The following is a 57671-nucleotide window of genomic DNA, read 5'->3' as shown; positions in this document are numbered from 1 at the left end:
GAACCGGTTGGCGACGAACGCCGCATCGGTCAGGCACGCATTGCCGGCCGGGTTGGCCCCGGTCACGTGGTAGTCGCTGAAGGCGGCCGACTGGTTGACGTAGATGCCGCCCGTCAGATTGACCGACAGCGGCACGCCGGCATCGGCGAAGGCCTCGCTTGCAGCATCGATGACCGCTTCGTCGGTCGAGTAAATCGCCGCGGTGATGGCGCCGCGCGATTTGGCCGACCCGGCGGCCCGGGCGATGGCCGCCGCCGTCTTCGCGGTAGCGATGACGAAGGAGATCGGCCCGAAGCGCTCGGCGAGGTAAACGTCCTCGTCCTGCGCGTTGAGGGCGAGAATGAGCGGCGTTGCCGTGCGCGCCCCGCCCGCGACCTCGGCATCGACCGGTCCGGAATCGCGCACGATGCGGCCGAGGCCGCGGCTGTCGGCGACCCGCTCGGCCGTTGCCGGATTCTGGATCGCACCGAGGATGCCGAGCGCCCGGTTCGGCTCGCCGAGGAGCTTGTCGACGGCGGCCGCGATGCCGTCGGCCACCTCGTCGAAGGTCTTCCTGCCCTCGTCCGTCTCGATACCGTCCCTGGTAACGTAGATGTTCTGCGGCGCGGTGCACATCTGGCCGGAATAGAGCGACAGCGAAAAGGCGATGTTGGCGCACATGCCGCGGAAATTGTCGGTGGAGTCAACGACGATGGAGTTGACGCCCGCCTCCTCGGTGAAGACCTGCTTGCCGGCGCCGTGCGCGCGAACCCATGAGCCGAAGGCCGGCGAGCCGGTGAAATCGACGATGGCGATGTCCGGATGGGTGACGAGTTCCTGCGTGATCGGCGCGTCCGCCTCGTCGACGGCGAGGAGGAGCACATTCGGATCGAAGCCGGCCTCGGCGAGCACCTCGCGACCGATCCTGACCGTCAGCGCCAGCGGCAGGATCGCCTTCGGATGCGGCTTGACGATCACCGGATTGCCGGTGACGAGGCTGGCGAAAAGGCCCGGATAGGTGTTCCAGGTCGGGAACGTGCTGCAGCCGATGACGAGCGCGATGCCGCGCGGGATCACCTTGAACGTCTTGTCCATGACGAGCGGGCCATGCTTGCCCTGGGGCTTTTCCCAGCGCACCGCGCCGGGCACCAGCGACATCTCGTGATAGGCGTAGGCAACGGCCTCAAGGCCCCGGTCCTGGGCGTGCGGGCCGCCGGCCTGGAACGCCATCATGAAGGACTGGCCGGAGGTGTGCATGACGGCGTGCGCCATCAGGAAGGTCTGAGCGTTGATGCGGGAAAGGATTTCAAGGGCAACGCCGACGCGGTCTTCCACGCTCGCCGCCGCCCAGCCCTTGCCAGCCGATTTCGCCGCCGCGATCAGCGTATCGGGCGTTGCCGCCGGATAGGTGATGCCGAGGGCAAGGCCGAACGGCGAGTCCTCCTTGCCGGCAAGCCCCGCATCGTTCGGCTGGTCGAGGTCGAAGGGTTTTCCCAGCAGTGCCTGGAACGCCGCCTCGCCGTCCTCCTTGGCGGTCTCGCCATAGACCGACTTCGACGGCACCTCCGGATAGGGCGTCCAGAAGCCGCGCGTCTTGGCGGCCTCAACCGCCTTTTCCAGGGTCTCGCGATGCGTGTCGAAAAACGCCGGCATTCCGTCTCTCCCTTTGTCGGCGCGTCGTCGGACCGGCAGCTCGAAAGCTCCGGCCCGCGCGGCCTTTTTTCTCGGTAAGGAAGCCCCAACCCGGCGGATTTCCGACGATCGAGGTCGTTTCGTCACAACCGTCGCTACGCCGTGTTGACTTCCTCAAGTCTCGTCCATAATAATTTACCGACCGGACGGTCAGTCAAGCCCTCATTTTGGCAATCGTCAAAAAAGACGGGCGATCGAAACGGCATGCAGAACATGACATGCCGGCAACAGGGAGAAGAACGAGAAAATGGACGAAACCCCCATCCTTGTGGAGCTGCGCGAGGGCTATCGCGTCATCACGCTCAACCGGCCGGACCGTCTCAACTCATTCAACGAAGCGCAGCACAAGGCGTTCTTTGCCGCCGTTGCGGACGCCGAGGCGGATGCAGCCTGCGGCGCGCTCGTCATCACCGGCGCCGGCCGCGGCTTTTGTGCCGGCCAGGATCTCTCCGACCGGGTGACGGCCGAAGGCGACGCGCCGCCGGATCTCTCGGTCACCATCGAGACGTACTACAATCCGCTTTTGAAGAAGCTGCGCGCCCTGCCCTTCCCGACGATTGCCGCGGTCAACGGCGTTGCCGCCGGCGCCGGCGCCAACATCGCGCTCGCCTGCGACATCGTCATTGCGGCCAAATCCGCAAAATTCATCCAGGCCTTTGCCAAGATCGGGCTCATTCCCGATTCCGGCGGCACCTGGTCGCTGCCGCGCCTTGCCGGCGCCGCCCGCGCCCGCGCCCTGGCGCTGACCGGCGACCCGCTGCCGGCCGAGACCGCAGCCGACTGGGGCATGATCTGGAAGGCCGTCGACGACGATGCCCTGATGAGCGAGGTCACTGCGCTGGCCGAGCGCTTCGCGGCCGGCCCGACCGTCGGCTACGACCTCATCAAGCAGGCACTCGATGCCTCGGAAACCAACGACTTCGCCACCCAGCTCGACCTGGAGCGCGACCTCCAGGGCAAGGCCGGCCGCACGCCGGACTACGCCGAGGGCGTGCGCGCCTTCATGGAAAAGCGGCCCCCCAATTTCGTCGGCCGGCGCAAGGGCTGAAGGAGAAATCTCTTGAACATGAGCGATCCGAACGTGCTCGCCCGCGCCTGCGCCGATGCCATGTGGCAAGACGACAAGGCCGCCCAGGCGATCGGCGTCACGGTCTCCGACGTGGCGCCAGGCCGGGCGACGACCACCTTCACGGTGACGGAGGCCATGGTCAACGGCCACGACATCTGCCACGGCGGCTACATCTTCATGCTCGCCGACACCGCCTTTGCCTATTCCTGCAATAGTTACAACCAACGAACCGTCGCCCAGCACTGCTCCATCGACTTCATGGCCCCCGCCCATAGCGGCGAGACCCTGATCGCCCGCGCCGAGGAGCGCTCGCGCGGCGGCCGCTCCGGCATCTACGACATCTCCGTCGTCACCTCCGAGGGCCGCAAGATCGCCGAATTCCGCGGCCTGTCGCGCACCATCAAGGGGACGCTCGTCAACGACCCGAATAGTGAAGGAACGCCCCAGTGAGCGAAGCCTATCTCTGCGCCGGCATCCGCACGCCCATCGGCCGCTATGGCGGCGCGCTCTCCCCCGTGCGCCCGGACGACCTCGCCGCCCATGTCATCAGGACGCTGATGGCGTCTGTCCCCGGCCTGCCGGCGGACAGAATCGACGACATCATCTTCGGCTGCGCCAACCAGGCCGGCGAGGACAACCGCAACGTCGCCCGCATGGCCGGCCTCCTTGCCGGGCTGCCGGAGACCGTCCCCGGCACCACGGTCAACCGCCTCTGCGGCTCCGGCCTCGATGCCCTCGGCATTGCCGCGCGCTCCATCAAGGCCGGCGAATGCGACGTGGTCATTGCCGGCGGCGTGGAATCCATGTCCCGCGCCCCCTTCGTCATGAACAAGGCGACGAGCGCCTTTTCCCGCAATACCGAGGTCCACGACACCACCATCGGCTGGCGCTTCGTGAACCGGCTGATGAAGTCCCAATACGGCATCGATTCCATGCCGGAGACGGCGGAAAACGTCGCCGAGGATTTCGACATCTCCCGCGCCGACCAGGACGCGTTTGCCTGGCGATCCCAGCAGCGCGCCAAGGCCGCTATGGAAAGCGGCCGCATGGCAAAAGAGATCGTCCCGGTAACGATCCCGCAGCGAAAGGGCGACCCCATCGTCGTCGACACCGACGAGCACCCGCGCCCGGCGACGACCCTGGAACAGCTCGCCAAGCTGCCGACGCCGTTCCGCGACGGCGGCTCGGTCACGGCCGGCAATGCGTCCGGCGTCAATGACGGCGCCGCCGCGCTGCTGGTCGCTTCCGAGGCGGCCGTGAAGGCCTATGGCCTGACGCCGATCGCCCGCGTCACCGGCATGGCAACGGCCGGCGTGCCGCCGCGCATCATGGGCATCGGCCCGGCCCCGGCGAGCGAGAAGCTGCTCGACCGGCTCGGCCTCAAGATCACCGACATCGACGTCGTCGAACTCAACGAGGCGTTTGCCGCCCAGGCCCTCGCGACCTTGCGCCGTCTCGGCCTGCCCGACGATGTGGAGTACGTCAATCCGAATGGCGGCGCCATTGCGCTCGGCCATCCGCTCGGCATGTCCGGCGCGCGCCTGGCGCTCACCGCGGCAATCGAAATGACCGAGCGCGATGCGACCCGGGCCCTTGCCACCATGTGCATCGGCGTCGGCCAGGGCATCGCCCTGATGCTGGAACGCCCCTGAAGACTTGCGACAAGGCCGCGACCGGCAACGACCGGTCCGGCACCGAGAATGAAAACGACAAGGCCCGCGCACCGCGACAGCGGCGACGCGGCCGATGAAAAACGGGAGAAACGCCGTGGACGACCTGACGCCCGCAAGGGACACCCTTGCGCCCATCGAGACCGCCTCGCGCGACGAGATCGCCGCGCTTCAACTCGACCGCCTGAAATGGACGCTTCGCCACGCCTATGAGAACGTGCCGCACTACAAGACCCGGTTCGACGCCGCCGGCGCCCATCCGGACGACTTGAAGGAGCTTTCCGACCTTGCGCGGTTCCCCTTCCTGCAGAAGCAGGACCTGCGCGACAACTACCCTTTCGACCTCTTTGCCGTGCCGATGGAAAAGGTCGCCCGCGTCCACGCCTCCTCCGGCACCACAGGCCGGCCGACCGTCGTCGGCTACACCAGGAAAGACATCGATGTCTGGTCGGAAGTGGTCGCGCGCTCGATCCGCGCCGCCGGCGGACGCCCGGGCTGGAAGGCCCACATCGCCTATGGCTACGGCCTCTTCACCGGCGGCCTCGGCGCCCACTACGGCGCGGAGGAACTCGGCTGCACGGTGATCCCGGTCTCCGGCGGCATGACCGAGCGCCAGGTCCAGCTCCTCACCGACTTTCAGCCGGAACTGATCATGGTGACGCCGTCCTACATGCTCTCCATCCTCGACGAGTTCCGCCGCGAGGGGATCGATCCGCGCAGCACCTCCCTGAAGGTCGGCCTGTTCGGCGCCGAGCCCTGGACCGATGCCATGCGCCGGGAGATCGAGGACGCCTTCGACATGCATGCGGTCGACATCTATGGACTGTCGGAGGTGATCGGCCCGGGTGTTGCCCAGGAATGCGTGGAGACCAAGGACGGCCTCCATATCTGGGAGGATCATTTCTACCCGGAGATCATCGATCCGCTGACCGGCGAGGTGAAGGAGGACGGCGAGGAAGGCGAACTGGTCTTCACCTCGCTGACCAAGGAGGCGATGCCCGTCATCCGCTACCGCACCCGCGACCTGACGCGGCTGATGCCCGGCACCGCCCGGTCGATGCGGCGCATGGAAAAGGTGACGGGGCGCTCCGACGACATGATGATCATCCGCGGCGTCAACGTCTTCCCGACCCAGGTCGAGGAGCAGATCCTGAAATGCAGGGCGCTGGCGCCCCACTACCAGATCGACCTGACCCGCGACGGCCGCCTCGACATGATCACGGTCAATGTGGAGGCCCGCGACATCGACGTGACCAGGGACGGACGCGACGGCGCGGCGAAGGAGCTGGCCCACCACATCAAGTCGGTGGTCGGCATTTCCGCAAGGATCAACGTCACCGACCCCGATTCCATCGAGCGCTCGGTCGGCAAGGCAAGGCGCGTCATCGACAAGCGCCCGAAGACCTGAACACCAGCGGCCCGGCACCGCCGGGCCGCACCCCATTGGCGACAAAGCGAGGACCGACATGGCAAGACCGCGCGCCCAGGACCACACGGAAAAGCGCGAAGCGATCTACCAGACCGCGGCCCGGCTGTTCGCCGAGCACGGCTATGACGGCACCTCCATGAGCCAGATCGCCGAGGCCTGCGGCGTCTCCAAGGCCCTGCTCTACCACTACTACGACAACAAGGAGGCGGTCCTCTTCGACATCGTCGACGACCACCTGGAGCGGCTGCTCGAGGCCGTCGGAAAGGTCGGCGAGGAGCACGCGAGCCCGCGCGAGAAGCTGGAGGCGCTCTGCATCGCGCTGCTTGAGGCCTATCGCGACGCGGACGCCGAACACAAGGTCCAGATCAACGACCTGAAGCGCTTGCCCCAGGCCCGCCAGGACGAGTTGAAGGCCAAGGAGCGCGCCCTCGTCGCCGTCTTTTCCGATGCCATCCGCGGCGCCGTGCCATCGCTGGGCGGCGGCAACCCGCTCCTGAAGCCGGTGACCATGTCGCTCTTCGGCATGCTGAACTGGCAGTTCCTGTGGTTCCGCCCCGACGGCCCGATCAGCCGCCGCGACTTCGCCCGCCTTGCCACCCAGCTCGTCATCGAAGGCGCCACCGGCGTCGAACTGGAAGACCTGAAGCGGGGCGATTGAGGGTTCAGGTCTCCCCCTCCCACCCGCACAGCCTCAGCGCCGCCGCCATGTCCTCCGGAACCGGTGCCGTGACCGTCACGGCCTTCTGGCCCTTGCCGCCCGGCAGCGCAATGGAGCGCGCGTGAAGGTGCAGCCGCGGGCCGCCGGCAACGCCCTTGCCGTAGATCGGGTCGCCGAGGATCGGCCAGCCCTTGGTCGAACAATGGACCCGGAGTTGGTGCGTGCGTCCGGTCTTCGGGGAGAGTTCCAGGAAAGAGAACCGGTCGGAGCGGCCGAGCACCTGAAAAAAGGTCTCAGCCGGCTGCCCCTTCGGGTCGACCCGCATCCACCAGCCGCGGCCCTTCGTGCGCTTGGAAAGGTTGAGGGCGATGCGCCCGCGGTCCGTCTTCGGATGCCCCTCGACGACGGCCCAGTAGGTCTTCTGCACCCTTCCGGAATGGAACATGCGGCCGAGCCGGTTCAGCGTCTCCCGGTCGCGGCCGAGGACGAGGCAGCCGGAGGTGTCCTTGTCGAGCCGGTGGGCAAGCCCCGGCCGGCGCGGCCCGCCGAGCCGCAGCGCCTCCAGCCCGTCCTCCAGCGTCAGCCCGCCCTTCGGCCCGGCATGGACGGCAAGGCCCGCCGGCTTGTCGAGGACGATGATGTGGTCGTCGCGATAAAGAAGCCGGTCGAGCAGCCCGAGCGGGTCGGCCGCGTCCCCGGCAAGTGCGATCGGTTCGAAAGAATCTTCAACGGGCTGCCGGACCGGCCGCTCCGGCCGGCGGCCGGGGCGCTGTCGCCGCTGCCCTCCCCGCTCTTTTCCGCCTCCCGCCATGGTCAGGCGAACCGGGAATGGAACTGCGGTCCCGGCGCCGGCAGCGGTCCCGATTCGGACGCCGCGTTGGCATCGAGCCATGCCTCGGAGGCGCCGACCAGCGCGCGATAGATGCGCCCGCTCATTGCGCGGGCTTCCGTTCCCGGCCAGTCGGCCGGCAGCAGCTCCGCCGGCAGGGCCGGATCGCGTAGGAGGATGCGTCGGAATTCGTGGATCATCAGGATGCGCGCCAGCAGCGCATCGAGCGGCGGGAAATCGGTGCCTTTGTGGAGGGCCACGTCGAGACCGGCAAACTGGCCGCAGAACCGCTCATAGCCGCCGGCGATGCGATCCAGCGGCCAGACCCGCGCCGCCAGCCGGCGCGCGTCCTCCGGCTCGCAAGGGACGGCGTCCAGCGCGATGGCATCGGCATGTCCGAGCTCCGGTCCGGAGCGCCCCTGCGGCGCGATCATCACCATCGGTGCCAGGAGCCCGTAGCCGGCGTCTTCAAGGGGCTTTCGCGCCGCCGCCCGGTCCGGATCGCTGCCGTCGTCGAGGACGGCGATGCGGAACCGGCCGTTCCAGGTGCCGCTCGGGGCGTTGTAGATGCGCTCTGTCGCCGCGGCAAAGGCGTCGCGCCCGCGCGCCGACAGGGCGTAATAGCTGCGCCGACCGATCCGGTGCCGGGTGAGCCAGTCGTCGGCGGCGAGCCGCGAGACGGCCGTGCGCACCAGCCCGGGCGCCACGCCGACCGCTTCCATCAGGGTAATCAGCGTGCCGACCCAGAGCGTTCCCCCGCGCGGCACGATGGCATCGCCATAGATCGTGACGATCAACGACCAGGTGCGGATCGGCGTCCTGGCGTGAAAGGCCGAAATCAGCGCCTCGACCTCGGGTCGAAGCGGCGGCGCGGTTTCGGCGGAAAGGAGCGCGGGGTCAGGCATGACCGGTGGATAAGCCCAGCGGTTCCGATTGGCAACACTTCACGAGCGAACGTGCGGGCGTCGATAAGCCGGCTTGAAAAGCGGCGGCGAACGCGATCTTCTCCGCGGGAAGACGGACCAGCCGGACGGGCGAAAGGACAAGACGCGTGATCATCACGGTCGGCGAAGCGGTGGTGGACTTCCTGCCGGAGCGCAATCTCGACGGCGCCCGCACCTTTCGTCCCGTGCTCGGCGGCTCGGCATTCAATGTGGCCCTCGGCCTCGGCCGGCTTGGCGTTCCCGTCGGCTATGTCTGGGCGCTTTCCAGCGATCTCTTCGGTGCGCGCTTTGCCGAAGCGCTCGAAGAGGCCGACGTCGACACCGGTCGCATCGTCTTCGCCGACGAATCCTCAACACTCGCCTTCGTCGGCATCGACAAGGGCGAGCCGCGTTTCGATTTCTTCGACGTCGGCTCGGCCGGGCGCTACTTCGATCCCGCCGACACCAGCCCCCTTGGCGGCGATGTCGCGCTGGTCCATTGCGGCTCTTACGTGCTCGGCACCGAACCGGTGGCCTCATGCATCGAGGACTTCATCTCCGATGAGGTCGAAGAGCGGCTGATCTCGCTCGACCTCAACGTCCGCCCGAAGCTGGTCGAAAACGAGAGCGCCTATCGCCAGCGCCTGGCGCGGATGGTCGACCAGGCCGACATCGTCAAGGCGAGCATGGACGACATCCGCTGGCTCTACCCCGGCCAGCCGCCGGAAATGGTCATGGAATACTGGCTGGAAGGCGGCGCCACCATCGCCATCATCACCCGCGGCGATCTCGGCGTGCACGTGGCGACGGACGATTTCGTGCTGTCGAAGCCGGCCCACGCCGTCGATGTGCGGGACACGCTGGGCGCCGGCGATGCCTTCATGGCCGGCTTCCTCGCCGGCCTGACCGATGCCGACGTTCTGACCGCAGAGGGCTTCAAGGGCCTCAACGAGGACCGGCTGGAACACGCCACCATCCTCGGCCAGCGCGTCGCCGCCTATGTCTGCACGCAAGGCGGTGCCGACATGCCCTGGCGCTACGAGGTCACGGGATAACGCGCGTATCGGGCTTCACGGAACAACGGGAGCGACCCGCAGCCCCTCCGGCACCAGCGCCTCGCGGCCGTTGACGGTCTCCGCATCGATACCCGCCATCTGCCGGTATTTGGCAATCATTTCCAGGAGTTCACCGCGCGGCGCCACCTCCTCGACGGCCGAAAAGCCGTCCGGTGCCCGCTCATCGGCGATCTGCAGGATCTGCTCCGGACCATTCTGGCGGTTGGCGAGCGTGATCCGCTTGGTGGTCAGGCGCCGGGCGATCTCGTAATCGGTGAGCGCCGCCGCGGTCTCGCCGGCAAGCGCCACGGAACGGGCGACGATGCGCGCATCGATGATCGCCTCGCTGGCGCCGTGGGTGCCCACGGGGTGCATCGGATGGGCGGCATCGCCGAGAAGCGTCGCCCGGTTCTTCGACCAGCCGTGCAGCGGATCGCGGTCGATCATCGGAAATTCGTAGATGCCCTTGGCGGCGGCGACGAGCCGCGGCACGTCGAGCCAGTCGAACCGCCAGTCCTCGAAAGCCGGCAGGAAATCGATCGGCTGGCCGGGCCGGTTCCACTCCTCCTCGCGCCACTCGTGCTCGGAGCGGAACCGCAATTGGGCGATCCAGCTCACCGTCGGCACGTCCGGATCGGCGCCGGCCAGCGGATAGCAGACGAATTTCTGGCCGTCATTGCCGGCGACCGCGATCGTCCGGCCATCGAGGAGACCGATACCCCGCGACATGCCGCGCCACAGGATGGCGCCGTTCCAGATCGGCTCGCCCTCCTGCGGGTTGAGCGACCGGCGCACCGTCGAGGCGATGCCGTCGGCGCCGATCATCAGCGAACCGTCGAAGCGGGCCACATCGCCGTTCTGCGACTTGTCGCGGAACGCGGCGGAAACCCCATCCTCGCCATTGTCGAAGGAGAGAAGCTCGCAGCCGAGATGGACGTTGTCGCGGCCGATCCGACGGCGCGTCTCGTTGACCAGCGCCGTCTGCAGCACGTCGCGCGGCACGGCGTATTGCGGCCAGCGATAGCCGCCGTCGAGACCGCAGGGCTCATTGAGAATGCCCTGACCGAGGCGGTTGTAGTAGGCGACCGAGGAGAGCGGGATGCCGATCTCGGCAAGGAGGTCGGAAAAGCCGAGGTCGTCCAGTTCCCGCACGGCGCCCGGCGACAGCACGATGCCGACTTCCAGCGGTCGCGCATGCAGCACCCGCTCGAACAGCTTCACCTTCACGCCGACCTGGTGAAGGCTAAGCGCGGCGACAAGCCCGCCGATACCGCCCCCGACGACCAGCACACCCATGGCGTCCCCCCTGGGATCGCGTCATTTGGTACCGCGCCCGATCCCGACAATGATCGTCGGCGCGGCCTGACTGGGCCGCAGCCTAAAACATAACGGGCTGTTTTTCCTAATCGGAATGTGTTCCGGCGTATTTCGCGACGAGGTCGCGGGCGGCCTTGGTCAGCGCCGCACCGTCGATGCCGCGCGCCGCCATGTCCTTCTCCCAGGCGGTAACCACGGACGCAGCCGCCGCTTTCCAGCGGTTGGTCTCCGCCGCGTTGAGGGTGATGAAGGTGTCGCCCCGGTCCTGGGCGCGACTTTTCGCCCGTCGGTCCGCCTCGTCCATGATCCGGCCGATGTCAGCCGAGACATCGGCTCCGGAATTGGCCTCGATCACAGCCTGCAGGTCCTTCGGCAGTGCTTCGAAGCGCTCCCGGCGCATGGCGAAGACCAGCGGCACCGTATAGAGGCCGCGCTCGCCGCTGAATTCGGTATGGGCATCGACGGCGTCGATGATGCCGAGTGTCCCGATGATCTCCCAGGGGGCGAGCGTCCCCTCCACTAGGCCCTTTTCCAGGGCCGGCATGACATCGGAGACCGGCATGCCGACGGCGATCGCGCCGAGCTTGACCATCAGCGCGTTGACCATGCCGGTCGGGCCGCGCAGCTTCAGCCCCTCAAGGTCTTCCAGGCTGGAAACGCCCTTGCCCTTGACGTGGATGCGCCCGGGGCCGTGCACGTTGATGGCGATGATCTTGTAGTCCGCATATTCCTCGCCGAGATGGGCCTTAAAGAAGTCCCAGGCCGCCCGCGAGGTCACTTCCGCGCTCGCCGGCAGGAACGGCATTTCCAGCGCCTCGGTGCGCGGAAACCGTCCGGGGGAATAGCTCGGCACGGCATAGACGATGTCCGCCGTGCCGTCGGCAAGCTGGTCGAGCAGCGCCGGCGGATGGCCGCCGAGCTCCATATCGGGATGGATCGCAAAAGCGATGCGCCCATTGGAGGCGGCCTCGACCTTCCTGGCCCAGGGACCGATGAACTCGGACGGCACGGCCGCATCGGCCGGCAGGAAGTGGTGGATTTTCAGGGTGACTTCGGCGGCAAGGGCCGGCCGCGCCAGCAGCATCGCCGCGACGACGACGCCCGTCAGCAGCACTGCAATGCCGGACGACGGCCACCTGCGGCGACCGTGCAATGCCGCGCCCTCTGATCGAATCGTCATGCCGCACCTGCCCTTCCGTTCGGACGGAGCCGCACCGGCAACGACTCGCATCGGCGGGCCCGGCGCCCAAGGGTGAGCAAGCATTAGTCGTTCGAACGGAGCCCCGCAAGCCCGGCAGGAATCAGGGTTTGCCGAACCTTACCGGAATGGCGCAAAGGGATCAGCGCCGGCGCGGCCGCACCGTGGCGTAGGCGCGCTGCGGGGTCTTTTGGGGGAAAAGCGGCGGCAGGCGCTTGCGGTGCCCGGAGTCCGGGCCGTCGTCGGTCGGAAGCCGCATCACGGCAACGCCCATGGCGACGCTCGCCAGGGTGATGGACAGGCTGGCAAAGAGCAGCGCCACCGGCAGTACCGGGCTCGACGAATTGGCGATGAGATGGCCGAGACCGCCGACATCGGTGATGAGCAGACCGGCCGTCAGGATGGCGGCCGCGGCAATTCCGGCAAGACCGTTGGCGAACAAGAGCCGGAACAGCGGGTTGGTCTTCAAAGCCTTGGAGATCATCGGAGCGTCCTTCTGATGGCGCAAATAGCGGCCGCTTATTAGATCTCTTCAAATATTAGCGTTTCATTGAAGGACGTCGAGCCCTAATTTCCGGTTTTCCTCCCTCCGTCCATTGCGCACCCGCTTTCCGCGCCGTCCGGCAGCTTGCCGATCTGCCAGCCCCGGCCGCTCAAATTCGCGCCACCGTGCGTCGTCCATATATCGAACCGATACATGTTTGATTGAAATATATCGAACGAACATATATCTGCCATGAACGGGGTGTTGATCGGGGCGACCGTCGCGCCCTTGCCGGCCGTGAGGTCTGGCGGCTGCCCGAAACCCGATATTTGCCCGAGCGCGGGATACCGACATGAACGTCAGAACGCTTTGCCTTGCCATCCTCTCCTTCGGCGAGTCGACCGGATACGAGATCAAGAAGCAGTCGGTGGACGGCAAGTTCAGCTATTTCGTCGATGCCAGCTTCGGTTCGATCTATCCTGCCCTCGCCCGGCTCGAGGCGGACGGGCTCGTCACCTCACGCCAGGAGATCCAGCCGGGCAAGCCGCCGCGCAAGATCTACGCGATCACCGATGCCGGCCAGGCCGCCCTCGTCGAGGCACTGTCGGAGCCGCCGGGGCGCGACATCTTCCGCTCCGAATTCCTGCTCATCGCCATGTGCGCCAAGAGCCTGCCGCAACACGTCGTCACCGGGGCGATCGAGGCGCGGATCCAGGCCATCGAGGAAGAGGTGGAGCAGCTCCGACACGTGGTGGCGGAACTCGACGACGAGGCCGCCATCTGGACCGCCCAATACGGCGTCACCTGCAAGGCCCAGGCCCTCGCCAATCTGCGCGAGACCCGCGCCGACCTGGAAAAGCTGGCAGGCAGCCGCCTTTCGAACACGAACGCCAACGCAGCCGAATAGGCGACACCTTCCAAGGACTGGAACCATGCCGTCTGGAATTCGCTCTTCCCACATTCTCGCCATCGCCATCATCGGCGGCGTCGCCGCCTGGATGTACACCGGCAATGTCGTCATCGGCGGCGTCAGCGACAGCGGCGAGCAGGCCGCCTCCCCCGCCGAACGCAACGCCGAGGCCGCCGAAAAGCCGTTCCGGGTCGGGGTCACCGAGATCCATGCCGCCGACCGCCAGGTGACGCTGGAGATACGCGGGCGCACGCGCGCTGACCTGCGTGTCGAGGTTCGCGCCGAAACCTCCGGCCAGGTCGAGGAGCGCCCCGTCACCGAAGGCCAGCGCGTTGCCGTCGGCGATGTGCTGTGCAAGCTGGAAAACGGTACCCGCGAGGCCCGCCTGCTGCAGGCCGAGGCGCAGCTTGCCCAGGCCGAACTCAGCCACACCGCCTCCGACACCCTCAGCAAGAAGGGCTATTCGGCCCGCACCACGCTGCGCGCCGCAAGGGCCGCCCTCGATGCCGCCAAGGCCGCCGTCGCCGAGGCGAAGCTGGAAATCGAGCGCACCACCATCCGCGCGCCGATTGCCGGCGTCATCCACGAACCCTATGCCGAGATCGGTGACATGCTGGCCATCGGCGGCACCTGCGCGACCATTCTGGACGCCGATCCCATGCTGATGACCGGCCAGGTCTCCGAGCGCGACGTCGGCGCCCTGAAGACCGGCATGCCGGCCAGGGTCTCGCTCGTCACCGGCGAGGAGATCGCCGGCACCATCCGCTACATCGCACCGGCGGCGGATGAGAAGACCCGCACCTTCCGCGTCGATATCGAGATGGCGAACGACGACGGCGCCCTGCGCGATGGCGTCACGGCGCTGGCCGAGGTGCAGCTTGCGCCGACCCGCGCCCACCTGATCTCGCCCTCGATCCTGACCCTTGCCGACGACGGTTCGGTCGGCGTCCGGGTGATCGAGGACGGCAACACGGTCGCCTTCGTGCCGGTCCGCATCCTCGGCTCCGGCAACGAGGGCGTCTGGGTCGGCGGCCTGCCGGAGACGGTCCCCGTCATCACCGTCGGCCAGGACTACGTCCGGGCCGGCGCCACGGTCGAGCCGGTGTTCGAGACGGCGGAGGCGAAGTAACGATGGCATCGCCCCTTGAGACGATCCTGCAGCGGCCGCGAACGGTGCTGACCATGATGGTGGTCATGGTCGTGGCCGGCGTCTTCACTTACATCAACATCCCCAAGGAATCCGATCCCGACATCGACGTGCCGATCTTCTACGTCTCGGTCGTCCAGCAGGGCATTTCGCCCGAGGACGCCGAACGGCTGCTGGTGCGGCCGATGGAGACGGCGCTGCGCGGCATGGACGGCCTGAAGGAGATCACCGCGATCGCCTCGGAAGGCCATGCCGGCATCATCCTGGAATTCAACATCGATTTCGACAAGGACGAGGCACTCGCCGACGTCCGCGACAAGGTCGACCAGGCCAAGGCGGAAATTCCCGCCGAGGCCGAGGAGCCGACCGTCACGGAAACCAATTTCAGCCTCGTGCCGACGATCATCGTGGCGCTCTCCGGCAGCGCCCCGGAGCGCACCCTCTATCGCCATGCGAGGAAGCTGAAGGACCAGATCGAATCGATCCCCTCGGTGCTGGAGGCGAACCTTTCCGGCCACCGCGAAGAGCTTCTGGAAGTCGTCATCGACACCATGAAGCTGGAGTCCTACCAGGTCACCCAGCAGGAGTTGCTGGACTCCCTGTCGCGCAACAACCAACTCGTTCCCGCCGGCTTCCTCGACACCGGCAAGGGCCGGTTCAACGTCAAGGTTCCGGGCCTGCTTGAAACCCGCCAGGACGTTTACGAGCTGCCGATCAAGCAGAACGGCGAAGGCGTCGTCACCCTCGGCGACGTCGCCGAAATCCGCCGCACCTTCAAGGACGCCTCGCGCATCACGCGGGTCAATGGCGAGCGGGCGATCAACCTTGAGGTCGTCAAGCGCCTCGGCACCAACGTCATCGAGAACAACGCCGAGGTCCGCCGCGTCGTCGCCGCCTATACGAAGAACTGGCCGGACACCATCAAGGTCCACTACCTGCTCGACAAGTCCAAGAGCACCAACGAGATCCTGCAGTCGCTGCAGTCCTCGATCATGACCGCGATCTTCCTGGTCATGGCGCTGGTCGTGGCTGCCCTCGGCCTGCGCTCCTCGCTGCTCGTCGGCATCGCCATCCCGACCTCCTTCATGGTCGGCTTCCTGATGTTGGGCGCCATCGGCATGACCGTGAACATGATGGTCATGTTCGGCCTCGTTTTGACCGTCGGCATGCTGGTCGACGGCGCCATCGTCATCGTCGAATACGCCGACCGCAAGATCCACGAGGGCATGCACCCGGACGAGGCCTATGTGCGCGCCGCCAAGCTGATGCTGTGGCCGATCATGGCCTCCACCGGCACGACGCTGGCCGCCTTCCTGCCGCTTCTGTTGTGGCCCGGGGTCGTCGGCGAGTTCATGAGCTATCTGCCGATCATGGTGGTGATCGTGCTCTCCGCGGCGCTGGTCACGGCGATGATCTTCCTGCCGGCGACCGGCGCCGTGCTGGCCCGGGTTTCCGCATGGGTCGGCCGCAAGGCCCATATCATCGTCCCGGCCCTCATCGGCTACGGCCTTGCCGCGGCGCTGTTCCTGGGACTGGTGCCGGCGCTCGTCGCCGCCCTCTCCGGCGGGGCGCTCACCGCGCCCGGCGCCGCCGGTCCGGTGATCGACCTCCTCGCCGCCAACATGGAAACGGCCGCCATTGTCGCCACGGTCGTCGTCGGCACGCTCTTCACTGCCCTGCTGTTCCCGGTGCTGCGGCCGGTGATCGTGTCGGCCCGCAAGCACGCGGCCGAGCGCGCCGAGCGCGACGCGGAAGCCGCCCGCAAGCTCTCCGGCCCGGGCCATTTCCACCCGGAGAACGTCGCCGGCCCGACCGGCGCCTATCTGAGGTTCCTCGCCCCGCTGGTCGCACACCCCATAGGCAACATCGCCGTCGTCGTCGCCGCCGTCGCCATCTGCGGGATGATCCTGATGACCTTCATGCAGCACAACAACGGCGTGGAGTTCTTCGTCGACGAGGAGCCGGAGATCGCCGTCATCCTCGTTGCCGGCCGCGGCAACCTGTCGGCCCTTGAGGCGAGCGATCTCGTCGGCACGGTGGAGAACCAGATCCTTCAGGTCCACGGCATCAAGAGCGCGGTGACCGCCGCCTACACCTCCGGCGGCGAGAGCACCGGCCAGATCCTCGGCGGCGTCCAGGACAAGCCGAAGGACACCATCGGCGAAATCCAGATCGAGCTCGCCGACTATTGCTGCCGCCGCAAGGCCAAGGAGATCTTCAAGGAAATCCGCGAGCGCACCGGGTCCTTCCCCGGCATCAAGGTGGAAATCCGCAAGGTCGAGGGCGGCCCGCCCTCCGGCAAGGACGTCCAGTTGCAGATCACCTCCCCGTCATACGAGGAGGTCGAACGCATGGCCGGCCGCGTCCACGCCCACTTCCAGGAGATGGACGGCCTGCGCGACATCGAGGACGACCGCCCGCTGCCCGGCATCGAATGGCAGCTCACCATCGACCGCGAACAGGCCGGCCGCTTCAACGCCGGCATCGCCTCGGTCGGCGCCATGGTGCAGCTCGTCACCAACGGCATCCTCATCGGCAAGTACCGGCCGGACGACTCCGAGGACGAGGTCGACATCCGCGCCCGCCTGCCCGAGTACCAGCGCACGCTCGACCGCTTCGACCAGCTCCGCCTGCTGACGCCGAACGGCATGGTGCCGATCTCGAACTTCGTCACCCGCAAGCCGCAGCAGAAGGTTTCCTCCATCACCCGCAAGGACGGGCTCTACGCCATGTCCGTGCGCGCCAATGCGATCACCGAACAGGGCTTCACCAAGGAGCAGAAGGTCGCCGAGCTGGATCAATGGCTGAAGACGCAAGCGTGGCCGGAGGACGTCCGCTTCCGGTTCCGCGGCGCCGACGAGGACCAGAAGGAATCCCAGGCCTTCCTGCAAAAGGCGATGTTCGCCTCGCTGTTCCTGATGTTCATCATCCTGGTGACGCAGTTCAACTCGTTCTACCAGACCTTCCTGACCCTCTCGACGGTCATCATGTCCGGCTTCGGCGTCATCCTCGGCATGCTCGTCACCGGTCAGAAATTCTCCGTCATCATGACGGGCACCGGCGTCGTCGCGCTGGCCGGCATCGTCGTCAACAACGCCATCGTCCTCATCGACACCTACAACCGGTTCCGGGAAGACCACGACATCGATCCGATCGAGGCGATCCTGAAGACGGCGGCCCAGCGCCTGCGGCCGATCCTCCTGACCACGATCACGACGATTGCCGGCCTGATCCCGATGGCGACCCAGACCAATTTCGACTTCATCAACCGGGTCGTCTCGGTCGGCTCGATCACCGCGGTCTGGTGGGTGCAGTTGTCGACGGCGGTCATTGCCGGCCTTGCCTTCTCCACCCTGCTGACGCTGGTCGTCATCCCGACGATGCTCGCCGTCCCGTTCGTCTGGTCCGAAGCGTTCGGGCGCTGGTTCGGCGGACGCTCGATGGAGCCGGCTATGGCCACGGCCGGCGCCCCGGCAGCGGCCGCCAATGACGAGGAGACGGCCCGCCCGGCCGTCCCGCCCGCTCCGGCGGCAGCAGACGGCGACTCCCATCGCCGTGGCAAAGGCGTCAGCGACGCAGCGGAGTAGACGACAGCTATCGGAGACGCGGGTTTTTCACTCTCCCGTCTCACCCCTCTCCTGCGTCATTGCCGGGCTTGACCCGGCAATCCATGAGGCGTTCGATTTCAATTACTTAGGCATCAGCAAGTCGCAAAGCATCATGGACCACCGTGTCGAGCACGGTGGTGACGCCGAGGGGGTGGGCATGGCAGCGCAAGAGCCTCAACGGCAGAGCGCGGTGCTCAATCCGGAAACACGATCGTCCGCATGCCGTTGAGCAGCACCCGGTCTTCCAGATGACTGCGCACGGCCCGCGCCAGCACCCGGCGCTCGATGTCGCGGCCCTTGCGGACCAGTTCCTCCGGCCGGTCGCGGTGGCTGATGCGCTCGATGTCCTGTTCGATGATCGGCCCCTCGTCGAGATCGCTTGTGACGTAGTGGGCCGTCGCGCCGATCAGCTTGACGCCCCGCACATAGGCCTGGTGGTAGGGCTTGGCGCCCTTGAAGCCGGGCAGGAACGAGTGGTGGATGTTGATGCAACGCCCGAGGAGCTTGCGGGACAGGTCGTCGGAGAGGATCTGCATGTAGCGGGCGAGCACCACGAGATCGATCTTCTCGTCCTCGATGATCTTCAGGAGCTGCGCCTCCTGCTCCGCCTTGGTGTCCCTGGTGACCGGGAGGTGCCGAAACTCGGTATCCCGGAACGACAGGTTCGGATAGGTCGTCCGCGGGTGGTTGGAGACCACCCCGACCACCTCCATCGGCAATTCGCCGATACGCCACCGGTAAAGCAGGTCGGCGAGGCAGTGGTCGAATTTCGAGGCGAGCAGCAGCACCCGGCGCCGCGCATCCGCATCGCGCAGCTTCCAGGTCATGCCGAAGCGTTCCATGTCCGGCTGCAGCCGGGCGAGCACCGCCTCCTTGGTGATGTCCCCGTCCACCGCGGCAAACGCGATGCGGGCGAAGAACTGGTCCGTCTCGTGATCGTCGAACTGCTGCAGATCGTCGATGTTGCAGCCCATTTCGAAGATCGCCGTCGACAGGGCGGCAACGATGCCGGGACGGCTCTGGCAGAAGGTGGTGAGAACGAAGGAAGCGGTGGTCACGGCAACCTCTCAAAGCGTTTTGGGAAATGTCGGGGGAGCGGCGGGCCGTGGCCCTTCGGAATGGCGGGCCGGACGGGCGGACCCGTCCGGCGATGGCTAGGATCAGGCGGACTCTTTCCACTTGATCGAGCAGCCCATGGAGGGGATCTGGATCTCCGGCCCCTCGCCGGTCTCGGCGACCATCTTCATGGCCTCGACCAGCTCGCGGTCGGCATCGGCCGGCGGCGGATCCTTTCGTCCCTCGTCGAGCCGGCCGCGATAGCGCAGGGTCAGGCCGGCGTCAAAGCCGAAGAAATCCGGCGTGCAGACGGCGTCATAGGCCCGCGCCACCTCCTGGCTCTCGTCCTGGAGATAGGGAAAGGTGAAGCCGGATGCGGCGGCAAAGTCCTTCATCTTGTCGAAGGAGTCTTCCGGATAGCTCACCGTGTCGTTGGAATTGATGGCGATGAGGCGAACGCCGAAGGCGGCCATGTCGTCCGCGGCCTTCACCAGCCGTCCGGTGATCGCCTTGACGTAGGGGCAGTGATTGCAGATGAAGACGACGACGGTCCCCTTCTCGCCCTTCAGCTCGCTGAGCGAATGGGTCTTGCCGTCGACACCGGGCAGCGTGAAGTCCGGAGCGGGAATTCCGAGTTCCGGCGGCGGGGGCGTTGCAGCCACGAAAACCTCCATCGGTGCGATTGCAAAGGACGCTACCCAAGAAACCAGTTTTGCCAGCGATTGGCCATGGCCGTTGGCCAGCGTCCGACATCTTCTGCGCCGCCAGCGGATTTCGTCCGGAACAAGCCGCGAACGCCGATCTCGCCTTTACTTTTCCGTCATGCCAGAATGCGATCCGATTCGCTTGCCCGCGAAATTCCCCGCAACGCCCTGGAAGTTCCGCTAGAAATGGCCAAATCCGAAGACCTTTTCGCCAAGCTCGAGGAGAGCGTCGCCGACCTGAAGGCGCAGAACCGCCCGGCCAAGCGCAAGCAGGCCGCGGCAACGCCCGCGCCGAAGAAGCCTGTCGCGCGCGCCGCCGCGCGGGGTATTGGCGATGGCAGCGAGGCCGGCTATTCCGCCGCCGACATCGAGGTCCTGGAAGGCCTGGAACCGGTGCGCCGGCGGCCCGGCATGTATATCGGCGGCACCGACTCCAAGGCGATGCACCACCTCTTTGCCGAGGTCATCGACAACTCCATGGACGAGGCGGTGGCCGGCCATGCGAGCTGGATCGAGGTCGAGCTCGATGCCGAAGGCGCGCTGACGGTCAGCGACAACGGCCGTGGCATCCCGGTCGACCCGCACCCGAAATTCACCGATAAGTCGGCCCTGGAAGTGATCATGACGACGCTCCATGCCGGCGGCAAATTCGATTCAAAGGTCTACGAGACCTCCGGCGGCCTGCACGGTGTCGGCGTTTCCGTCGTCAACGCCCTGTCGGAACAGCTCGAGGTCGAGGTCGCCCGCGGCCGACGGCTCTATCGCCAGAGCTTTTCCCGCGGCGTGCCGGTCGGCGGCCTGGAAGAACTCGGCGAGGTCATGAATCGGCGCGGCACCCGCGTGCGCTTCGTGCCCGACACGGAGATCTTCGGCGCCAACTGCAAGTTCCAGCCGGCCACCCTCTTCCGCATGGCCCGCTCCAAGGCCTATCTCTTCGGCGGCGTCGAAATCCGCTGGTCGTGCGCGCAAAACTGGCTGGAAGGCGCCAATGCGCCGCCGGCCGCCGCCACCTTCCATTTTCCCGGCGGCCTCAAGGACTTTCTCGCCGAGAGCCTCAATGGCGAGCGCAAGGTCGTCGACGACATCTTCGCCGGCAAGACCGAACGTCCCGGCGGCCACGGCTCGGTGGAATGGGCCGCCGCCTGGTTCGCCGGCGACGGCTTCACGCGGTCCTACTGCAACACCATCCCGACGCCGGAGGGCGGCACCCACGAGACCGGGCTCCGGAACGCGCTCCTGAAGGGGCTGAGGGCCTATGCCGAGCTTGTCGGCAACAAGAAGGGCGGCATCGTCACCGGCGACGACGTCCTGACCTCGGCCGGCGCCATGCTCTCCGTCTTCATCCGCGAGCCGGAATTCGTCGGCCAGACCAAGGACCGGCTGGCGACGACGGAAGCGAGCAGGATCGTGGAAAACGCCGTCCGCGACGCCTTCGACCACTGGCTCGCCGCCTCGCCGAACCAGGCCAACCGGCTCCTGGAATGGGTCGTCGACCGGGCCGAGGAGCGGCTGAAGCGGCGCCAGGAAAAGGAAGTCAACCGCAAGTCCGCGGTGCGCAAGCTCAGGCTTCCGGGCAAGCTTGCCGACTGCTCCAGCGGCCAGGCCGCGGGCAGCGAGATCTTCATCGTGGAGGGCGACTCGGCCGGCGGCTCCGCCAAGCAGGCGCGCAACCGCGCCACCCAGGCCGTGCTCCCCTTGCGCGGCAAGATCCTCAACGTCGCCAGCGCCGGCCGCGAGAAGCTGGCCCAGAACCAGCAGCTCGCCGACCTCGTTCAGGCGCTCGGCTGCGGCACCAGAGGCCAGTACCGCGAGACCGACCTGCGCTACGAGAAGGTCATCATCATGACGGACGCCGACGTCGACGGCGCCCACATCGCCTCGCTGCTGATCACCTTCTTCTATCGCGAGATCCCCGACCTCATCCGCGAGGGCCACCTCTTTCTCGCCGTGCCGCCGCTCTACCGGCTCTCCCAGGGCGGCAAGACACTCTATGCCCGCGACGACGCCCACAAGGACGAACTGCTCGCCAGCGAGTTCAACGGCCGCGGCAAGGTCGATATCGGCCGCTTCAAGGGTCTCGGCGAGATGCTGCCGGCGCAGCTCAAGGAAACCACCATGGCCCCCGACAAGCGCACGGTCCTGCGCGTCGACATCGTCGAGGACGACGACGGCCTGACGCGCTCGACGGTCGACCGGCTGATGGGCACCAAGCCCGAGGCCCGGTTCCGCTTCATCCAGGAAAACGCCGAATTCGCGACCGACCTCGACATCTGACGTCGATATCGGCGCAACGCCTTTCCGCGCTTTCGCTTTTTCCCCGTTTCGGCTAAACCGGCGGCGCCCATCAGCCAGCATCTTGGCGATCCAATCCGCCGCATGTTCCGGAGCGACGTCCTTGGCATCCTTTTTCGGCAATCTGCGCGAACGCTTCCGCGGCCCGCCGCCGGCCGCCAAGGCGGAGCATTTCGTCGTCATCCCGGACCTGAAGATCGCCTTTGGCCGGGTCCCCAAGGCCGCCAATTCCTCGATCAAGGCCGCGCTCGCCCGCCATGTCTCCCATGACCCGGACGGGCCGGTGAAGCCGACCCGAGACCAGTTCTGGGCCGAGTGCACCAACGGCCGCACATCGATGATGACGCCGGCCGAGGCCGCCCGGCTTGCCGGCTATCTGATCTTCACCTTCACCCGCAATCCGTTCGACCGGCTGGTGAGCTGCTACAACAACAAGATCGTCGTCTCGAAGGAACTGCCGGCGAGCTTTGCCCGCCTCGGTTTCGACAAGGACATGTCCTTCGATGCGTTCGCCGCCAAGGTCGCGACCATCGACGACGGCCACGCCGACATCCATTTCCAGTCCCAGGCCGCGATGCTGGCCCATGACGGCGACATCGTGCCGGGCTTCATCGGGCGCTTCGAAAACCTCGCCGACGACTGGCACGACCTCGACGCCGCGCTTGCCGCCCATTGCGGCATCCGCCTCGGCCGGCTGGAAAAGCGCAACTACCGGCGCGGCGGCGCCGACGACCTTGCCGGCTATTACCGGTCGAACGAAACCGTCGCCCTGGTGCGCCAGCGCTACGCCGACGACTTCCGCCTGTTCTACCCCGATGCCGGCGCGCCCGGCGGCGCCTGACAAACGGACCGGCCCTTACCCAAGGACTGACATGCTGTTCAACGCCCTTTCCCGCTCCATCCGGCTCGTTCTGACGCCGATCCGCGAACGGCACTTCATTGTCCTGCCGGAAAAGAAGCTGGTCTATGCCCGGGTGCCGAAGGCCGCCAATTCCTCCATCAAATACACCCTTGCCGAACATCTCGACTGGAAGCGCGACCGCCGCGAGGGCAGCCTTGGTCCCAACAACGACCTCTTCTGGCTCGACGGACGGGCCCACGGCACCGACCTTCTCGGCGCGCAAAGCGTCGTTGCACGCCATGCGGACTGCTTCGTCTTCACCTATGTCCGCAATCCGTACGACCGGGTGGTGAGCTGCTACAACAACAAGATCCGCATCAAGGACGAGATCCAGCCGAGCTTTGCCCGGCTCGGCTTTTCCCTCGGCATGAGCTTTGCCGCCTTCGTCGAGAAGGTCGCGGAGACCGGCGATGACCGGGCCGACAACCATTTCCGCAGCCAGATGGACATCCTCTCCCATCGCGGCCGCTACCTGCCTGAGTTCACCGGCCGCTGCGAGGACCCGGACGACTGGCCGAAACTGCAGCTGCGGCTGAGGGAGGAGATCGGCTTCGAGATCGGCCCGCTGCAGACCCGCCACGTCAAGCGCCAGGGCCGCGACGACCTCATCGACTACTATGCCGATCCCGCCCTGGTGCGGATGGTGCGGGAGCGCTACCCGACCGACTTCGAGCACCTCTATGCCGACGCGGCCGACCTGCCGGCAGCGCTGAAGCAACTGAACGCCACCGGCTGATGCCGGCGACGACAAGGCCGGCCCTTCGGTTCATCGAACCGTGATGCGCGCCGGCGACGGATCGCGTAATCTTGTCGTCAGGTCTCGGACGACAACGACCGTCCGAGCGTCAGGGAGGCCATGCCATGTCCGTCAACCGCTTTGCCGCCGTCGCTACCGGTGCGGCCCTCGCCGCCGCCATGTGGTCGGCGCCTGCCGCCGCCGATAACGTCTCCGACGCGATCGCCGCGCTCGATCCGGCGATCACCCATATGCGGATCTTCGGCGAATGGAAGAAGGACGAGGCAGAGGGTCGCTACCGGGCCATCATCCGGCGCGAGGCCGAGCCCGACGTCATCCGCTTCTTCGTCCAGAAGGTCTCCGACGATGCCGTCGTCTCCACGATCGAGCTCTCCGAAATCCACGACCGGAAACTCAAGGTCGCCGGCTACAATTTCGAGATCGACCAGTTCGGCCTGACGCTCTTCGTGGAGGTCGGGCCCGGCGATGCCACCGACATCACCTACGAGGTGTTCTTCAACGAGGACGGCACCTACATGTTTCAGCCGGCCAGCAACTGACGCCGGCAGAAAAAAATCGTCCGGCCGAGACCGCCCGACACCGTTTGCGAACCGCTGATATCTGCGTCGATTTGTGCCCTATGGTTCGCGCCTTCGGCGGCGCACCCTTCGCCGGAACAGAAATTGTGCTCGGGGACGCACCTGGCGCGGGTGAAAACTCTTTGCCGCGACGGGTGACAAAGTTGCATTCGACTGGTAACCAACACGGGAAGAAACGACACGAACCCTGTAAGCACGATTGACAGGCCGCCCGTCCACGCTATGTTCCGGGCAATCTCCAGCATTCAATGAAGATCGTCCGCCCGGACGGAAGGTCATGTCGCAAGAGGCGACCACCACTGACTGAACAACAGAGCTTTTCCGAACTTGGGCTTAGTCCAAAGGTGCTCGACGCCGTAACGGCGGCCGGGTACGAGAACCCGACGCCGATTCAGGCGGGGGCAATCCCTTACGTTCTCCAGCGCCGCGACGTTCTGGGCATTGCCCAGACCGGTACCGGTAAAACCGCTTCCTTCACCCTGCCGATGCTGACGCTGTTGGAAAAGGGCCGGGCCCGCGCGCGCATGCCGCGCACGCTGATCCTTGAGCCGACACGCGAGCTCGCCGCCCAGGTGGAGGAGAACTTCTCCCGCTACGGCATCAACCACAAGCTGACGGTCGCGCTGCTCATCGGCGGCGTCTCCTTCGACGAACAGGACCGCAAGCTGAGCCGGGGCGCCGACGTGCTGATCGCGACGCCCGGTCGCCTGCTCGACCATTTCGAGCGCGGCAAGCTGCTCCTGCAGGGCGTCGAGATCCTCGTCATCGACGAGGCCGACCGCATGCTCGACATGGGCTTCATCCCGGACATCGAGCGCATCTCCAAGCTGATCCCGTTCACCCGGCAGACGCTCTTCTTCTCGGCCACCATGCCGCCTGAGATCCAGCGCCTGACCGAGCAGTTCCTGCACAATCCGACCCGCGTCGAGGTCTCCAAGCCCGCCTCCACCGTCGCCACGGTGAGCCAGCGGCTGATCGCCACCGGCCGCGAGCCGCACGACAAGCGCGAGACCCTCCGCGAGCTCATCCGCTCGTCCGAGGACCTGCAGAACGCCATCGTCTTCTGCAACCGCAAGCGCGACGTCGCCACCGTCGCCCGCTCGCTGCAGCGCCACGGCTTCAACGCCGGCGCCCTGCACGGCGACATGGACCAGCACGCGCGCATGGCCATGCTCGACGATTTCCGTTCCGGCAAGATCGCGATCATGGTCGCCAGCGACGTCGCCGCCCGCGGGCTCGACATCCCGGCTGTCAGCCATGTCTTCAACTACGACATTCCGACACATGCGGAAGACTACGTCCATCGCATCGGCCGCACCGGCCGTGCCGGGCGGAAAGGTGCCGCGATCGGCCTCGTCACGCCGAGCGACAGCAAATACGTCAAGGCGATCGAGGACCTGATCGGCTTTTCCGTCGAATGGATCGGCGATGCCGTCAAGGGCAAGGGCGACGACGATGGCGGCCGCAAGCGCGGCCGGCGCTCCTCGTCCCGGAAAAAGGCAGAGTCCGACACCGGCGGCGGCGGCGGCGGCGAAAGGTCGGCCCGGTCCGAAAGACCTGCCCGGCCCGAAAGACCTGCGCGTTCCGAAAAGTCCGACGAGCCGAAGGACCAGCCCCAGGTCAGCGACGACAAGCGCACCGAGCCCCGGGAACAGCCGAAATCCAGGGCCAAGGGATCCGACCAGGGCAAGTCCGGCAAGAGCCGCCGCTCCGGCCGGAATTCCGGCAAGCATCAGGACGAACCGGTGATCGGTCTCGGCGACCACGTCCCCGCGTTTCTGCTGCGCCCCGTCCGGCTGCCCAAGAAGACCACAAAATAGGGTTTTCTACGGTCGATTTAACGCGCCCTTAACCGCTCCCGACCATGCTCATTAACGCCTAATTCCGAGATTGAGTTCGGAAGCGGTGCGGCCATGGGACGTGCCGCCGGGGGAGGACTATGACCAGTCAAGATGATTTTGAAAGAACGATTTCTTACGGAGAAAACGCGCTCAGTCTGATCAAGCGCAATCAAGTGTCGGCTTTTCCCCGTAACTATGAGTTCTGGTATACCTATTCGGCAGGATTCAACATCGGCCTCAACAAGGCCATCAACGATATCCTGCGCGACCGGGGCCGCATTACCGCCACCGACATCGACAACATCTATGCCGAATATTTGTCGCCGCGCCGCATCGGCGAGCAGATTGAGGACGTCGGCAGCCAGGTGTCGGAAGAGATTTCCCAGGTGATCAGCATGATCGAATGCTCGCTTGCGGAATCGACGGCCTACGAGACGTCCCTCAACGGCGCCAACCAGAAACTCTCCAACACCACCGACCTTTCCCGCATCCGCGAGATCGTCAAGGATCTGATCTCGGCGAATGAGGAAAACAGCGGCATCAACAAGAATCTTCGGACCCAGCTCGAAGAGTCCCAGCGCCAGATCACCGAGTTGCAGTCGAACCTGGAGGTGATCCGCTTCGAGTCGCTGACCGACGAGCTGACGACGCTCGCCAACCGCAAGCATTTCGACCAGTCGATCGACCGGGCGCTGGCCAAGGCCGACGAGACCGGCGAGCCGCTCGCTCTCCTGATGACCGACATCGACCACTTCAAGCGCTTCAACGACACCTATGGCCACCAGACCGGCGACCAGGTGCTGCGCCTCGTCGCGCTCGCCGTGAAGCAGAACGTCAAGGGTCAGGACATCCCCTGCCGCTATGGCGGCGAGGAATTTTCCGTGATCCTGCCGCGCACCCATCTGCGCCAGGCCGTCACCGTCGCCGAGCACATCCGCAAGTCGGTGATGTCGAAGGAGCTGATCAAGCGCTCCACCGGCGAGCATCTCGGCCGCATCACGATTTCGATCGGCGTCGCGCTCTACCATCCGGGCGAAGGCGTCGCGGACTTCATCGAGCGCACCGACCAGTGCATGTATGCCGCCAAGCGCACAGGGCGCAACAAGGTGCTGTGCGAGACCGACCCGGAGGTCGGCGAATACCGCCAGGCAGTCGCCTGAACGTTTCTTGAGTCCAGCATTTGCGCTCAGGAAAGGCCCGCCCGACGGGCCTTTTTGCGTTTCTTGCATGCGTGAGATTGCGAAAAGATACGTCGCGCCGCCGGCCGCTGCGCCGGACGTTCCCCGGCAGCACCCTCAGAGCGCCCGGTCGAGCCCCATCTGCCAGAAATCGGCTTCCAGCCGCGTTGCCTGGTCGAAGATGACGGCGAGCTTGGGGAACCGCGCCTCGGTCAGGCTGTCGGCCGCCAGGCGGTCGAGATTGGCGCGCGCGGCCTCGGCGATCTCCTGGTACTCCGTGCCGGAATATTCCTTGATCCAGACCGCATAGGGGTTCTTTTCGTCGACCCCGCCGGCGACATTCACAAGCGCCATCCCGATTTCCGCATAGCCGATGATGCAGGGCGACAGCGCCACATGCAGGTCGAGGAGATCGCCCCTGAGCCCCGTGTCGAGCACGAAGCGGGTATAGGCCATCGTCGCGCGCGCCTCCGGCGCCGCCTCGATCTCTTCCGGAGAAAGCCCCCACTCGCCGCAAAGCTTCAGATGCAGCTTCATCTCAACGTCGAGGATCGCCGAAATGCCGGCCGCCGCCGCCCGCATGTCGGCGAGATTGCGACCCTTGTAGACGGCAAGCGCATAGGCGCGCGCGAAATGGATGAGGAACAAATAGTCCTGGACCAGATAGTGCCGGAACGCGTCCTGGGAGAGCGAGCCGTCGCCCATCTGCCGAACGAAATCATGGTCCGTATAGGCGCGCCAGGATGCCGGCGTCGCCGCCTTCAGCCGCTCGAAGGTGGTCATGGGCCCTGTCAGTCGTTGGATCAGTGCTGGAGCGCGGTCGGGTCGGCCGCCGTCAGCGCCACCGATTCGCCGCAGCCGCAGGCCGACGTCTGGTTCGGATTGTTGAAAACGAAGCCAGACCGCAGTTTGGTGACCTCGTAGTCAAGCTCCGTGCCGAGCAGGAACAGCACCGCCTTCGGGTCCACATAGACCGTCGCGCCCTCGGCAGTGACGACCTCGTCGCCGGCTTCGGGTTCGACGGCGATATCCATGGTGTAGGACATGCCGGCGCAGCCGCCGTTCTTGACGCCGATCCGAAGGCCGCCGCTGCCGGCCTCGGAATTCTCCACGATCTCGCGCACCCGCGCTGCCGCTTCCGGCGTCAGCGAGAGAACATCGAAGCGGGATTTCATCGCAGTCATGGTCGTCTCCTCTCGTGGAGGCTCATCAATAGAAGAAGTCGAGCTGGACCCGGGCCTCGTCGGACATCCGCTCCGGGTTCCACATCGGGTCGAACACCATCTCCACGTCGACCTGACCAAGGCCCGGGACGGTGGAGACGGCATTGGCCACCCAGCCCGGCATCTCGCCGGCGACCGGGCAGCCCGGTGCGGTCAGCGTCATGACGACGGCGACGTTACGGTCGGCATCGACGGCGACCTCGTAGATCAGGCCGAGTTCGTAAACGTCGGCCGGGATCTCCGGATCGTAGACCGTCTTCAGCGCCAGGATGATGTCGCGGCAGAGCTGCTCGGCTTCCTCGGCCGGCAGCGCCGGGGCGGAGAACGCCAGGTTCATCTCGCCATCCCGCGCCGTATCGTCGGCGGTCGTGGTCCCGGGCTCGTCGACGGTCTTGCGGGCGGTGCTTTCTTCGGTCATGTCCGGATCCTCAAGCGAAGAACTCATGGGCTTTCTGGACCGCCTCGGCGAGACGGTCGATCTCTTCGGTCGTGTTGTAGAGCGCAAACGACGCCCGGCAGGTCGAGGTGACGCCGAAGCGCTTCAAGAGCGGTTGGGCGCAATGGGTGCCGGCCCGGACCGCAACGCCGGAGCGGTCGATGATGGTGGCGATGTCGTGGGCGTGTGCGCCCGCAACCTCGAAGGAAACGATGGCGCCCTTTTCCGGCGTCGTGCCGATGATCCTGACGCTGTTGATCGCCGAAAGGCGCTCGTGGGCGTAGTCCTTCAGCCGCGCCTCGTGGCGGGCGATGGCGTCGCGGCCGATCTCCTCCACATAGTCGATGGCCTCGGCAAGCCCGATCGCCTGGACGATCGGCGGCGTGCCGGCCTCGAAGCGGTGCGGCGGCTCGGCATAGGTGACGCCCTCCTCCGCGACGTCGAGGATCATCTCGCCGCCGCCGAGGAACGGCGGCATCTCCTCCAGCAGCGCCTTCTTGCCGTAGAGCACGCCGATGCCCGACGGCCCGTAGAGCTTGTGGCCGGTGAAGACATAGAAATCGGCGTCGAGGTCCTGCACGTCGACGGGCATATGGACGGCCGACTGGCTGCCGTCGACCAGCACCGGAATGCCGCGCTCATGGGCGATGCGGCAGACCTCCTTGATCGGCACGATGGTGCCGGTCACGTTCGACATATGGGTGATGGCGACCAGCTTGGTGCGCGCGCTGAGGGTCGCCTCGAAATCCTCCAGCGAGAACGCCCCCTCGTCGTCCACCGGCACCCATTTCAGCACGGCGCCGGCGCGCTCGCGATGGAAGTGCCAGGGCACGATGTTGGAATGGTGCTCCATGACGGTGAGCACCACCTCGTCGCCCTCGCCCAGCACCATGCCGCCATAGGACGCGGCGACGAGGTTGATCGCCTCGGTCGAGGAGCGCGTGAAGATGATCTCGTCGCCCGAGGCCGCGTTCAGGTAGCGGCGCACGGTCTCCCGGGCGTTCTCGAAATTCTCCGTCGCCAGGTTCGACAGGAAATGCAGCCCGCGGTGGACGTTGGCGTATTCTTGCGAATAGGCGCGCGTGATGCGGTCGATGACCCGCTGCGGCTTCTGCGCCGAGGCACCATTGTCGAGATAGACGAGCGGCTTGCCGTAGACCTCGCGGGAGAGAATCGGGAAATCCGCGCGAACCCGGTCGACGTCATAATCGTCGTGCTTGAGGGTCATGGCCGCATCGACGTTCATGCCGGCCTCCGCCGTTCGCCGAGCCACATCTCGATGCGCGCCGACAGCGCCTCGCGCAGCGGCTCCGGATCAATTGCATCGACCACCTCTTCAAGGAAGGCGGCGATCAGCATCGTCTCGGCCTCGTCCGCCGGAATGCCGCGGGACATCAGGTAGAACATCATGTCCTCGTCGATCTCGCCCGACGTTGCGCCATGGGCGCACTGGACGTCGTCGGCGAAGATCTCCAGCTCCGGCTTGGTGTCGACCTCGGCACCATCGGAAAGCAGCAGCGCCCGCGACATCATCCGCCCGTCGGTCTGCTGCGCATCGGGGCGCACGACGATGCGGCCCTGGAAGATGCCCTTGGCGCGGTCGTCGATCGCGGCGCGGATGACCTCCCGGCTGTTGCAGCCGGGGACCGCATGGTCGATCACCATGGTGGTATCGAGATGCTGCCTGGCGCGGCCAAGGATGGCGCCGTCCAGCGTTGCCTCCGCGCCGCTGCCGGCAAAGGTCACGAAGCTCTGGGCGCGGGCGACGGACGCCCCGATGGCAAAACCGGTCTGGTGGTAGCGGGCCTCTTCGGCAAGCCGCACCACCGTCGTCGACAGGTGCATGGCGCCGCTGCCGTCCTCCTGGCGCTTCAGGAAGGTGACCGTGGCGCCCTCGCCGACGTCCACCTCGCTCGTCGCATGGACCTGGTAGGCGGTCTCGGCCGGCCCGGAATAGGTCTCCACGAGATTTACCGAAGCGCCCTTGCCGACCAGCACCAGATGGCGCGGGAAGCTGGCCACCGCGCCGGTCGCCAGGTGCAAGATCTCGATCGGCGTTGCGACTTCCGTGCCGGGCGCGATTTCCAGCACGGCGCCGTCCTGCATGAAGGCGGTGTTGAGCGCCACCTCCGGATCGGATTCCGGCACCGGCAGCGCGCCGACGCGCTCAAGGATGACGCTCTTTTCCGACAGCGCCTTGGCCAGCGGAATGAAGCCGACGCCCTCGCCGAGCGCCCCGGCATCGGAGAGGCCGGCGACGAAATGGCCGTCGATGAAGACCAGCCGGTTGACCGACGCATTGCCCCAGCCGGGCGCGCCGGCGACCGTCGCCTGTGCCAGCTCATCCGCCGGCAGCGTGCCGCGCGGCGGCACATCGCGTATCAGGGCCTTCAGGTCCGTGTAGTGGTAGGCCTCGACGCGCCGGTGCGGCAGGCCGGTCCTGGCGAAATGCGCCATGGCGGTCTCGCGCAAGGAGGAAAGGGCGTCGCACGGGTCGCAGTCCGCGAACCGCTTGAGGAGTTCCTCCTCGGCCGGCGTTCTCGGGATATCGGGCTTGACGGTCATTGCGGCGGTGTCCTCAAAAACTTGCTGTGGCGATTGCGGGCGCGGCAGGCGGCCTTACGCCGCCGCCTCGCCGACGTAATCGGCGTAACCCTTGGCCTCCAGTTCCTTGGCCAGCTCCTTGCCGCCGGTCTTCTGGATGCGGCCGCGGGCCATGACGTGGACGATGTCCGGCACGATATGGTCGAGCAGCCGCTGGTAATGGGTGATGACGATCATCGAGCGCTCCGGCGAACGCAGGGCGTTGACGCCATCGGAAACCACCCTCAGCGCATCGATGTCGAGGCCGGAGTCGGTCTCGTCGAGGACGCACAGGGCCGGCTCCAGGAGAGCCATCTGCAGGATTTCCGCGCGCTTCTTCTCGCCGCCGGAAAAGCCCACATTGAGCGGCCGGCGCAGCATCTCCTGCGATACATTAAGTTTCGCCGATTTCTCCTTGACGAGCTTCATGAATTCGGGCGTGGAGAGTTCGTCCTTGCCGCGCTCCTTGCGGACCGCGTTGAGCGCCGTCTTCAGGAACGTCATGGTGGCGACGCCCGGGATCTCGATCGGATATTGGAAGGCTAGGAACAGGCCGGCGACGGCGCGCTCGTTCGGCGCCATCTCCAAAAGGTTCTGGCCGTTGAAGAGAACCTCTCCCGCGGTGATGTCGTAGTCGTCCTTGCCGGCGAGCACGTAGGACAGCGTCGACTTGCCGGAGCCGTTCGGGCCCATGATGGCATGCACCTCGCCCGGCTTCACCGTCAGGTCGATGCCCTTCAGGATCTCGTTGCCCTCGACGGCAACGTGGAGGTTCTTGATCTCTAACATATGTCTCGTCTTCCCTTGCCCTTGCCGGATTTTTTTGCCCCCGGCCGGCCGATAATCGATCTGTAGGTTCCCGTCGGAGACGCGCCTAGCCGACGCTGCCTTCCAGCGAGATGTTGATGAGCTTCTGGCTTTCCACCGCGAACTCCATCGGCAGGTGCTGGATCACCTCCTTGACGAAGCCGTTGACGATCAGCGCCACGGCCTCCTCGTCGGAGAGCCCGCGCGACATGCAGTAGAACATCTGGTCGTCGGAGATTTTCGACGTCGTCGCCTCGTGCTCGAAGACGGCGCTCGCGGTCTTCGCCTCGATGTAGGGCACGGTATGCGCGGCGCATTTGTCGCCGATCAGCAGCGAGTCGCACTGGGTGTAGTTGCGCGCGTTCTTCGCCTTGCCGTGGGCCGAGACGAGGCCGCGATAGGTGTTCGACGAATGGCCGGCCGAGATGCCCTTGGAGATGATCCGGCTGGAGGTGTTTTTCCCCAGATGCATCATCTTGGTGCCGGTGTCGGCCTGCTGGCGCCCGTTGGTGATGGCGATGGAATAGAACTCGCCGACGCTGTCGTCGCCGCGCAGGATGCAGCTCGGATATTTCCAGGTGATCGCCGAGCCGGTCTCGACCTGGGTCCAGGAGATCTTGGAGCGGGCGCCGCGGCAGTCGCCGCGCTTGGTGACGAAATTGTAGATGCCGCCCTTGCCGTCCTTGTCGCCCGGATACCAGTTCTGCACCGTGGAATATTTGATCTCCGCGTCCTCCAGCGCGACCAGTTCGACGACCGCCGCATGGAGCTGGTTCTCGTCGCGCTGCGGCGCCGTGCAGCCCTCCAGGTAGGAGACGTAGGCGCCCTTGTCGGCGATGATCAGCGTGCGCTCGAACTGGCCGGTGTTCTGGGCGTTGATGCGGAAATAGGTGGACAGCTCCATCGGGCATTTGACGCCCTCCGGCACGTAGACGAAGGAGCCGTCCGAAAACACCGCGGAGTTCAGCGTCGCATAGAAATTGTCGGTGATCGGCACGACCGAGCCGAGATATTTCTGCACGATTTCCGGACAACGATGCACCGCCTCGGAGATCGGGCAGAAGATGACGCCGGCCTCTTCCAGCTTTTCCTTGAAGGTGGTGACGACCGAAACGGAATCGAACACGGCATCGACCGCAACGCGGTTTTCCGTGCCCTCCACACCGGCCAGGATCTCCTGCTCCTTCAGCGGAATGCCGAGCTTCTCGTAGGTCGCCAGGAGTTCCGGATCGACCTCGTCGAGCGATTTCGGCCCCGCCTTCTTCACCGGCGCGGCGTAGTAGTAGAGGTCCTGGAAATCGACCGGCGGATAGCCGAGCTTGGCCCAGCTCGGCTCCTTCAGGGTCTGCCAGCGCTGGAACGCCTCAAGGCGCCAGTCGGTGAGCCATTCCGGCTCGCCCTTCTTGGCCGAGATGAACCGCACCACGTCCTCGTTGAGGCCCTTGGGCGCGAATTCCGATTCGATATCCGTGACGAAGCCGTACTTGTAGCGTTCCAGTTCGGCGACCTGATCGACGGTTTCCTTGACGGCTGCCATGTCTGTTCGTCTCCCTTGGACGGCGGGGTCACAAGACCCCGTTACGCCACTTCAAGCCTGTCGGCGCCGAGGCGCTGGCGCCAGCGGCGATAGAGTGTTGCAAAGGCGGTGCAAAAACGGTCCACGTCGTCGTCGCCGGTTTCCCAGCCCAGACTGACGCGGATGGTGGCATCGGCGATCGCCGCCGGAGCGCCCATCGCCTCCAGGACGCTCGACCGCTTGACCTTGCCGGACGAGCAGGCAGCGCCCGCGCTCACCGCAACGCCCTCAAGATCGAGTGTCATGACCATCATGTCGGCCTTCAGGCCCGGCAATGCAACCGCCGCGGTGTTGGAAAGGCGGCATCCCGGGGCAATCAGCACCGGCGCGCTGGCGCCGACGCCCGGCAATTTGCCGACGAACGCCTCGATGCGGTCGCGCAGGGCGGCAACGCGCGTCCAGTCATCCATGCCGGCGGCAGCGGCCCTTGCGGCCGCGCCCATGCCGGCGATGCCGATGAGGTTTTCGGTGCCCGCCCGCTGGCGCCACTCCTGGCCGCCGCCGCGAACGAGCGGGGCGACTGCGGCCGCCGGGCCGCAGACGATCGCCCCGACGCCCTTCGGGCCGCCGAACTTGTGCGCCGAGAGCGTCAGGAAATCGACGCCGAGGGCCGCCATCGACACCGGCACCTTACCGACCGCCTGAACGGCGTCGCAATGGATCGCGGCACCGTGGGCGTGGCAGAGTTCGGCCGCCTCGGAAATCGGCTGGATCGTGCCGACCTCGTTGTTGGCGAGCATGACGGAGACCAGCACGCGCTCCGCTGCCGTCTCGTCCAGCAGGCGGTCGAGAGCCGTGAGGTCGATCTCTCCCGTGGCATCGACGGGAATGACGCAGAGCTTCGCCGGATCCACTGAGGCTGCCGCCTTGACGGAATCGTGCTCCACGGCGGAGACGATGATGCGGTCGTAGAGGTCTGGCCGCACGCAGGTCGCGTTGGCCTCGGTGCCGCCGCTGGTGAAGACGACGCGGTCGGATGCGGCACCGACAAGCTCGGCGACCGCATCGCGGGCATCGCGCAGGATGGCAGCGGCCCTGCGGCCTTCGGCATGGACGGAGGACGGATTGCCGACGACGTCGAACGCAGCCGTCATCGCCTCGCGGGCCTCGGGCCGCAGCGGTGCCGTCGCATTCCAGTCGAGATAGGCTCTTTTTTCGCTCACGGTTTCCTGCATCGCCTTGTGGCCGGTTCGGGCTGACATGGCCAAGGCAGGAAGGCGCTGAAACGCAACGACCTCATGCTTCCCGACAAAACCCGCCTTGAGAAAGTTCGGGCACCTGTCTAAGAAGACGAGTTTGGGAAGGACGAACTCCCCTATGTGCTTTTCGCGCCGCCCTGGCCGGGGTCAAGGTCCGGTCGGACAAGCAAATTAGCTCTTAGCAAAGTTCTAGGGAGCCCCTATATCCAAGTCAAGGATCGCCCGAGGCTGAAGGTCCCTGCGATCGAGAAGAGTAACGTTCCCGTAAAACGCCTCAGAGAGACCCCAACGCACCATGCCGGAAGTCATTTTCAACGGTCCTGCAGGCCGACTGGAAGGGCGGTTTCAGCCCGCCAAGAGCCGCAGCGCACCGATCGCCCTCATCCTGCACCCGCATCCGCAGTTCGGCGGGACGATGAACAATCAGATCGTCTACCAGCTGTTCTACATGTTCGCGAAACGCGAATTCGCGGTGCTGCGCTTCAACTTCCGCGGCGTCGGCCGCAGCCAGGGCGAGTTCGACCACGGCTCGGGCGAGTTGTCCGACGCCGCCGCCGCGCTCGACTGGGTGCAGACCATCCACCCGGACGCCCGCGCCTGCTGGATCGCCGGCTTTTCCTTCGGCGCCTGGATCGGAATGCAGTTGCTGATGCGGCGGCCGGAAGTGGAGGGCTTCATCTCCATCGCCCCGCCGGCCAATCTCAACGATTTCTCGTTCCTGGCGCCCTGCCCCTCGTCCGGCCTGATCGCCCATGGCGACGCCGACAAGGTGGTGCCGGTCAAGGACGTCCAGGCCCTCGTCGACAAGCTGAAGACCCAGAAGGGCATCGTCATCGACCAGACGACGATCTCCGGCGCCAACCATTTCTTCGAGAATCACGTCGAGGAACTGATCGGCGTCTGCTCCGACTATGTCGACCGGCGCCTGGCCGCCATCACCGACGCGGCGTAAGTCCGGCACGGGCTATTTCGGTCCTGCGATCTCGCCGCCAACCATCGGCGCATCGACCGCGGTCGTCATCGGAAAGCTGATCGGCAGGAACAGCATCCGCCGGACCGCGAGATAGCCGAAGGCCTCGGCCTCGATGTGATCGGACGACCAGCCGAGCGCCTCGCCGGTGACCACAGTGAAGATGCCCGTCGCCCGTTCGATCGCCGACAACAGCGACGGATTGTGCGCGCCGCCACCGCACACGACCAGCATGCGCGGCGTCTCCGGGACCCGTTTCAGTCCGAGCGCAAGGGTCTCGGCGGTAAAGGCTGTCAGCGTCGCCGCACCGTCCTCCAGCGAAAGTCCCCTCACCGGATCGAGGGAGAAGGCGTGCCGGTCCAGCGACTTCGGCGCCGGCAGCCCGAAATAGGGATTGTCGAGCAGGGCAACGAGCGCCGCCCGGTCGACGGTGCCCGACGCCGCAAGCAGGCCTTCCGCGTCATAGGCGGCGCCGGAATGGGAAAACACCCAGTCGTCGATCAGCGCGCTCGCCGGCCCGGTGTCGCAGGCGACCATCGCGCCATCGCGGCCGATCCAGGTGAAATTGGCAACGCCGCCGAGATTGATGATGGCGAGCGGGCGCTCAAGGCCGCTCTGGTCGGCCAGCGCCCGGTGATAGACCGGGACCATCGGCGCCCCCTGCCCGCCGGCAGCGACATCCGATTTGCGAAAATCGAAGACGACGGGAATGCCGGTCGCCCGCGACAGTGCGTTGCCGTCGCCGAGCTGGATGGTCAGGTGCCGGTCGGGCGCATGGAAGACGGTCTGGCCGTGAAAGCCGATGATGTCGATCTCCGAACGGTCGCGGCCGGCCGCGGCCAGGATGACATCGACCGCCTTGGCGTGGGCCTCCGTCACCACCTGCTCGGCCTCGGCCAGCTCCGGGGGACGGGCGTCGCGGTCGCTTTGCTGCGCCGCCACCGCCATCGCGGTCCTGAGAATCTGGCGCTCCTCGTCCGTGTAGGGCTGGGTCAGACCCGGGCCGGTCGCAAAAACCTTTTCGCCGTCCGTTTCGATGATGGCCGCGTCGACGCCGTCGAACGACGTCCCGCTCATGAGCCCGATGGCCCGAAAGGTTTTCATTTGTTTTTGTGACCTCCCAAGGAATGCCCCCAGTGAACCAGCTTATCGCGGTCCTTGCCCAAGGCGCAGCGACAAATTGTATTGGCTGTATGCAAAGAGGGCGTTAATTCCCCCGCCGATTCCGGCGCATTGCCGGTTCGGACATATCGCACCGGCTGCCCCCCGTGCCTTTGCCGAAAAGTTGCGCTATAGAGCGCCCCGGGCCCCTTGATCCGGCCCGCCGATCCCCGATCCTTTCCAGGGAAGTTCCGGTCATGACCGAGTTTTCGTCCGAGTTTCTCGCCACGCTTGCCGAGCGCGGCTTCATCCATCAGTGCTCCGATCCGCAAGCGCTCGATCGCTGCCTGACGACGGAAACGGTCAGCGCCTATATCGGCTTCGACTGCACGGCGCCGAGCCTGCATGTTGGCTCCCTGGTTCAGATCATGATGCTGCGCTGGCTGCAGAAATGCGGCCACCGGCCGATCGTCCTGATGGGCGGCGGCACGACAAGGGTCGGCGATCCCTCCGGCAAGGACGAATCGCGCAAGCTCCTGACCCCGGAGGCGATCGAGGCCAACAAGGCCGGCATCCGCCAGGTCTTCACGTCCTTCCTGACCTTCGGCGACGGCGCCGGCGATGCGATCATGATCGACAACGCCGACTGGCTGCTCGGCCTCGGCTATGTCGACTTCCTGCGCGATGTCGGGCGTCACGTCTCGGTCAACCAGATGATCCAGCGCGACGCCGTCCGGATGCGCCTTGAGCGGGAACAGCATCTGTCCTTCCTCGAGTTCAACTACATGGTCCTGCAAGCCTACGATTTCGTCGAGCTTTTTCGACGTACCGGCTGCCGGCTGCAGATGGGCGGCTCGGACCAGTGGGGCAATATCCTGTCCGGCATCGACCTCGGGCGCCGTCTCGCCGGCGCCGAGCTGTTCGCCGTGACCACGCCGCTGATCACCACGGCCTCCGGCGCCAAGATGGGCAAGACGGCCGATGGCGCCGTCTGGCTCAACGCCGACGCCAAAAGCCCCTACGAATACTGGCAGTTCTGGCGCAACACGGAGGATGCCGACATCGGCCGCTTCCTGAGATTGTTCACGGAATTGCCGATGGACGAGGTCAAACGCCTGGAAGCGCTGGAAGGTTCCGAACTAAACGATGCAAAAAAGACGCTTGCAACCGAAGCGACCGCCATGCTGCACGGGCGCGCCGCGGCCGAGGCTGCGGCCGAGACGGCCCGTCTGACCTTCGAGGAAGGCGCCCTGGCGGAGAACCTGCCGAGCGTCGATGTCGCGGCCGCGGACCTTCAAGCCGGCCTCGGCGTCCTTGCCGCCTTCGTCCATGCCGGCCTTGCCGCCTCCAACGGCGAGGTCCGTCGCCAGGTCCGCTCCGGCGGTATCCGCGTCAACGACAGCGTCGTCACCGACGAGCGCGGCACGCTGACCATGGCCGACGTTACCGGCGACGGCGTCGTCAAGCTGTCGGTCGGCAAGAAGCGCCACGTGCTCCTGCGCCCGGTCTGAACCGGGCGTAGGGCCGCCTTGGCACGGCTCAGTACTCGAAGATCTTGCGGAAAATGCCCGGCGCGACGACGGACATCGGATTGACGGTCATCTTGGTGTCGCCGACCGGCCCGTCGATCTTGAAGGTGACGCCGATCAGCCCGCCATTGCGGCCGCCGCCGAGCGCCTGGCCGAGCAGCGGCACCCGCCCGAACAGATTGTTGATGCCGTAGGCCGGCACCATCGTCCCGGCAATCGCCATGCGCTTGTTGCGGAAATCGACGGTGCCTTTCATGGTGCCGCCGATCACCGCGCCCTTCAGCAGCGCATCGGTGATCACCATGCGGTTGCTCTCCAGCCGGAACTTGACGTCGAGCTTTTCAAAGACCGTATCGCCGCTCTCCGCGATCGGCCGGATGTTGACCGGCCGGTCGCCGCGCAGCCGATCCTCGAAATTGCCGCGGGCAACGAGTTGCTTCAGGGCCGGGTCCTCGGTGACCCGGAAGTCGCTGATCCGGAACCGGCCATTCGAGGCCGTGCCATCGCCAAGGCTGGCGGTGATCTCGCCGGAGCCGCCCTGCATCCGCTTGTAGATGTTGAGGAAGCGCAGGAAGTCACCGACATTGTCCGACTCGACATAGAGCGCGCGCCGAGCGCCCTCCGGTTTCAGCGTCAGGTCGAGCCGGCCGCGCTTGCCGGAGCTGCCGGTGAGCCGCAGCGCCTTGAGGCTGCCGCCCGCGACCGTCACGTCCAGGTCGACGCCGGAGAAGTTGGCCGCATTGAAGCCGATCAGCATGCCGATCTTGCCGCGGATGCGGAAATCGCCCTCCAGGTCGGCGCCCTCGCCCTTGCCACGCACATCGGTAATGCCCTTGAGGATGGCGCGGGCATCGATCGCGCTTGCGGTGAGGACGATGTCCTGGTCGGCGCCGGAGGCTCGCATCACGGCCCGGTCGATGACGGTCCGGCCGAGCCGCGCCGAGGTCAGTTCGCCCGATTTCAGGTCGCCGTTGTCGTCCAGCACGACATGGCCGGTGATCGCGAAATCCTTGCCCTCGATCCTGAGATCGTTGACCTCGTTCTTGCGGGCGCCGGAGATCCGGAACCGGGCCGTCGCCGGAACGCCCGGCTCCTTGGACCAGCCAAGGGGGGCAACAACGAGCCGCGCGTCCTTCAGGTCGATCTCGTACTTGTCGGCACCGCCGCCGTCGGAGGCAATCGAGACCTCGATCGGACCGGACACCAGCCCCCCGAGGTCGAGCCCCTGTTCGCGCCGTTCCGCATCGGTCAGCTTCAGGGTGATGCCGACCTTGCTGGCGCCGCCGCTGCTGCCGTCGAGCGGTTCCGTCAGGTCGACCGTTGCCATCGCCCCGTCGAACCGGGCCTTGCCGTCGATGCGGGCGACACCCTCGGCGACCGTGACGGAGAGCGTTCCGTCCGTGACCTTCCTGCCGGAGATCGGCGTTTTTGAGGAAAAGTCGGCAAGGTCCGCCGTCAGACCGTAATCCACGTCGTCGAAGGAGAGCTCGCGCAGGAGCGCGAAGCTGGCGCCCGCTTTCACGGTCACCGTGCCGCCAAGCGCCGCGGGCGTAACGCCGATCGGCGCCAGCGCCTCGATCGGTTTGGCATTGACGACCTCGGCGACGTTGCGGGTCGGCCCGGAAAGCTGCAGGCGCAGGCTCGCCGTCTGTTTCGGCGGCCTGATGTCGGCGATTTCAAAGACCGCCTCCTGGACCGTCACCGTGCCGCCCGACGCGGTCTTGAGGCTGGCCCCGGGGATTTCGACCTTCAGATGGCCGCCGTCGATTTCCCCGCGCGCCAACGGCGCCCGGGCCGTCGGCATCTCGCCGAAGGTCTTCACGACCGCATCCCGCACGGTGAACCGCGCCGTCAGGTCGTCCTCGCCCCAGCCCCAGGTCTCCGGATTGTCGTCCAGTTCCTCCGAGCCGACCGCGGCGCGAAAGCTGCCGTCGACGGTGTCGCCCGAGATGACGTTGTCGAGCATCCAGCGCCGGGCCGGCGGGGTGATGAATTCCGGCCAGATCCGCTTCAGCGTCCGCACCGGGACGGCGTTGAGCCGGCCGTCGACCTCCAGTTTCGGTCCGAACGCGCCGAGATCGACGACGGCCGTCGACTGGATCAGCGGTGTGTCGCCGGCGCCGACCTGGAATTTCGTCACGCCTACCCGCAAGAGGTCGGGATCGAAGGTGCCGGTCGTCACCATCAGGTCGAGCGGCGTCGCCGGCTCGCCCTCGAACGGCGACGCGATCTCGGCATTGCGCGATTCGACGCCGAATTCCCAAAGCGCCGCATCGGGGCCGCGCGGCGGCACGACGATGCCGGTGAAGGGCAGCTTCGTTGCCCCGAATTCGGCAACGGACGGGCCGATCTTGAAGACCTTTTCGTCCGGCACCCAGGCGATATCGACGACCGCTTCGTCGAGTAGGTATGGCGAGCCACCGCCGAGCGGCACATGGCCGGCACCGACGACCAGCTTCATATGCGCTCCCGTCAACCGGCCGACATCGTCATACTGGGCTGCGAAGCTGGGATAGAGCGGGATCCGGGTGGCCGAACCGGTGCGGGCGGCATCGCCGATCCCAAAGACATCATCGACGGTAATGTCGGTGCCGGAGAGCGCCAGCACCGAACCACCGGTTGCCAGATCCGGGCGGTGGACCGCGGACGCCGACCATTTGCCGCCGAAGCCGATGCCGCTGACGTCGAGGGTCGTCGTGCGGCTGTCGTGGGCAAAGCCGAGATCGGCGGCAACGCTGGAATAGGTGCGGCTGTGTCCGTCCTCGTCCGTGGAGCGCATCTCCACCGTGGCGTCCTCGACCCGGATGCTGGACAGGCCAATGGAGCGGGCACCGGCGAGCGTGCCCTTGAAGGCGTGGTCGGCGAACTCAAGCAGCGTTTCCGGCGAGGCGCTGGCGCCGCCGGCCACCGGGATGCGCACGCGGGGCGAGTAGACCCGGATCGCCCGCGGCGCGACCCGCCCGACAAGGAGCTGAAAGCCGTTGAGGCGGACGTCCGCCGTCGGCACTTCGGCCTCGAAGCCCGCATCCGTGTCGCCGATGACGAGGCCGCGCAGCCGCACCCGCGGCCCGCCGTCCTCCGACCAGGCAAGGACGATGGCCGAAAGCCCGACCTTGGCGTCGGGACCGACCGCCTCGGCAATGCGCGCCCGCACGGCTTCGGCAAAAATGTTGAGGGTCAGGGGGCCGCTGGACACCCGCCAGGCGAAGGCGCCGATGGCGATCGCCGTCACCACAACCAGCACCAGCGCCACCCGCAGCAGGATGCCGAAGGCGCTGTGAACGTGATGGGTATGCTGTGTTAACGGCTGGAGCCGTCGCGGCGCCATTCCAGTCCCTGTATCTCTTTTCCCCGCAAGGGCATCGCGGTATGTATTTCCGGGCGACCGCCCTTCCCCATGCCAACCCATAGCGCGAAAATGCCGCCCGGTGCAGGGGGCATGTGGCGCCCTTGCGGCATTTGCAGGCCATACCCGAGTACCGGCCCGTTGCGCCCTCGCCCCCCTTCCCGCGGCGCCGATGCCCGCTGGCAACCCTTGCGGATTTCCGCTACATCAAGCAACGAAAACGCGACCAAACGGAGGCAGCATGAGCGACATCACAGAGGGTGCCAAGGCGCCCGACTTCGACCTTCCGACCGATGGCGGCGGACGCGTCAAGCTCTCGGATCTGCAGGGGAAAATCGTCGTCGTCTATTTCTATCCCAAGGACGACACCTCCGGCTGCACCAAGGAGGCGATCGCCTTTACCGAACTGGCCAAGGATTTCGAGAAGGCCGGTGCGGTCGTCATCGGCATCTCGCCCGATTCGGCCGCAAAGCACGACAAGTTCAAGGCCAAGCACGAGCTCGGCATCGTGCTCGCCGCCGACGAGGACAAGGCGACCATCGAGGCCTATGGCGTCTGGGTCGAGAAGTCCATGTACGGCAAGAAGTATATGGGCGTCGAACGCTCCACCTTCCTCGTCGACGGCGACGGCAAGGTGGCCAGGGTCTGGCGCAAGGTGAAGGTGGCCGGCCACGCCGAGGCCGTGCTGGAAGCCGCAAAGGCACTCTAGGAAACGGGCCGAAGCGCGATGGCCGAAAGCCTCACCGGCCTTGCACGGCGCATCGTCGCCGCTCCGGACCCGGCCGACAAGGTCGCGCTCTCCGGCGAGACCGGCACCGCCTGGTTTGCGCGCCGGCTCGACCGCAGCGCCCCGCGCACCGACGTCCCCTTGCCGCTACGCCCGGGACGGCCGGAAAAGCCGGAGCTGCGGCACCCGCGCGACATGCCGAAGCGCACCTCCCATGGCCTGCGCGGCCGGATCGCCATGATCCATGCGCTCGCCCATATAGAGCTCAACGCCATCGACCTCACCTGGGACCTGATCGCCCGTTTCAACGACACGGCGATGCCGCGCTCCTTCTTCGACGATTTCGTTCGGATCGGCATGGAGGAAGCCAAGCATTTCGGCCTGCTCAGGCAGAGGCTGCGGGACCTCGGCGCAGATTACGGCGCCCTGCCCGCCCATGACGGGCTCTGGCAAGCGGCCGATGCCACAAAGGACTCGCTGATCGCCCGGCTCGCCATCATCCCCCTGGTGCTGGAGGCGCGCGGCCTCGACATCACCCCCTCCATGATCGAGCGCACGGAGGACGCCGGCGACGGCGCTACTGCCGATATCCTGAAAATCATCTACTGCGACGAAAAGGGCCATGTGGCCGCCGGCGCCAAATGGTTCCGGTTCCTGTGCGACCGCGAGAAACTGGAGCCGGAACCGACCTTCCACGCGCTGGTGAGGAAGCATTTCCGCGGCGCCCTGAAACCGCCGTTCAATGCGGCCGCCCGCGCCGCCGCCGGCCTGACGCCGGGCTTCTACAAGCCGCTGGTCGCGACCGCCGGATAAGGCGACTGACTGACAGCCGGTCGAAAGCAAAAATTAACCCTAACGGTTTCTAATCGTCACCGGGATTTGAGAGGGTTCGCCGCCGGGCGGTCCGGACCTGTAACGCGTAGCGCCAACGGTGACAGCACATGGAAAACCGGGCCCCGGATTCACCCAAGACAGCGGCCGCATCTGCGAAAGCGTCCTCGGCGAAGCCCTTCGGACGCCGAAAGGACCATCACCAGATCATCTTCGCCAAGGGTGAGCGGATCACCTCCGTGACGGTGAACCCGCTGATGGTCGGCGCCATCGCCGGCCTGCTGGCGCTGTTCGCGGTCGTCTATCTCGGCGCAACCACGTATCTGTTCTTTCGCGACGACCTGATCGGCGCGGCGATGGCCCGACAGGCCCGCATGCAGCACGCCTATGAGGACCGGATCGCGGCGCTGCGGTCCGAGATCGACCGCATCACCAGCCGCCAGCTCATCGACCAGGAATCCTTCGAGATCAAGCTCGACAGGCTGCTCGCCAAGCAGAACGCCCTGTCCGACCGCCAGGTGCTGGTCACCCAGGTGATCGAGCAGGCGCGCAAGAACGGCATCGAACTCGCTTCCACCATCGTACCGCAGCCCAAGCCCGACGCGGACCTCGACGATGCGGACGTGACCGGCGGCATCGGCGGCGAACTGGAACCGGCCGAGCCGATGAAGTCGTCGATGGCCCTGCCCACCAACGAGGAAGCTCGCGCCGGCGCGCCCGAAACCTACGGTTCGCCCTATTCGCGCAAGCTCGACACCGTGGCCACCGACATGGCGACGATGCTGCACGAACAGGGCCATGCGCTCGACGCCCTCGCCTTTGCCGCCGAGACCGACGCCAACCGCTTCGAAAAGGTGCTGAAACGGATCGGCGTGCGCCTCGCCCGGAGCGAACCGGCGGCCGGTAGCGCGAGCGACAACACAGCGACCGGCGGCCCCTTCGTGCCGCTGTCGCCGCACGGTTTTGCCGACCGCATTAGGCGCGCCGAAGCGGCGATCACGCGGCTGACGGAGATCCGCAACGCAACGACCTCGATCCCGCTGAGGAAGCCGATCAACAGCGCCGCCGTCACCAGCCGCTACGGCCCGCGCATCGATCCGTTTCTCGGCCGCCCGGCCATGCATACCGGCATCGATTTTCGCGGCAGCACCGGCACGCGGGTCAACGCCACCGCCAACGGCCGGATCGTCATCGCCGGCCGCAAGGGCGGCTACGGCAACACCGTGGAGATCGACCACGGCCGCAGCCTCAGGAGCCGCTACTCGCACCTGTCGCGGATTTCGGTAAAGCGCGGCCAGCGCGTCGTCATCGGCCAGAAGATCGGCGAAGTCGGCTCCACGGGCCGCTCCACCGGCCCGCACCTCCACTACGAGACCCGCGTCGGCAAGAAGACCATCAACCCGATGCTCTACCTCAATGCCGGTCGCAAGCTCGGCGACCTGCTCTGAAGGAGCGTGTCAGGGCATTCGCAATGACGGTTTTCTGGATTGCCGCGTCGGCCAGCCCAGGCTCGCGTCACGCGCCGCTCCCCGTCCTTCGGACCCTCGCAATGACGGCGATCTAAATTTCGCTCAATCTTTCAACGTCTTTACGAGCGTAGCGAAGCAATCCAGCCCGCTATCCGAAAAGAAAAACGGCGCCACACGAGCGCCGCTTCCTTCTTCAGGCCATTGATTGCGAAACCAGCCTAGCCGGCCGCCTCCTTTGCCGCCTCGCCGAGCACCCGCTGCGCCAGCGCCGCTTCCATGAACGGATCGAGCGCGCCGTCGAGCACGTCGTTCGGGTTGGTGCTTTCCACGTTGGTCCTGAGATCCTTGACGAGCTGGTAGGGCTGCAGGACGTAGGAACGGATCTGGTGGCCCCAGCCGATGTCGGTCTTGGAGGCCGCGCTCGCCGCCGCCTCCTCTTCGCGCTTCTGCAGTTCCACCTCGTAGAGCCGCGCCTTCAGCATCGCCCAGGCCGTCGCCCGGTTCTTGTGCTGCGAACGCTCGTTCTGGCACTGCACCACGATATTGGTCGGCAGGTGGGTGATGCGAACCGCAGAATCGGTGGTGTTGACGTGCTGGCCGCCGGCGCCGGAGGCCCGGTAGGTATCGATGCGAACGTCGCTTTCCGACACGTCGATCTCGATGTTGTCGTCGACGACCGGATAGATCCACACGCTCGCGAACGAGGTATGCCGCCGCGCCTGGCTGTCGAAGGGCGAGATGCGAACGAGGCGATGGACGCCAGATTCGGTCTTCATCCAGCCATAGGCGTTGTGGCCCTTGATCATCACCGTGGCGGACTTGATGCCCGCCTCTTCGCCGTCATGGACTTCCAGCACCTCGGTCTTGAAGCCGCGCCGCTCGGCCCATCGGATATACATCCTGAGCAGCATGCTGGCCCAGTCCTGGCTCTCCGTGCCGCCCGCGCCCGCATGGACCTCGAAATAGGTGTCGTTGGCGTCGGCCTCGCCGGACAGCATGGTCTCGACCTGGCGCCGCGCCAGCTCGTCGTTGAGGTCTCCAAGCGCCTTTTCCGCCTCGGCGACGATCTGCTCCTCGTCCTCCATCTCGCCGAGCTCGATCAGCTCGATATTGTCGGTGAGCCGCTGCTCGACCGAGCGGATGGAGGTCAGGCCGTCGTCGAGCTGCTGACGCTCGCGCATCAGCTTCTGGGCGGCCTCCGGGTCGTTCCAGAGGTCGGGATCTTCGGCCTTGACGTTCAGCTCTTCAAGGCGTGCGGTTGCGGCATCCCAGTCAAAGATGCCTCCTCAGCAGACCGATCGTCTGCTTGATTTCGTCGACAATGCTCTGCACTTCGGCGCGCATTCGTTACTCGCTCGTTGTTGGTTGAGTCGGGCAGATGCCGGCGCGAAAACGGCACCGGTTCCTGCGGTCGGCGAATGTAGCGAGCCGACCGCTGCCTGTAAACGTCCCGAAAGCCGGGGTGGCAGGCTGTCAGTAGAGCCCGCCGGGCGAGGAAATGACCGCCCTTGCCGCCGCCGGCGAGACCTGCTGCAGGGTGCCGGACGAGCCGTCGAAGCCGATGATCGAGTAGGTGTCGGCCGGGCCGGTGCCGGGCTTGAAGGCCTCCAGGATGACGTCGCCGCCCGAACCGCTCGCCGGCATGCCGGTGCGCCGGTTGATGGCGATCAGCTTGATGCCCGGCGGCACCCGGAACTCCACGGCCGGCTTGTCCTTCAGGGCCGCCTTCATGAACTCCGTGAAGATCGGCGCAGCGACCTGGCCGCCGGTGGCGCCGCGCCCCATCGGCCGCGGCGTGTCGTAGCCGACGAAGACGCCGACGGCGAGGTCCGGCGAGAAGCCGACGAACCAGGCGTCGCGCTCGTCATTGGTGGTGCCGGTCTTGCCGGCGACGGGCTTGCCGACGGCCTTGACCCGCGTTGCCGTGCCGCGCTGGACGACGCCCTCCATCATGGAGGTGATCTGGTAGGCGGTCATCGGGTCGAGCACCTGCTCGCGATTGTCGATCAGGTCCGGCTCGTCCTGGCCGGTCCAGGAACTGGCCTCGCAGGCGTCGCAGATGCGCTCCTCGTGCTTGTAGATGGTCTTGCCGCGGCGGTCTTGGATGCGGTCGATCAGCGTCGGATGGAGCTTGCGCCCGCCATTGGCGATCATCGCATAGGCCGCGGTCAGCCTCAGCACCGTCGTCTCGCCGGCGCCAAGCGCCATGGAGAGCACGGGCGACAGCTCGTCATAGATGCCGAACCGGGTGGCGTATTCGGCGACCAGCGGCATGCCCATGTCCTTGGCGAGCCTGACGGTCATTACGTTACGCGAGCGCTCGATGCCGGTCCTCAGCGTCGACGGGCCGTAGAACTTGCCGCCGTAGTTCTTCGGCGTCCACATCTTGCCGTTGCCCATGGGCAGCGAGATCGGCGCATCGAGGACGACGCTCGACGGCGTGTAGCCATTGTCGAGCGCGGCGGCATAGACGATCGGCTTGAACGAGGAACCGGGCTGGCGCCAGGCCTGGGTGGCGCGGTTGAACTGGCTCTGGGCAAAGGTGAAGCCGCCGACCAGCGCCAGCACGCGGCCGGTATGCGGGTCCATGGCGACGATGGCGCCGGAAACCTCCGGCACCTGGCGCAGAATGAAGGTGTCGGGACCGCCTTCCGGGTCCTTTTCCACATAGATGACGTCGCCGGGAGCAAGCACGTCGCTGACGGCCCGGATCGGCTGGCGGCGCTTCGGACCCTTCTCCCAGCGCGCCCATTTGACGTGTTCCAGCGGGACGACGGCGCGCTTGCGCTCTGTCGACAGCTTGCCGGAGACGAGCTTCTTGGGCTGCAGGCCGATCTGCGCCTCGCCATCGCCGGACGACAGCACCACCGCGAGCCGCCATTCCGGCACGTCGGACAGCGCCTCGACCTTGCCGAGCGGCGGGCCCCAGTCGCCGGCGCTGAGGTCGATCGTGGTGACCGCCCCGCGCCAGCCGCGGCGGCGGCGGTCGAATTCGACGAGGCCGTCCATCAGCGCCTTGCGGGCGAGCACCTGGAGTTGCGGATCGAGCGTGCCGCGGACCGACAGGCCGCCCTCGTAGAGGCCGCGCTCGCCGTAGCGGTCGAGCAGCCGGCGCCGCACTTCCTCGGCGAAATAGTCGGAGGCGAACAGGTGCGGACCGCGGGTGCGCGGCGTCACTTCGAGCGGCCGCAGCTTGGCCTTCTCGCCGGCCTCGGCCGTCGCCATGCCGTTCTCGACCATGCGGTCGATCACCCAGTTGCGGCGCTCGATCGCCGCCTCGGTGTTGTCGAAGGGATGGTAGTTGCTCGGCGCCTTCGGCAGTGCCGCCAGATAGGCCGCTTCCGCCAGCGTCAGCTCCTGCACCGCCTTGTCGAAATAGAGCAGCGACGCCGCGGCGACGCCGTAGGAGCCCATACCGAGATAGATCTCGTTGAGATAGAGTTCCAGGATCTCGTCCTTGGTGAACGCCTGCTCGATTCTGAGCGCCAGGATCGCCTCGCGGATCTTGCGCTGGTAGCTGTACTCGTTGGAGAGCAGGAAGTTCTTGGCCACCTGCTGGGTGATGGTCGAGGCGCCGACCATGCGCCGGTTGGAGCCGCGGTTCTTGATATTGGTGACCACGGCACGCGCGATACCCATCATGTCGACGCCGGGATGCGAATAGAAATTCTTGTCCTCGGCCGCCAGGAACGCGTTCTTGACCATTTCCGGCACTGCCTGGATCGGCAGGAACAGGCGCCGCTCGCGGGCGTATTCGGCGATCAGGCTGCCGTCGCTCGCATGCACGCGGGTCATCACCGGCGGCTCGTATTTCTTCAGCGCCGTGTAGTCGGGCAGGTCCTTGGTCGCATCGCTCAGCACGATCCACAGGCCCGCTGCGACGATCAGGAAAAAGACCGCGCCGATCCCGAAGAAGTAGCCGAACATTTTGACGAAAAACTTCATATCGCCGGTTTCCGTAATTCTCGCTTGGTACGTGTCGCTTGCCGCCCGGGCGCCGTGGCGCCGTTTCTCGGCCGTTTCAATAAGGGTGGCGGTACGGTGCCTGTCGCCGGTTCGGGCGGATCCATCCAACCGCTCCGTTCGCCGGTGCCATTGATTGTCTCAGCACCGGGGTCGACCGGTCAACGACCGACCACCATTCCCGAATGCCGTTATCGCTCAATATCGACAAGTCTGTGGTGATGCTGTGGCACTATTGTTGTGATGGCGCAACACCGGCTATCGAATTTCCGTCTATCGCAGCATCCTGGTGCGCGATTCGCGGCTCAAAAAAACGTGTTATCGCCACGGTGATGGCATCAGCCGCCCGCCCCCGCCATTCGTCGGATGTCAAAAGCTTCTCGTCGTGCATGTTGGAGAGGTAGCCGAGTTCCACCAGGACGGAGGGAACGTCGGCGGCCTTCAGCACGACGAAGCCGGCGGAGCGGTGCGGATTGTTGATCATCTTCACCGCGCTCTGCAGTTCGCCGACCAGCGCATTGGCGAAATAGACCGAGAAATTCTTGGTCTCGCGGCGCGTCAGGTCGATGAGGATGTCGCTGACGTCGTCCGCCTCCTCCTCGAACTCCAGGCCGGCGAGGATGTCCGACTGGTTTTCGTTGCGCGCGATCTGCGCGGACAGCCGGTCCGAGGCCCGCTCCGAAAGGGTGTAGACGGTGCCGCCGCGCACATAGGCCTGGCGCACCGAGTCGGCGTGCACGGACACGAACAGGTCGGCGTGCAGGCCGCGGGCGATTTCCACCCGCTGTTTCAAGGGGATGAAGCTGTCGTCGGAGCGCGTCAACGCGACCTCGAAGCGGCCGGTCTCTTCCAGTTTCCGTTTCAGGATGCTGGCGAAGTCGAGCACCACGGCCTTTTCCAGCGTGCCCTTCTTGCCGACGGCGCCGGAATCGATGCCGCCATGGCCGGGATCGAGCACGATCAGCGGACGGGTCCGCTCCTTGTTGCGGATCGGCTGGCGGTCGCCCTTGCCGGCGGTCACGGCACCGGCCTGCGCCGCGTTGGCGGTGCGCGCCACCTCCTCGGCAAACGCTTCTTCGGTCGCCGTGACGATGTCGAGCACCATGCGCGCCGGCTGGCCGTCGACCTTCGGCAACACGAAGCTCTTGTCGATCAGCGCCGGGCCCTTGGTATCGATGACGATACGGGCCTTGTTGCGGGCGATGCTGCCGTAGCGCCATCCGGTGATCAGGCCGCGCCCGCCCTTGCCCGCCTCCGGCGGCAGCGAGAAGCGTACATTCGGCAGGTCGACGATGATTCGATGCGGATCGCCGAGCACGAAGGGAGCGATCTCCACGGCGTCCGACAGGTCGACGACGAAACGGGTTCGGGTGGCGTCGCCCGCGATTCGGGCGGCCCTGGCCTCAATCTCGCCCGCCTCGGCGGCTAGCACGGAGCCGTTGCCGACGGCGAGCGCCGTGGCTGCGAAAAGCGCCAGAAATGCCAGCGCCAGAACCTCCGGCGTGCGTATCAAGCCTTTGATGCGTGTGCGGAACATTGCGACCCGGTCTCGCGGCTCCCTTGCTGCGTCAGCTATAAGACATAGGACTGCTTTGGTTAACCCGGTATTGACGAAGTCGTCGAGATATTGCCCTCAAAGGACGCTGTCAGCTATATGTCGGCGCGTTTCCACGAGCGCCCCGCGCCGGTTTCGGCGCCTTGGTGCGACCCTTTGCCTGTCATCGCAGCGGCGCGGCCGCGAGCGCCACGCGGCCAACATAACGAACGATCGCATGCGGCTTATGTCTCTCCTCAAGGACCGCCTGATCCGGGCCTTACGTCCTGCCCTTCTGGCAACGGCGATCGCGGCCATGTTCGCCGCCGGCGCCCAGGCGGAAAAGATCTCCAATCCGGTCGCCGTCTTTTCCGGCCTCGACAAGATCACCGGCCGCATCATCTCCTTCGATGTCTATATCGACGAGACGGTGCAGTTCGGCGCCCTGCAGGTCACCCCGCGGGTCTGCTACACGCGGCCGCTGTCCGAAGCGCCGCGCACGACGACCTTCGTGGAGATCGACGAGATCACCCTCGACAACAAGGTGCGCCGCATCTTCACCGGCTGGATGTTCGCCTCCAGCCCGGGCCTGCACGCCGTCGAGCACGCCGTCTATGACATCTGGCTGACCGGCTGCAAGGAAAAGAGCAACGTGCCGCCGCCGCCGGGCACCCCGGCCGCCGAGGCGTCCAAGTCCGATGCCGAGGATCGCGCGACCGAGCTGACGCCGGCGAATGCCGAGCAAGGCAGCGACTATAACGGCCCTGCCCCGACGGACGTGCCCAAGCCCAAGCCCGAACCGCCGACCGGACGCCAGCCGCTGGAGCAACAGGAGTTTGACCAGCAGCCATTGGGTCAGCAGGAGTTCGAGCAGCCGCCGCTGGGGCAACAGGAGTTCGAGCAACAGCCGTTGCCGCAACTCAATCTGACCGATTAGAGCGTATTCCCGAAAAGCGGAGACCGGTTTTCGGACAGGACTGCGCGTCAAAACAAAAAGTTAGAGTGTTTCGGGCAACCGCCGGCGCCGTTACCGGTGCCGCTGGCCCGCCTTGTCCGCCAGCACCTTGAGCACGGCGGCGCCGTCCGCTTCCCTGTCGAGCGCGAAGAAGTCGCCGAAGCCGTTGAGGGAATCCTCCAGGAGCACGTGATAGTCGTGCCGCGGGATCTCCACGGCGCCGAAGCGGCGCAGATGTTCGGTGACGAACTGGGTGTCGAGCAGCGTGAAGCCGCCGGCGATCAGCCGCGCCATCAGGTGCACCAGCGCCACCTTCGAGGCGTCCCGCTCGCGCGAGAACATGCTCTCGCCGAAGAACGCCTTGCCGAGCCGCACCCCGTAGAGCCCGCCGACCAGCCTCCCGTCGCGCCAGGCCTCGACGCTGTGGCAGTGGCCGAGCTCGTAGAGCTCCTGGTAGAGCCGGCGGATGCGGGCGTTGATCCAGGTCTTGCCGCGATCCGGCGTCGATTCCGCGCAGCCGCCGATGACGCCGTCGAAATCACTGTCGATGCGAACGGTGAAGATTTCCTGGCGGATGGTGCGGGACAGCCTTTTCGGGACGTGGATGCGCTCGAACGGGACGATGCCGCGCAGTTCCGGCTCGATCCAGTAGAGCCCCGGATCCTCGGCCGATTCGGCCATCGGGAAGATGCCGCAGGCATAGGCTTTCAGCAGGACCTGCGGCGTGATTTCCAGAACGACGTCGTCAGAACCTGCCATGAGCCGCTATTGCCGAATTCCCGAGTGCCGCAATCCCGCCGGACCGGGCCCGCATTCCGCGAGCCTCCCTGTCAACGCGCCCTACGCATCTTCCGGTTGCGAAAGATATCGTTCCAGCCAGTGGATATCGTACATGCCGTCGGCAATGTCCTGATGGTCCACAAGGTCGCGGAACAGCGGCAGCGTTGTCTTGATTCCGTCGATAATGATCTCATCGAGACAGCGTTTCAAGCGCATCATGCACTCGACACGGTTGCGGCCATGGACGATCAGCTTGCCGATCAGGCTGTCGTAATAGGGCGGGATCGTGTAGCCCTGATAGACGGCAGAATCGACCCTGACGCCGAGGCCGCCCGGCGGGTGGTAGTAGGTGATGTTGCCCGGCGACGGCGCAAAGGTCCGCGGGTCCTCCGCATTGAGCCGGCACTCGATGGCATGGCCCGACGGCAGCACGTCCTCCTGGGAGAACGAGATGTTGGCGCCCGAGGCGACCCGGATCTGCTCGTTGACGAGGTCGATGCGGGTGACCATCTCCGTCACCGGATGTTCGACCTGCAGGCGGGTGTTCATCTCGATGAAGTAGAACTCGCCGTCCTCGTAGAGGAATTCGATGGTGCCGGCACCGGCATAGCCGAGGTCGCCGACCGCCTTGGCGACGATCTCGCCCATCCGCGTGCGCGCTTCCTCGTTAAGCGCCGGCGACGGCGCCTCTTCCCAGATCTTCTGGTGGCGCCGCTGCAGCGAGCAGTCTCGCTCGCCGAGATGGATGGCGTTGCCGCGACCGTCGCCCAGCACCTGGAACTCGATGTGGCGCGGCTTGGCGAGGTATTTTTCCAGATAGACGGCGTCATTGCCGAAGGCCGCCCGCGCTTCGGCCCGCGCGGTGGAGAATGCCATCTCGATGTCGTCGGGCGTCTCGGCGATCTTCATGCCGCGCCCGCCGCCGCCGGCCGATGCCTTGATCAGCACCGGATAGCCGATTTCCTTGGCGACCCGGCGGGCATCCTCAAGCGTCGGCACCTCGCCGTCGGATCCCGGAACGACCGGAATGCCGAGCTTTGCGGCCGTCTTCTTGGCCTCGATCTTGTCGCCCATCAGCCGGATGTGGTCGCCGGAGGGGCCGATGAAATTGATCTTGTGCGCCTTCAGGATGTCGGCAAAGCGCGCGTTCTCCGACAGAAAGCCGTAGCCCGGATGCACGGCGTCGGCACCGGTGATCTCGCAGGCCGCGAGAAGCTGCGGGATGTTGAGATAGCTGTCGGCGGCCGAGGGCGGGCCGATGCACACGCTCTCGTCGGCAAGCCGCACATGCATGGCGTCGGCGTCGGCGGTGGAATGCACCGCGACGGTCGCGATCCCGAGTTCCTTGCACGCCCTGAGGACGCGAAGGGCGATCTCACCGCGATTGGCAATCAGGATTTTTGAGAACATGGGTGCGCCGCTCACTCGATGATGACCAGCGGCTCACCGTACTCGACCGGCTGGGTGTCCTCGACCAGAATCGACTTGATGACGCCGCCGCGCGGCGCCGGGATCTGGTTCATGGTCTTCATCGCCTCCACGATCAGGAGGGTCTGGCCCTCGGTGACCGTATCGCCGACGGAAACGAAGGGCGCCCCGCCCGGCTCCGGAGAGCGGTAGGCGGTGCCGACCATCGGCGAGGTGACGACACCCGGATGGTCGGCGAACTCGTCGGCGCCCTGCCCGGCCTTGCCCGATGGCGAGGTGATGCCGACCGGCGCAATCATCGGCCCCGGAGCGACGGCGGTCGCGACCTGGGTCTGGCGGGCGACGCGGATGCGCAGATTGTCCTGCTCGACCTCAATCTCGGTCAGCTCCGTCTCGTTGAGAAGGGCAGCGAGTTCGCGGATGAGGTCCTGATTGATCGCGTGTTTTTTTGATGACATCTAAGCCTGTCCGTTATGACGATCGCGCCCCGCCGACCATTCCGGCCAGCGCTTCAAGTGCGAGCCCGTATCCCAGCGTCCCCATTCCGCAGATCACTCCGCGCGCCACCGGCGAGACATAGGAGTGATGGCGGAAGCTCTCCCGCGCAAAGATGTTCGAGATATGGACTTCGATCACCGGCAGGGTGACCGACTGAATGGCGTCGTGCAAGGCGATGGAGGTGTGCGAATAGGCACCGGGATTGATGATCAGACCCTTGGCGGCGTCCCCTGCCTCGTGGATCCAGTCGACCAGCATGCCTTCGTGGTTGCTCTGGCGAAAGTCGATCTCCATCCCGAGCGCGTCGCCACGGCGAGCGCATTCCGCCTCGATGTCGGCAAGCGTCGTGGAGCCATAGATCTCCGGCTCGCGCGTGCCGAGGCGGTTCAGGTTAGGACCGTTAAGGATATAGATCGAGATCGCCATGAGCAGCCTTTAACGGTGGCGCGGCCGGAACCGCGCCACGAAGCTCCGCTCTTATAGGGGACCTCATGAACGAGGGAAAGACCCCGCCGGCCTCAGGTGCGAAAACGGTTGCCGCAGGGGTTTTCCGGAGGCGCCCCCGGCGTCAGCAGGAGGTCTCGCCGCACTCGCGCATGGAGGCGATCACCTTCGACATCTGCTCGTAGCCGATCAGGCCGCCGAACACTTCGGTGCCGACGACATAGGACGGCGTGCCGGTGAGCCCCAGACCGTTGGCGAGCGTATAGACCTCTTCCACCGTCTTGAAGATCTCCGGGTTGTCCATGTTCTTCTTCAGCGCGTCCATGTCGGCGCCGAGGTTCTCCGCGACCATCAGCGCCTTTTCCTCGTTGACGCCGCCCTCCAGCGCGAACATGGCGGTGTGGAAATCCAGATACTTGTCGGGATCGGTGAGGTGCAGCGCGATGGCGACGCGCGCCGCCTCCTGGGACGGCCGGCCGAGAATCGGGAACTCCTTGAGGACAAACTTGACGTCGTCGTTCTCCTTCAGGACCTTCATCATGTCGCCGTAGCCGCGCCGGCAGACGCCGCAATTGTAGTCGAAGAACTCCACGACGGTGATCTTGCCGTCCGGATTGCCGAGGACCACCTGGCGCGGGGAATCGAACAGCGCGCCGCTGTTCTCAGACATCATCTCCTTGCGCTTTGCGACCTTCTCCTCCTCCTGCTTCTTTTCCAGGGCGACCAGCGCTTCCTGGACGATCTCCGGATTCTTCAGGAGATAATCCCTGACGACGCCCTCGATGCGGCTGCGTTCCGCATCGGACACCTCGTCGGCAGCCTGGACGGAGGCAACGCCGGCGACGAGGGAAAGCGTGAGGACGCCGGCAGCGGCGGCGCGCACGAGACGGTTCATATGGGTGTTCTCCAGTGTTGGGCCGCCGGTCCTGCGTTGTCACATCGCTCGGCAACGGGTATGTGATCCTGGCGCCGGGTTATAGGGCAGCGCGCGGCCGCCCAAAACCCGCCGCATCGGCAAGAGCTTCAATTTTGCTTGAGCGCAAGCGCATTTGCCCCCCCCCATTTCAGCGGGGAATGCGTGCAAGCCGCAGGGACTTCCACCATGTCCGCCAACGCCCCCGCCCCGTCCTCGCGATGCAATGTCGCACCGTTTCACGCCATGGATGTCCTGGCCAAGGCCAACGCGCTGGAGGCCGCCGGACGCAAGATCGTCCACATGGAGGTCGGCCAGCCGGGCGCGCCGGCCCCGGCCCCGGTCCTGGAAGCCGCCCGCCGGGTCCTCGATATCGGCCAGGTGCGCTACACCGAGGCCCTCGGCATCCTGCCGCTGCGCGAGCGTATCGCGGTCCACTACCGGGACGCCTACGGGATCGACGTGCCGGTGGACCGGATTGCCATCACCACCGGGTCGTCGGCCGCCTTCAACCTTGCCTTCCTCGCCGGCTTCGACGTCGGCGACCGGGTCGCGCTGCCGACGCCCGGCTATCCGGCCTATCGCAACATCCTCGCCGCCCTCGGCCTTGAGGCCGTCGAGATCGAGACGACCGCGGAAAGCCGCTGGGCGCTGACGCCGGAGATGATCCGCGCCGCCCACGCCGAAAGGCCGCTGAAGGGCGTTCTCGTCGCCAGCCCCGCCAACCCGACCGGCACCATGGTCCAGCCCGACGCCCTGAAGGCGCTGACGGATGTCTGCCGCGAGCTCGGCATCTGGTTCATTTCCGACGAGATCTACCACGGCCTCGTCTATGAGGGCCGCGCGGAGACGGCGCTGGCGCTTTCCGACGAGGCCATCGTCATCAACAGCTTTTCGAAATACTACTGCATGACCGGCTGGCGGGTCGGCTGGATGGTGGTGCCGGAGCGGCTGGTGCGGCCGATCGAGCGCCTCGGCCAGAACCTCTATCTCTCCGTGCCGGAGCTGTCGCAGCGCGCCGCGGTCGCCGCCTTCGACGCGACCGACGCGCTGGAGGCGATCAAGGAGGGCTACGCCGCCAACCGCCGGCTGTTGCTGAACCGGCTGCCCGAGATCGGCTTCGACGAACTGCTTCCCGTCGACGGCGCCTTTTACGTGTATGGCAGCGTGCGCCGGTTCTCCAACGATTCCATGGACTTCGCGCAAAAGATGCTGCTCGAGGCCGGCGTCGCCGCATCGCCCGGCGTCGATTTCGATCCGGTTGGCGGCCACAATTATCTGCGGTTTTCCTTCGCCGGAACGACAGAGGCGATCGCAGAGGGCTGCGACCGCCTCCAGAATTGGCTCAAATAGCCGGCGCCAGTGCGCCTGCGTGCCCTTGGCTCCCTCGACGCCGTCAGGCGCCGCAAGCGCAAGAGCGCGCCGGCGCCTTACCTTTTTTCTTCGTGTTCAACGCGGAAACATCCGCGTTGAATGCGCCGTAAAGCCCGCGTGGCGCCTGAGCGCTTTACGCGATCAGAAGAACGAGCGGCGCTGCCACCAGCCGGACCGCTTTGTCCCGCCCTCGCCCTCGTCGTCGTCCGTTTCATCGGACGGCGTCTCGCCAGGGGTCTCGCCAGGGGTCTCGCCAGTCTCTCCGTCGCCGTCAGCGGACGCCGCCACGGGCGTGGTGTCGTCTTCCTCGCCCTCAGCAGCATCGTCGTCCTCTGACGGTGCTTCGGCGGCCGGCACGTCTTCGGCCTCCTCGGCGCGAACGGGCTCGGCCTCGCCGGCATCCGGCGCTTCCGAAGTCTCCTCGGCAACGGACGCGTCGCCGGCGACCTCATCCGGACCGGACGTGTCGTCGTCATTTGCGGCAACGGGCGCCTCCGGGGCGTCGCGAACCTCTGTGTCACCGGCCTCCCCGGAACCCTGACCGACGTCGGAAGCCTCGGCGACCGGCCGGCTGTCGCCGCCCTCATCGTCATCGGCGTCCGGGTTGTCCTGATCGTTGCCGTCCTGGTCGGAACTGTCCTGCCGGTTCTCGTCGTCGTCGGAGGCACGTGCCTCGTCCTTGTCGGAGCGGTTGCGGCGGTTGCGGCGGC

The 57671-nt window shown here is 66.1% G+C and carries 47 protein-coding genes and 2 pseudogenes (1 of these 49 running past the window's edge); 22 read left to right on the top strand and 27 right to left on the bottom strand.

Features of this window, described 5'->3' with window-relative positions; all coding sequences use genetic code 11:
* A protein-coding gene (gene paaN, locus CH339_RS03945; RefSeq protein WP_111432984.1) for a phenylacetic acid degradation protein PaaN crosses the window boundary here: on the bottom strand, positions 1-1632 show its 5' portion. 30 nt of this gene lie to the left of the window's left edge; only the first 1632 of its 1662 coding nucleotides appear in the window; it begins with the start codon at positions 1630-1632; the stop codon falls past the left edge of the window.
* Between the two features lie 286 nt (positions 1633-1918).
* Here paaN and paaG point away from each other — a divergent pair, with 286 nt between their 5' ends.
* The 5 genes from paaG (at position 1919) to CH339_RS03920 (ending at position 6497) form a co-directional block, all read left to right on the top strand.
* Positions 1919-2719 carry a 2-(1,2-epoxy-1,2-dihydrophenyl)acetyl-CoA isomerase PaaG gene (gene paaG / locus CH339_RS03940; RefSeq protein ID WP_111432983.1) on the top strand — a complete coding sequence of 267 codons (801 nt, stop codon included), beginning with the start codon at positions 1919-1921 and terminating at the stop codon, positions 2717-2719.
* An 18-nt stretch (positions 2720-2737) separates the two neighbouring features.
* A complete protein-coding gene (paaI, locus tag CH339_RS03935; RefSeq protein ID WP_111433059.1) occupies positions 2738-3190 on the top strand; it encodes a hydroxyphenylacetyl-CoA thioesterase PaaI in 453 nt (150 codons plus the stop codon).
* Positions 3187-4392, top strand: coding sequence for a 3-oxoadipyl-CoA thiolase (pcaF, locus tag CH339_RS03930; RefSeq protein WP_111432982.1), 1206 nt, complete (start codon positions 3187-3189; stop codon positions 4390-4392). Before paaI ends, pcaF begins: the two co-directional genes overlap by 4 nt.
* Positions 4393-4507: 115 nt before the next feature.
* Positions 4508-5818 carry a phenylacetate--CoA ligase PaaK gene (gene paaK / locus CH339_RS03925; RefSeq protein ID WP_201241045.1) on the top strand — a complete coding sequence of 437 codons (1311 nt, stop codon included), beginning with the start codon at positions 4508-4510 and terminating at the stop codon, positions 5816-5818.
* Between the two features lie 58 nt (positions 5819-5876).
* A complete protein-coding gene (locus CH339_RS03920) occupies positions 5877-6497 on the top strand; it encodes a TetR/AcrR family transcriptional regulator (protein WP_111432980.1) in 621 nt (206 codons plus the stop codon).
* Positions 6498-6501: 4 nt separating this feature from the next.
* On the opposite strand, the gene CH339_RS03915 is transcribed toward CH339_RS03920, so the two are convergent.
* Together CH339_RS03915 and paaX are read right to left on the bottom strand one after the other, a co-directional pair.
* On the bottom strand, positions 6502-7308 hold the full coding sequence (locus tag CH339_RS03915; RefSeq protein ID WP_111432979.1) for an RluA family pseudouridine synthase: 807 nt from the start codon (positions 7306-7308) through the stop codon (positions 6502-6504).
* 2 nt (positions 7309-7310) lie between these two features.
* The gene (paaX, locus tag CH339_RS03910; protein ID WP_111432978.1) at positions 7311-8231 is read right to left on the bottom strand and encodes a phenylacetic acid degradation operon negative regulatory protein PaaX; all 921 of its coding nucleotides are present in this window, start codon (positions 8229-8231) and stop codon (positions 7311-7313) included.
* Between the two features lie 146 nt (positions 8232-8377).
* Between paaX and CH339_RS03905 the strand changes: the two genes are divergently transcribed.
* Complete coding sequence (locus CH339_RS03905; RefSeq protein ID WP_170138396.1) at positions 8378-9304, top strand: carbohydrate kinase family protein; 927 nt, start codon at positions 8378-8380, stop codon at positions 9302-9304.
* A 15-nt stretch (positions 9305-9319) separates the two neighbouring features.
* Here the strand turns inward: CH339_RS03905 and CH339_RS03900 are convergent, their stop codons facing one another.
* The 3 genes from CH339_RS03900 to CH339_RS03890 form a co-directional block, all read right to left on the bottom strand.
* Positions 9320-10600 carry an FAD-dependent monooxygenase gene (locus CH339_RS03900; RefSeq protein ID WP_111432976.1) on the bottom strand — a complete coding sequence of 427 codons (1281 nt, stop codon included), beginning with the start codon at positions 10598-10600 and terminating at the stop codon, positions 9320-9322.
* A 106-nt stretch (positions 10601-10706) separates the two neighbouring features.
* The gene (locus CH339_RS03895) at positions 10707-11801 is read right to left on the bottom strand and encodes a TRAP transporter substrate-binding protein (RefSeq protein WP_170138395.1); all 1095 of its coding nucleotides are present in this window, start codon (positions 11799-11801) and stop codon (positions 10707-10709) included.
* Between the two features lie 160 nt (positions 11802-11961).
* Positions 11962-12303, bottom strand: a complete 342-nt coding sequence (locus tag CH339_RS03890; RefSeq protein ID WP_111432974.1) for a hypothetical protein — start codon at positions 12301-12303, stop codon at positions 11962-11964.
* Positions 12304-12655: 352 nt separating this feature from the next.
* Here CH339_RS03890 and CH339_RS03885 point away from each other — a divergent pair, with 352 nt between their 5' ends.
* From CH339_RS03885 to CH339_RS25080, 3 genes are read left to right on the top strand one after another with little or no spacing between them, the layout of a single operon-like run.
* Positions 12656-13210: a PadR family transcriptional regulator gene (locus tag CH339_RS03885; protein ID WP_111432973.1), complete on the top strand. Its 555-nt coding sequence runs from the start codon at positions 12656-12658 to the stop codon at positions 13208-13210.
* Positions 13211-13235: 25 nt separating this feature from the next.
* The gene (locus CH339_RS03880; RefSeq protein ID WP_111432972.1) at positions 13236-14342 is read left to right on the top strand and encodes an efflux RND transporter periplasmic adaptor subunit; all 1107 of its coding nucleotides are present in this window, start codon (positions 13236-13238) and stop codon (positions 14340-14342) included.
* 2 nt (positions 14343-14344) lie between these two features.
* On the top strand, positions 14345-17947 hold the full coding sequence (locus tag CH339_RS25080; protein ID WP_111432971.1) for an efflux RND transporter permease subunit: 3603 nt from the start codon (positions 14345-14347) through the stop codon (positions 17945-17947).
* A gap of 215 nt (positions 17948-18162) precedes the next feature.
* Here the strand turns inward: CH339_RS25080 and purU are convergent, their stop codons facing one another.
* On the bottom strand, positions 18163-19026 hold the full coding sequence (gene purU, locus CH339_RS03870; protein WP_111432970.1) for a formyltetrahydrofolate deformylase: 864 nt from the start codon (positions 19024-19026) through the stop codon (positions 18163-18165).
* 102 nt (positions 19027-19128) lie between these two features.
* Positions 19129-19686: a thioredoxin family protein gene (locus CH339_RS03865; protein ID WP_111433058.1), complete on the bottom strand. Its 558-nt coding sequence runs from the start codon at positions 19684-19686 to the stop codon at positions 19129-19131.
* A 228-nt stretch (positions 19687-19914) separates the two neighbouring features.
* On the opposite strand from CH339_RS03865, the gene parE reads away from it, so the two are divergent.
* The 6 genes from parE to CH339_RS03835 all read left to right on the top strand — a co-directional run bounded on the left by parE (position 19915) and on the right by CH339_RS03835 (position 27257).
* Positions 19915-22002 carry a DNA topoisomerase IV subunit B gene (gene parE / locus CH339_RS03860; protein ID WP_111432969.1) on the top strand — a complete coding sequence of 696 codons (2088 nt, stop codon included), beginning with the start codon at positions 19915-19917 and terminating at the stop codon, positions 22000-22002.
* A gap of 121 nt (positions 22003-22123) precedes the next feature.
* Positions 22124-22861, top strand: coding sequence for a sulfotransferase family protein (locus CH339_RS03855; RefSeq protein ID WP_170138394.1), 738 nt, complete (start codon positions 22124-22126; stop codon positions 22859-22861).
* Between the two features lie 31 nt (positions 22862-22892).
* Positions 22893-23657: a sulfotransferase family 2 domain-containing protein gene (locus CH339_RS03850; RefSeq protein WP_170138393.1), complete on the top strand. Its 765-nt coding sequence runs from the start codon at positions 22893-22895 to the stop codon at positions 23655-23657.
* A 125-nt stretch (positions 23658-23782) separates the two neighbouring features.
* Positions 23783-24217, top strand: a complete 435-nt coding sequence (locus tag CH339_RS03845; protein WP_111432966.1) for a hypothetical protein — start codon at positions 23783-23785, stop codon at positions 24215-24217.
* A gap of 287 nt (positions 24218-24504) precedes the next feature.
* The gene (locus CH339_RS03840) at positions 24505-26076 is read left to right on the top strand and encodes a DEAD/DEAH box helicase (protein ID WP_111432965.1); all 1572 of its coding nucleotides are present in this window, start codon (positions 24505-24507) and stop codon (positions 26074-26076) included.
* 119 nt (positions 26077-26195) lie between these two features.
* Complete coding sequence (locus tag CH339_RS03835; protein ID WP_111432964.1) at positions 26196-27257, top strand: GGDEF domain-containing protein; 1062 nt, start codon at positions 26196-26198, stop codon at positions 27255-27257.
* Positions 27258-27392: 135 nt separating this feature from the next.
* On the opposite strand, the gene tenA is transcribed toward CH339_RS03835, so the two are convergent.
* From tenA to CH339_RS03795, 8 genes are all read right to left on the bottom strand, one after another.
* Positions 27393-28058, bottom strand: coding sequence for a thiaminase II (gene tenA, locus CH339_RS03830; protein WP_111432963.1), 666 nt, complete (start codon positions 28056-28058; stop codon positions 27393-27395).
* Positions 28059-28078: 20 nt separating this feature from the next.
* The gene (sufA, locus tag CH339_RS03825) at positions 28079-28450 is read right to left on the bottom strand and encodes a Fe-S cluster assembly scaffold SufA (RefSeq protein ID WP_111433057.1); all 372 of its coding nucleotides are present in this window, start codon (positions 28448-28450) and stop codon (positions 28079-28081) included.
* Between the two features lie 34 nt (positions 28451-28484).
* Entirely contained in the window at positions 28485-28916 is a 432-nt protein-coding gene (locus tag CH339_RS03820) for an SUF system Fe-S cluster assembly protein (RefSeq protein ID WP_111432962.1), read from the bottom strand.
* Between the two features lie 10 nt (positions 28917-28926).
* On the bottom strand, positions 28927-30162 hold the full coding sequence (locus CH339_RS03815) for a cysteine desulfurase (RefSeq protein ID WP_111433056.1): 1236 nt from the start codon (positions 30160-30162) through the stop codon (positions 28927-28929).
* A gap of 14 nt (positions 30163-30176) precedes the next feature.
* Positions 30177-31499, bottom strand: a complete 1323-nt coding sequence (gene sufD, locus CH339_RS03810) for a Fe-S cluster assembly protein SufD (protein WP_111432961.1) — start codon at positions 31497-31499, stop codon at positions 30177-30179.
* Positions 31500-31553: 54 nt separating this feature from the next.
* Positions 31554-32306, bottom strand: coding sequence for a Fe-S cluster assembly ATPase SufC (sufC, locus tag CH339_RS03805; protein WP_111432960.1), 753 nt, complete (start codon positions 32304-32306; stop codon positions 31554-31556).
* A gap of 85 nt (positions 32307-32391) precedes the next feature.
* The gene (gene sufB, locus CH339_RS03800) at positions 32392-33861 is read right to left on the bottom strand and encodes a Fe-S cluster assembly protein SufB (protein ID WP_111432959.1); all 1470 of its coding nucleotides are present in this window, start codon (positions 33859-33861) and stop codon (positions 32392-32394) included.
* A gap of 41 nt (positions 33862-33902) precedes the next feature.
* Positions 33903-35063, bottom strand: a complete 1161-nt coding sequence (locus CH339_RS03795) for a cysteine desulfurase family protein (protein ID WP_170138392.1) — start codon at positions 35061-35063, stop codon at positions 33903-33905.
* 331 nt (positions 35064-35394) lie between these two features.
* Here CH339_RS03795 and CH339_RS03790 point away from each other — a divergent pair, with 331 nt between their 5' ends.
* Positions 35395-36051, top strand: coding sequence for an alpha/beta hydrolase (locus CH339_RS03790; RefSeq protein WP_111432957.1), 657 nt, complete (start codon positions 35395-35397; stop codon positions 36049-36051).
* Positions 36052-36063: 12 nt separating this feature from the next.
* On the opposite strand, the gene CH339_RS03785 is transcribed toward CH339_RS03790, so the two are convergent.
* A complete protein-coding gene (locus CH339_RS03785; protein ID WP_111432956.1) occupies positions 36064-37173 on the bottom strand; it encodes an anhydro-N-acetylmuramic acid kinase in 1110 nt (369 codons plus the stop codon).
* Between the two features lie 254 nt (positions 37174-37427).
* Here CH339_RS03785 and tyrS point away from each other — a divergent pair, with 254 nt between their 5' ends.
* Positions 37428-38681, top strand: coding sequence for a tyrosine--tRNA ligase (tyrS, locus tag CH339_RS03780; RefSeq protein WP_111432955.1), 1254 nt, complete (start codon positions 37428-37430; stop codon positions 38679-38681).
* A gap of 28 nt (positions 38682-38709) precedes the next feature.
* On the opposite strand, the gene CH339_RS03775 is transcribed toward tyrS, so the two are convergent.
* A complete protein-coding gene (locus CH339_RS03775; RefSeq protein WP_170138391.1) occupies positions 38710-42027 on the bottom strand; it encodes an AsmA-like C-terminal region-containing protein in 3318 nt (1105 codons plus the stop codon).
* Between the two features lie 259 nt (positions 42028-42286).
* Here CH339_RS03775 and bcp point away from each other — a divergent pair, with 259 nt between their 5' ends.
* The 3 genes from bcp (at position 42287) to CH339_RS03760 (ending at position 45051) form a co-directional block, all read left to right on the top strand.
* A complete protein-coding gene (gene bcp, locus CH339_RS03770; RefSeq protein ID WP_111432953.1) occupies positions 42287-42754 on the top strand; it encodes a thioredoxin-dependent thiol peroxidase in 468 nt (155 codons plus the stop codon).
* A gap of 18 nt (positions 42755-42772) precedes the next feature.
* Positions 42773-43585, top strand: a complete 813-nt coding sequence (locus CH339_RS03765) for a ferritin-like domain-containing protein (protein WP_111432952.1) — start codon at positions 42773-42775, stop codon at positions 43583-43585.
* A gap of 128 nt (positions 43586-43713) precedes the next feature.
* Positions 43714-45051, top strand: coding sequence for a M23 family metallopeptidase (locus tag CH339_RS03760; RefSeq protein WP_111432951.1), 1338 nt, complete (start codon positions 43714-43716; stop codon positions 45049-45051).
* Positions 45052-45290: 239 nt separating this feature from the next.
* Here the strand turns inward: CH339_RS03760 and prfB are convergent.
* The 3 genes from prfB to CH339_RS03745 form a co-directional block, all read right to left on the bottom strand.
* A protein-coding gene (gene prfB / locus CH339_RS03755; protein WP_420825900.1) for a peptide chain release factor 2 occupies positions 45291-46416 on the bottom strand; the annotation gives its coding sequence in 2 pieces (ribosomal slippage) (positions 45291-46349 and positions 46351-46416; 1125 coding nt in all).
* Positions 46417-46545: 129 nt separating this feature from the next.
* Positions 46546-49017 (bottom strand): penicillin-binding protein 1A, encoded by a 2472-nt coding sequence (locus CH339_RS03750; protein WP_111432949.1) that lies wholly within the window; start codon positions 49015-49017, stop codon positions 46546-46548.
* A gap of 250 nt (positions 49018-49267) precedes the next feature.
* Positions 49268-50572 carry an N-acetylmuramoyl-L-alanine amidase gene (locus tag CH339_RS03745; protein WP_111432948.1) on the bottom strand — a complete coding sequence of 435 codons (1305 nt, stop codon included), beginning with the start codon at positions 50570-50572 and terminating at the stop codon, positions 49268-49270.
* Between the two features lie 244 nt (positions 50573-50816).
* Here CH339_RS03745 and CH339_RS24920 point away from each other — a divergent pair.
* A pseudogene (locus tag CH339_RS24920) lies at positions 50817-51410 on the top strand (DUF2155 domain-containing protein); the annotation flags it as partial.
* A 186-nt stretch (positions 51411-51596) separates the two neighbouring features.
* Here the strand turns inward: CH339_RS24920 and aat are convergent.
* The 5 genes from aat to CH339_RS03715 form a co-directional block, all read right to left on the bottom strand.
* Positions 51597-52283, bottom strand: coding sequence for a leucyl/phenylalanyl-tRNA--protein transferase (gene aat / locus CH339_RS03735; protein WP_111432947.1), 687 nt, complete (start codon positions 52281-52283; stop codon positions 51597-51599).
* 81 nt (positions 52284-52364) lie between these two features.
* Positions 52365-53714 (bottom strand): acetyl-CoA carboxylase biotin carboxylase subunit, encoded by a 1350-nt coding sequence (gene accC / locus CH339_RS03730; RefSeq protein WP_111432946.1) that lies wholly within the window; start codon positions 53712-53714, stop codon positions 52365-52367.
* Between the two features lie 11 nt (positions 53715-53725).
* Positions 53726-54190 (bottom strand): acetyl-CoA carboxylase biotin carboxyl carrier protein, encoded by a 465-nt coding sequence (gene accB / locus CH339_RS03725; protein WP_111432945.1) that lies wholly within the window; start codon positions 54188-54190, stop codon positions 53726-53728.
* 13 nt (positions 54191-54203) lie between these two features.
* Entirely contained in the window at positions 54204-54656 is a 453-nt protein-coding gene (gene aroQ / locus CH339_RS03720; protein ID WP_111432944.1) for a type II 3-dehydroquinate dehydratase, read from the bottom strand.
* Between the two features lie 142 nt (positions 54657-54798).
* On the bottom strand, positions 54799-55569 hold the full coding sequence (locus CH339_RS03715; protein WP_111432943.1) for a DsbA family protein: 771 nt from the start codon (positions 55567-55569) through the stop codon (positions 54799-54801).
* Between the two features lie 207 nt (positions 55570-55776).
* On the opposite strand from CH339_RS03715, the gene CH339_RS03710 reads away from it, so the two are divergent.
* The gene (locus CH339_RS03710; RefSeq protein WP_111432942.1) at positions 55777-56940 is read left to right on the top strand and encodes a pyridoxal phosphate-dependent aminotransferase; all 1164 of its coding nucleotides are present in this window, start codon (positions 55777-55779) and stop codon (positions 56938-56940) included.
* Positions 56941-57102: 162 nt separating this feature from the next.
* On the opposite strand, the pseudogene CH339_RS24560 reads toward CH339_RS03710, so the two are convergent.
* Positions 57103-57671: pseudogene (locus CH339_RS24560) on the bottom strand (hypothetical protein); the annotation flags it as partial.

This window comes from Rhodobium orientis, from assembly GCF_003258835.1.
Taxonomy (GTDB): Bacteria; Pseudomonadota; Alphaproteobacteria; order Rhizobiales; family Rhodobiaceae; genus Rhodobium; species Rhodobium orientis.
The sequence above is the reverse complement of the archived record's forward strand: the minus strand, read 5'-3'. Positions and strand labels throughout refer to the sequence as shown.

Bases quoted from the DNA above. Each gene is read 5' to 3' on its own strand.
- CH339_RS03850 (WP_170138393.1), top strand. From the start codon at position 22,893: ATGCTGTTCAACGCCCTTTCCCGCTCCATCCGGCTCGTTCTGACGCCG.
- sufD (WP_111432961.1), bottom strand. From the start codon at position 31,499: ATGACCGTCAAGCCCGATATCCCGAGAACGCCGGCCGAGGAGGAACTC.
- CH339_RS03775 (WP_170138391.1), bottom strand. From the start codon at position 42,027: ATGGCGCCGCGACGGCTCCAGCCGTTAACACAGCATACCCATCACGTT.
- CH339_RS03710 (WP_111432942.1), top strand. From the start codon at position 55,777: ATGTCCGCCAACGCCCCCGCCCCGTCCTCGCGATGCAATGTCGCACCG.
- paaG (WP_111432983.1), top strand. From the start codon at position 1,919: ATGGACGAAACCCCCATCCTTGTGGAGCTGCGCGAGGGCTATCGCGTC.
- CH339_RS03840 (WP_111432965.1), top strand. From the start codon at position 24,505: ATGAAGATCGTCCGCCCGGACGGAAGGTCATGTCGCAAGAGGCGACCA.
- paaI (WP_111433059.1), top strand. From the start codon at position 2,738: ATGAGCGATCCGAACGTGCTCGCCCGCGCCTGCGCCGATGCCATGTGG.
- CH339_RS03920 (WP_111432980.1), top strand. From the start codon at position 5,877: ATGGCAAGACCGCGCGCCCAGGACCACACGGAAAAGCGCGAAGCGATC.
- CH339_RS03745 (WP_111432948.1), bottom strand. From the start codon at position 50,572: ATGTTCCGCACACGCATCAAAGGCTTGATACGCACGCCGGAGGTTCTG.
- CH339_RS03715 (WP_111432943.1), bottom strand. From the start codon at position 55,569: ATGAACCGTCTCGTGCGCGCCGCCGCTGCCGGCGTCCTCACGCTTTCC.
- CH339_RS03750 (WP_111432949.1), bottom strand. From the start codon at position 49,017: ATGAAGTTTTTCGTCAAAATGTTCGGCTACTTCTTCGGGATCGGCGCG.
- CH339_RS03760 (WP_111432951.1), top strand. From the start codon at position 43,714: ATGGAAAACCGGGCCCCGGATTCACCCAAGACAGCGGCCGCATCTGCG.
- CH339_RS03900 (WP_111432976.1), bottom strand. From the start codon at position 10,600: ATGGGTGTGCTGGTCGTCGGGGGCGGTATCGGCGGGCTTGTCGCCGCG.
- CH339_RS03890 (WP_111432974.1), bottom strand. From the start codon at position 12,303: ATGATCTCCAAGGCTTTGAAGACCAACCCGCTGTTCCGGCTCTTGTTC.
- aat (WP_111432947.1), bottom strand. From the start codon at position 52,283: ATGGCAGGTTCTGACGACGTCGTTCTGGAAATCACGCCGCAGGTCCTG.
- CH339_RS25080 (WP_111432971.1), top strand. From the start codon at position 14,345: ATGGCATCGCCCCTTGAGACGATCCTGCAGCGGCCGCGAACGGTGCTG.
- sufB (WP_111432959.1), bottom strand. From the start codon at position 33,861: ATGGCAGCCGTCAAGGAAACCGTCGATCAGGTCGCCGAACTGGAACGC.
- accC (WP_111432946.1), bottom strand. From the start codon at position 53,714: ATGTTCTCAAAAATCCTGATTGCCAATCGCGGTGAGATCGCCCTTCGC.
- CH339_RS03880 (WP_111432972.1), top strand. From the start codon at position 13,236: ATGCCGTCTGGAATTCGCTCTTCCCACATTCTCGCCATCGCCATCATC.
- sufA (WP_111433057.1), bottom strand. From the start codon at position 28,450: ATGAAATCCCGCTTCGATGTTCTCTCGCTGACGCCGGAAGCGGCAGCG.
- accB (WP_111432945.1), bottom strand. From the start codon at position 54,190: ATGTCATCAAAAAAACACGCGATCAATCAGGACCTCATCCGCGAACTC.
- CH339_RS03765 (WP_111432952.1), top strand. From the start codon at position 42,773: ATGGCCGAAAGCCTCACCGGCCTTGCACGGCGCATCGTCGCCGCTCCG.
- CH339_RS03790 (WP_111432957.1), top strand. From the start codon at position 35,395: ATGCCGGAAGTCATTTTCAACGGTCCTGCAGGCCGACTGGAAGGGCGG.
- tyrS (WP_111432955.1), top strand. From the start codon at position 37,428: ATGACCGAGTTTTCGTCCGAGTTTCTCGCCACGCTTGCCGAGCGCGGC.
- CH339_RS03820 (WP_111432962.1), bottom strand. From the start codon at position 28,916: ATGACCGAAGAAAGCACCGCCCGCAAGACCGTCGACGAGCCCGGGACC.
- paaX (WP_111432978.1), bottom strand. From the start codon at position 8,231: ATGCCTGACCCCGCGCTCCTTTCCGCCGAAACCGCGCCGCCGCTTCGA.
- CH339_RS03835 (WP_111432964.1), top strand. From the start codon at position 26,196: ATGACCAGTCAAGATGATTTTGAAAGAACGATTTCTTACGGAGAAAAC.
- CH339_RS03885 (WP_111432973.1), top strand. From the start codon at position 12,656: ATGAACGTCAGAACGCTTTGCCTTGCCATCCTCTCCTTCGGCGAGTCG.
- CH339_RS03815 (WP_111433056.1), bottom strand. From the start codon at position 30,162: ATGACCCTCAAGCACGACGATTATGACGTCGACCGGGTTCGCGCGGAT.
- CH339_RS03785 (WP_111432956.1), bottom strand. From the start codon at position 37,173: ATGAAAACCTTTCGGGCCATCGGGCTCATGAGCGGGACGTCGTTCGAC.
- aroQ (WP_111432944.1), bottom strand. From the start codon at position 54,656: ATGGCGATCTCGATCTATATCCTTAACGGTCCTAACCTGAACCGCCTC.
- tenA (WP_111432963.1), bottom strand. From the start codon at position 28,058: ATGACCACCTTCGAGCGGCTGAAGGCGGCGACGCCGGCATCCTGGCGC.
- CH339_RS03845 (WP_111432966.1), top strand. From the start codon at position 23,783: ATGTCCGTCAACCGCTTTGCCGCCGTCGCTACCGGTGCGGCCCTCGCC.
- sufC (WP_111432960.1), bottom strand. From the start codon at position 32,306: ATGTTAGAGATCAAGAACCTCCACGTTGCCGTCGAGGGCAACGAGATC.
- bcp (WP_111432953.1), top strand. From the start codon at position 42,287: ATGAGCGACATCACAGAGGGTGCCAAGGCGCCCGACTTCGACCTTCCG.
- parE (WP_111432969.1), top strand. From the start codon at position 19,915: ATGGCCAAATCCGAAGACCTTTTCGCCAAGCTCGAGGAGAGCGTCGCC.
- CH339_RS03915 (WP_111432979.1), bottom strand. From the start codon at position 7,308: ATGGCGGGAGGCGGAAAAGAGCGGGGAGGGCAGCGGCGACAGCGCCCC.
- CH339_RS03895 (WP_170138395.1), bottom strand. From the start codon at position 11,801: ATGACGATTCGATCAGAGGGCGCGGCATTGCACGGTCGCCGCAGGTGG.